The organism is Roseicyclus marinus, assembly GCF_036322625.1.
Lineage (GTDB): Bacteria > Pseudomonadota > Alphaproteobacteria > Rhodobacterales > Rhodobacteraceae > Roseicyclus > Roseicyclus marinus_A.
Genome location: NZ_AP027266.1, coordinates 2,037,941 through 2,094,074, shown reverse-complemented (window position 1 = coordinate 2,094,074; position 56,134 = coordinate 2,037,941). Strand labels below are relative to the sequence as shown.

Sequence of the window (56,134 nt, the reverse complement as noted above, 5' to 3'; positions counted from 1 at the left end):
AGACCTGGCAATAGGAGGCGGTGACGAGCCGCCATTCGGTGAAACGCCCCTCGGTCCGTTCCATTTCGGCAGAGGCCAGTTGCAACTGGTCCTGCATCAGGTGGCGGGCCGAGATCACGACGAAATCCTGCATGTCGGTGGACAGATCGGCGAATTCGGCAAAGGTGCGCGTGCCGGTCGTGCTGTCCTGGATGGTCAGCGGCCCGATCACCGAAACCCGGCCATCCACCCCCTGGTAGACCACGGAGGAGGCGGTCAGCCGCCGCCCGGCGTTGTAGATCTCGATATTGCCGCGCGCCTCCAGCGTTTCGGTCGCCGGGTCGTATTGCATTTCATCGGCAACCATGAAGCTGCCCTGAAAGTCGGTCGGGGTTTCGGCGATACCGGTCGAGCTGGCCACGGACAGGCCGAAAGCCGCCGCCCAGACGGTCGACTTGGCAAGGCTGGTATAAAGCCTGCGACGGCGGTCGCGCGCCTGTTTTGAAGACCGTCTGAAATCCAGCACTGGCAGCTCTTCTTCCGTCCGCATCCGCCTTCCCCAAGGTGGCTTGCGGGTAGCCTTGCGACCACGGGGGGAGCCTAGGGAAAAATCCGGGGCTTGGCCAGTGCGAACACTCCGCCATGGACGCGGTGTTGCAAGATGTTGTGGCAGATGGTGCGCGGCTTAACCGCCGGTCGCATCCTCACCCGGCAGGCGGGGAAGATCGTGGCCCGCCGCCTCGAGCGCGGGGCGGATCTGGGTGCGGATCGAGCGTTCGGTCACGGGACCGCGGAAATGCAGGACGACCGTGCCCGTGTCGTCGATGAAGAAGGTTTCGGGCATGGCCACCACGCCCCAATCAGCCCCGTTGCGGGCCTGTTCGTCGCGCCCGATGGCGTCATAGGGATTGCCCAGCTCGTCAAGGAACCCCAGCGCCTGATCGATCCGGTCGCGGTAATTCACGCCGTAAAGCGGCACACCCGCTTCGGCCAGCGCGGTCAGGACGGGATGTTCGGCGCGGCAGGGCGGGCACCAGGAGGCGAAGAAATTCACCATGACAAGGCCATTGCCCTGAAGTGCCTCGCGGGTGAGCAGCGGCGTCTGGCCCAAGGGTTGCAGGTCGAGGCCCGGGGCCGCGCGCCCCTGTTGGGCAGAGGGCAGGGCCTGTGTGTCGACGCCCTGTTGCAGGGCGTTCTGGTTGTTCATCAACTGATAGCCCGCGACACCGAAAAACCCCATGGTCAGCACCACGGGCAGCACCATCAGCCAGTTCATCTTCATGCGCTGCGGCCCCGGCGGTTCTCGACGCCTTCAAGCCGGGCGCGGACCCGGCGTGCTTTCCACACCGACGCGACGATGAGCGCGACAAGCAGTCCCAGCGACACGGCATAGGAGGACAGGACGGGAAGGGCGTAAGTGCCGAGATCGGGCATGATCAGGCCATCCTTTCCTGCGCGATCAGCGCCTTGAGGCGGCGGGCGCGGATTTCCGTCTGGGTGCGGTAGAGCACGAGCGCGATGAAGAGAAAGCCGAAACCCGCCAACGTGATCACGAGCGGATACCAGAAGACGTTGGAAATGTTCTGCTCACGGTCAAGCGACAGCGTCGCGCCCTGGTGCAGGCCCTGGTTCCAGAACAAAAGCGCATAGCGCGAGATGATCGCGAAAACCGACCCGACAAGGCACAGGACCGCCGTCAGATCGGCCGCGCTGTCGGGATTGTCGATCGCTTCCCACAAAGCCATGTAGCCGAGATAGAAGAGAAACAGGATCAGGAACGAGGTCAGGCGCGGATCCCATTCCCACCATGTCCCCCACATGGGCTGGCCCCAAAGCGCGCCGGTGGCCAGTGCGATCAGGGTGAAGACCATGCCCACGGGCGCTGCGGCCTTGGCCGCGAGCGCGCTCACATGGTGGCGGCGGATGACCCAGATCAGCGAGGCCACCAGCATCATCAGCCAGGCGTTGATCGCCATGATGGCCGAGGGCACGTGGACATAGATGATCTTGACCGTCGATCCCTGCCGGAAATCGTCGGGCGTGAAGAAAAAGCCCCAGACAAGGCCCGTGACAAGGCAAAGCGCCGCGATCCCCGCCGTCCAGGGCAGGAGAAAGGCGGAGGTCGCCATGAATTTGCGCGGGTTCGCGTATTCCCAGATCGAAGCCATGGCGCGGAACTTAGACAGGGCTGATTGCGCTCACAATGGGGCAACACGGCGCGGGGCTAGCGCAGATTGACGCGGAGGGCGGCAGCGGCGGCAAAGGGCAGGATCGCAAGGCTGCCCAGCGTGATGCCGCCCATGAGAATCAGGGGGGTCATGGCGTCGAGCCCATCGGCCCCGCGCGTCACGCAGAGCGCCCCGAAAATGAGCGTCGGCATGTAGAGCGGCAGGACCAGGAGCGACAACAGGAGCCCGCCACGCTTGATCCCCACGGTCAGCGCCGCGCCGAAGGTGCCGATGGCCGACAGCGCGGGCGTGCCGAGAGCCAGCGCCGCGACCAGCCAGGGATAGGCGGGGCCGGGCAGGTTCAGCAACAGGCCGAGCACGGGGGCGGCTGCGACCAGCGGCAGGCCCGTGGTGATCCAATGCGCCAGCGCTTTCATCGCGGCGAGCCCTTCGAGGGGGACGGGCGAGGTGGCGATCAGGTCGAGCGTGCCGTCCTCCCAATCAAGCTGGAAGATCCGGTCGAGCGACAGGAGACAGGCCAGAAGCGCGCCAAGCCACAAGATACCCGGCGCGATATCGGCAAGGATTTGCGTTTCGGGGCCGACGCCGAAGGGGACAAGTGTCGTGAATATCAGGAAAAATGCCAGGGACAGGCCAAAGCCGCCACCGGCGCGGATGGCAAGGGTCAGGTCGCGTTTCAACAGGCCGATCATGCCAGACGCTCCGCAAACGGATCGTCGGTGCGGATGCGTTTGGCGACGAAGGGCGTGATGTCGAGCGTTTCGGCCTGCGGCAGGCCGAGGTCGATATGGGTGGCGATGACCGCGCTGCCGCCCTGTTCCAGATGGGCGGTGACGGCGGCAGCAAAGCGGGCGACGTTTTCGGCATCGAGCGAGACGGTCGGCTCGTCCAGGCACCAGATCGGGCGGCCCGTCACCAGAAGGCGGGCCAGCGACAGGCGGCGTTTCTGGCCCGCCGACATTTCGCCCGCGCGGCGGTCGAGCAGGGGTTCGAGGTGAAAGGCCGCGATGGCGGGCGCGGGATCGCGGGTGCCGAAGACGGAGGCCCAGAATTGCAGGTTCTCGAGGACGCTCATCTGCGCCTTGAGCCCATCGGCGTGGGAGGCATAGGCGATGGCGTCGGGATCGGCGTCGATCCGGCCGGCCAAGGGCGGGGTGAGGCCCGCAAGTGTGCGCAATAGCGTGGTTTTTCCGGCGCCATTCGGGCCGCGCAGGATCAGCGCCTGACCTGCAGCCACCGCGAAGGTGACGCCCGACAGGATCTGGGCGGGGCCACGGGCGCAGGCAAGATCGGTGACGCGCAAGGTAATCATGGCCAGCAGCGGTAAAGGATTGATCGCGCTAGGGGAAGCGGTGTCGGGAGTGATGCGGCGGCAGGAACGCGCAAGGCGGGGCATTGCCCATGGCGCGCGCGATGGAGTAAGGAGCGCCCGATCAGGATCACACAGCATCTAGAGGACGCCATGGCAGGCCATTCCAAATGGGCGAATATCCAGCACCGCAAGGGCAAGCAGGACAAGATCCGCGCCAAGGTTTTCTCCAAATTGTCCAAGGAAATCACGGTCGCGGCCAAGATGGGCGACCCCGATCCCGACAAGAACCCGCGCCTGCGTCTGGCCGTGAAGGAAGCGAAATCGAACTCGGTTCCCAAGGACGTGATCGAGCGCGCGATCAAGAAGGCGGTCGGCGGGGACGCTGAAAACTATGAAGAAATCCGCTACGAGGGCTATGGCCCGAACGGCGTGGCGGTGATTGTCGAGGCGATGACCGACAACCGCAACCGCACCGCATCGAGCGTGCGCTCGCTCTTTGCCAAGCATGGTGGGAACCTGGGCGAGACGGGCTCGGTCGCGTTCATGTTCGAGCGCAAGGGGCAGGTGAGCTATCCCTTGTCGGCCGGGGATGCCGATACGGTGATGATGGCCGCGATCGAAGCGGGCGCCGAGGATGTCGAGACAAATCAAGGGGATGGCGACGAAGATCCCGGTTCCCACATCATCTGGTGCGCGGATACGGATCTGAGCGAAGTGTCCAACGCGCTGGAAGAGGCGCTGGGCGAGAGCCTTTCGGCCAAGTTCGTCTGGCGGCCCAGCACCACGACCGAGCTGGGTCTGGAGGATGCGCAGAAGCTGATGAAGCTGATCGAGGCGCTGGAAGACGACGATGACGTGCAGAACGTCACGGCGAATTTCGAGATATCGGACGAGGTGATGGCGCAGTTGTGAGGGGGTGGCTGGTGCGCCGTCACGGGCGCATCCGATAGGGGGCCGGAGGGTGCGGGATGGTGCGCCTGAAGGCGCACCCTACGCAGGGTCGGTGCGTTAAGGTGTGTTGACGAAAACTTTCCGGAACGGGGGTCTTTGTTGACGGAAGGTTAAGGGCGCGGGAAAACTCCGAACGAAGTGTTGACGTCATGGCGCCCGGTTAACGCCCTGTTTGCATCCCGAGCGCGGCTTGGGTCAGGAGGGGGCATCGGGGGGGCACTTGAGGTCAAACGTCACTGGCTTGGTCCGGCACCTCCGCCCCCTCACAGGTCGAGCTGGCCCTGCGCCTTACCATCCTTTTCGCGGGCGGCGCGTTTGAAGGTGTCGTCGCGCCGGGCGGGGAGGCGGACGGCGCGGTCGCGGAGCTGCAACGCCTCTTCGATGGTGACGATCTGGAGACGGGGGACGGGGGCGAACCCGTCTTCCTCGTATTGGCCTGCTGCCGCCGCCTCGGCCACCATGGGTTTGGTGGGGGGCGTGAGGGTGAGGAAGACGCCGATTTCGGCCTTCTCGCGTTGGATCGTGCCGACGAGATCGCGGATCATGGACACGCCCACGTTGTCGCCCGCCTTGACCGAGACGATGGCGCGGCTGGTCTTGCCGAAATAGATGTTGCCGTCGATGCCGCGATCCGCGCCGCGTTTGCCGAGGTTGCCGGGTTGGGCGTTGATGAGCGAGAGCGCCCATTTCTCGAATTCGAAATAGTATTTCTTGTCGGTCCGGCCCCGGTTGGCGAGGTCGCGCGCGCCCGCGATGTCCTGCGGGACGCCGTGGATGGTGAAGGCGACATCCGGAAAGGCATCGCGCAGGCGTTTTTCGATGAGGCCGATGGCAAGGTGGGTGACGTCGATGCCGATCCAGTTGCGCCCGAGTTTCTGGGCGGCATGGACAGTGGTGCCACAGCCGCAGAAGGGATCGAGGACGATATCGCCGGGATTGGAGGAGGCGGAGAGGATGCGTTCGAGGAGGGCGACGGGTTTCTGGGTGGGGTAGTCGAGTTTCTCAGCATGAGCCGCATGGAGTGGAAGAATATCTGTCCAGTCGTTTTGAATCGCGACGCCCTTCATTTCGTCCAAATATCTTTTGTATTGCGGGACCCTGCCTGGAGCAGTCTGAATTATGCGGCCTTCTACAAATAATTCTTTCATGCGCTCCTCGGAATATCTCCAATAGCGCTTTACGCCCAAAAATTCATAAAAAGGGTTACGCTTCTTGGGGTCTGCTCCTCCCGGAGCAGTTATATCACCGAGGCGATATCTGCGACCTGTCCCGGCTTCAATATGCCGATAATGCTTTTCAACGTACGACTCATCATAGTCTGTATACTGCCAGTTCCATGTCCAATCATTTGATTTTGAATAAAAAAAGATGATGTCTCTTACATTCCCAGGCTGCTTCCTTCCTTGTGCAGCGTCGTTGTGTGCGCTTTGCCTTCGCCAACTGATCTCGGTCCGAAAACTCTTGGGCCCAAACACCGCATCCAGCAGGATCTTCAGGTAATGGCTCGCCGTCGGATCGCAGTGCAGGTAGAGCGACCCGGTGGGCTTCAAGACCCGGTGCAATTCCAGAAGCCGCACCGCCATCATGGCCAGATAGGCCATCATGTCGTTTTCGCCCAGAAAGGAGCGCATCGCGCGCAGCATCTCCGCCGCCGCGCCATTGCCCGAGCGCAGCACGTCGCCAAAGGCTTCCTCGGCGGCGTCGGTCCAATGCCATGTGTCGTCGAAGGCCTCGATCTGGGCGGTGCTTTCGCTGCCTGATGGCCCTTTGAACAGGACATTGTAGGAGGCGTTCGAGTTGAAGGGCGGATCGAGATAGACGAGATCGACCGAGGCATCTGCAATCGCGTTGCGCAGGACCGCGAGATTGTCGCCATAATGCAGGTGGTTCATGCGCGCCCCCGTCCGGTTCGGCCTGTCGCGCCTGTCCTAGCGGTCGGAGGGTTAACGAAGTCTTTACAGCGGGGGCTTGGGGTAAGTGCGGCGAAACGCGCCATCAATCGTGATCCTGCGTGGTGAACTGCCTCGGGTCGCCCGGTTCGCCGGGTCTGGTTCTTGATCGAAGCACGCGATTGCGGCATTTCCGGGGCAGGGCGATCCGCCCCCGAAAACCCCCATCTGACCCCTTGCGGTATGCAATCGCATACAATAATGTCGCAGCAACGTGCTTTGCCCTTGATCGACAGGCGATCCGGTGGCATCGCCACGCCAGACAGACGACCCCCACATGTCCGGATGAAGGGAGGCTTTCATGCCCATTACCGTCGGCCACGATACCGCCAAGACGCGCCGCACGCTCAAGGCTGGCTCCAAGAGCTATGCCTATTACTCGATTTCCGCAGCCTCCGAGGCCGGTTTGGGCGATTTCTCGCGCCTGCCTGCCGCGCTCAAGGTCGTGCTGGAGAACATGCTGCGCTACGAGGATGGCAAGACGGTCAGCGTCGATGACATCAAGGCCTTTGCCGAATGGGCGGAGAAGGGCGGGCAGAACCCGCGCGAGATCGCCTATCGGCCCGCGCGCGTCTTGATGCAGGATTTCACCGGGGTTCCGGCGGTCGTGGACCTTGCCGCGATGCGCGACGGGATCAAGGCGCTGGGTGGCGATCCGCAGCGGATCAACCCGCTCGCGCCCGTCGATCTGGTGATCGACCATTCGGTGATGATCGACGAATTCGGCAACCCGCGGGCGTTCCAGGCCAACGTCGACCGGGAATACGAGCGCAACATGGAGCGCTACACCTTCCTGAAATGGGGCCAGTCGGCCTTCGACAATTTCCGCGTCGTGCCGCCGGGCACCGGCATCTGTCACCAGGTGAACCTCGAATACCTGTCCAAGACCGTCTGGTCGGACAAGGACCAGTCGGGCGAGATGGTGGCATACCCCGACACGCTGGTGGGCACCGACAGCCACACCACCATGGTCAATGGCGCGGCCGTTCTGGGCTGGGGCGTGGGCGGGATCGAGGCCGAGGCCGCGATGCTGGGTCAGCCGATTTCCATGCTGATCCCCGAGGTCATCGGCTTTGAGCTGACCGGCCAGATGGTCGAGGGCACGACGGGCACGGACCTGGTGCTGAAGGTCGTGGAGATGCTGCGCCAGAAGGGCGTGGTCAACAAGTTCGTGGAATTCTACGGCGAGGGTCTGGACCGTCTGCCGCTGGCCGACCGCGCGACGATCGCCAACATGGCGCCCGAATACGGCGCGACCTGCGGCTTCTTCCCGATCGACAACGAGACGCTGCGCTACCTGCGCAACACGGGCCGTGACGAGGATACGCTGGCGCTGGTCGAAGCCTATGCCAAGGAAAACGGCTTCTGGCGGGGTGCGGATTACGCGCCGGTCTATACCGACACGCTGCACCTGGACATGACGAGCATCGTGCCCGCGATCTCGGGCCCCAAGCGCCCGCAGGATTACGTGCCGCTGTCCAATGCCAAGACGGCCTTTGCCAAGGAAATGGCCGAGACTTTCAAGCGCCCGATGAACAAGGAAGTTCCGGTCGAGGGCGAAGATTACACGATGGAATCGGGCAAGGTGGTGATCGCGGCGATCACGTCCTGCACCAATACCTCGAACCCTTACGTGATGATCGGTGCGGGTCTGGTCGCGCAAAAGGCCCATGCGCTGGGTCTGACGCGCAAGCCTTGGGTCAAGACATCGCTCGCGCCGGGGTCTCAGGTCGTGTCCGCCTACCTGGAGGCTGCGGGGCTTCAGGATGATCTGGATGCGCTGGGCTTCAATCTTGTGGGCTATGGCTGCACCACCTGCATCGGCAATTCGGGCCCGCTTCAGCCCGAGATTTCCAAGGCGATCACCGAGGGCGATCTGGTCGCGACCGCCGTCCTGTCGGGCAACCGCAATTTCGAGGGCCGGATCAGCCCCGATGTGCGCGCCAACTACCTCGCCAGCCCGCCCTTGGTCGTGGCCTATGCGATCGCCGGCACGATGGACATCGACATCGTCAATGATCCCATCGCGCAGACCGCCGATGGCCGCGATGTCTATCTCAAGGACATCTGGCCCACCACGGCGGAAGTGGCCGAGACCGTCGAGCGCACCGTGACGCGCGAGGCGTTCCAGACCAAATATGCCGATGTGTTCAAGGGCGACGAGAAGTGGCAGGGCGTGAGTGTCCCCCAGCAGGAGGTCTATGACTGGCCCGCCACCTCGACCTATATCCAGAACCCGCCCTATTTCCAGGGGATGGGGGCGCAGCCTGGCACTATCTCGAACATCGAGGGGGCCAAGGTGCTGGCGATCCTTGGCGACATGATCACCACCGACCACATCAGCCCGGCGGGATCGTTCAAGGAAACCACGCCTGCGGGCCGTTACCTGACCGAGCGGCAGGTGTCGCCGCGCGAGTTCAACAGCTACGGCGCGCGGCGCGGCAATCACGAGGTGATGATGCGCGGCACGTTTGCCAATATCCGCATCAAGAACGAGATGCTGGACGGGGTCGAAGGGGGCTATACCCTTGGGCCGGACGGGCAGCAGACCTCGATCTTTGACGCGGCGATGGCGTGGCAGGATCAGAATGTGCCGCTGGTGATCTTTGGCGGTGAGCAATATGGCGCGGGCTCGAGCCGCGACTGGGCGGCCAAGGGCACGGCGCTGTTGGGGGTCAAGGCGGTGATCGCCGAGAGCTTCGAGCGTATCCACCGGTCGAACCTGGTCGGCATGGGGGTCATTCCCTTTGAATTCACCGGGGGCGATACGCGCAAGTCGCTGGGCCTGAAGGGGGACGAGACGGTCGATATCCACGGGCTGGATGCCGTCACGCCGCTGATGGAGACGACGGCCACGATCACCTATGGCGATGGCACGAAGAAAGAGATCACGCTGAAGTGCCGGATCGATACGGCCATCGAGATCGAATACATCGAGCATGGTGGCGTGCTGCACTACGTGCTGCGCGATCTGGCGAAGGCTCCTGTCGCGGCGGAGTGATCGGGCCTGCGAGGCGGTTTGGAAAGGGCGCCTTCGGGCGCCCTTTGTCCTGCGCGGGGGGCGGGTCTGCCGTCGTCGGTCGGCGGCCCGGAGGTGCCTGTGCCCGAGCGCCAAGATTTTTCTTGATTTGTCTTTTGGCTGGCCCCTAGCTGACCCTCGGGGGGCCATGTGTGGGCCGACCTGCCGCGCCGCAGGGGCACGGCGATGTGTAGCTCGTAACGACATGGATCCGGACTTGCATGCCGAACCTTTATCCCGTTGATGCCTTCCTTTTTTTCAGTGGAACCGTCAGCGGCGGAGAGCTGAGGTGGAGTTCGTTCAATGTCGAGGTCAGAGACTTCGATGTCGTGGATGCGAACGAGGACGGGAATTGGGACGTCGCCACGGATTATTTCGCCTTTACCCTGAATCCGTTCACGGGGTTCCTGTGGGAAGCACCTGACGGCACGAGATATCCGATCTTCAGAAACGACTTCAACGGCAACTACTTCATTCCCTACGATACCGTGGTGGCGGATCTGGCGACGGTGTTTCCGAACAACGGAGCAACCACGATCTACGAGGATAACGCGGTTGCCTTTCCACTGTGCTTCGCCCCCGGCACGCTGATCGCGACGGATGCGGGCGAGGCGGCGGTCGAGGCGCTGGCCATCGGCGACCTCGTGCTGACGGCGGACGGCCGCGCGGTGCCTGTCAAATGGCTGGGCCGCCAGACGCTTGCGCCGATGTTCCAGCGCGTCCGGCTGGTCCGCGTCACGGCAGGGGCCTTGGGCGCTGGCCTGCCCCTGCGCGACCTGACCGTGACGGCGGATCATGCGCTGGTGATCGACGGGCTGCTGGTCAACGCGGGCGCGCTGGTGAACGGCACCACCATCAGCGAAGTCCGCGGTCTGCCCGAGCGTGTCACCGTCTACCACGTCGAGACCGAAGCCCATGACATCATCCTTGCCGAAGGCACGCCTGCCGAGACCTATATCGACTATGCCGGGCGGCGGGTGTTCGACAATTACGCGGAATATGTCGCGCTGTATGGGGAGGAGCGGGGGATCGTCGAAAACCCCGCGCCGCGTGTGACCTGTGCGCGGATGTTGCCTGCAAGTCTGCGGGCGCGGTTGGGGATTTCGCGGGCGGCATAACGGGCCGGGGAGTGACCGCTACGGGGCGCCTTTGGGCGCCCTTTTCGTTTGGGGGGCTTGGTCCGGGGTGGTCGCGTCGAGGCCTTTGCTGTGGCATCGGCCAAGCCCGAGAGGATCGGGGTTTGCAGCTGTGCGGGGCCTTGGTTAAGAAATTCCTCGTTTGATAACGAGTGACGAGTCATCATGCCCACGACCTTTGTTTTCACCACTCAGATCGCTGTTTCTGGTGCGAACTGGGCCGGAAGAACCCGTGACGCGACCATCGTGGCCACCGTGGATGACGGCACGATTTCGCCGGGTGATCAGGTGACCATATACGGGTTGGACACGAGCATTTCTCTCTTCTCCGGCATCCGCGACGGGAGAACGGCCACCTTTGTCGGCGCGAACAATTTTGGAGGCGCGACCTGTTTCATCTTCACGGTGGACGGTCTTTTGACCAATCCCGACGCGATCCTTGCCTTGGCCAATGGCGTGACCGCTACGACGGACGACGAGTTGAGAGCCTTTGCCAATGACACCACGTCCCTGACGCTCTGGGACGCGCCGGTCTGCTTTCTGTCGGGGACAAGGATTGCCGTGCCCGGCGGGGCGCGGGCGGTCGAAAGCTTGCGTCCGGGCGATCCTGTCCTGACGGCGGATGGTCGTGTCGTCGCCGTCCGTTTCAATTTTCGCCAGATTGTATCCACACTATTCGGTCCGGCGGAACGTGTCTGCCCGGTCAGGGTGCGGGCGGGTGCGTTGGGCGGCGGTTTGCCCGCCCGCGATCTGGTCGTGACGGCGGATCATGCGCTGATGATCGAGGGCGTTTTGGTGAATGCCGGCGCGCTGGTGAACGGGACAGGGATCGACCGGGTGCCCGTGACCGAGCTGGGCGGAGCTTACGTCGTGCATCACATCGAGACCGAGGCCCATGACATCATCCTCGCCGAGGGCGTGCCGGCCGAGACCTATATCGAATATGCCGGGCGGCGGGTGTTCGACAATTACGCGGACTATGTCGCGCTGTATGGGGAGGAGCGGGGGATCGTCGAAAACCCGGCGCCGCGTGTGACCTGTGCGCGGATGTTGCCTGCAAGCCTGCGGGCGCGGTTGGGGATTTCGCGGGCGGCGTGATCTGTCACGGTTGCGGCGGGGTTTCCGCGAAGCTGACCTCGACGATGCGGGCCTGGCCCGTTGCCCATTGCCAGAGCTGGCGGGGAGCCTGGTTCACCTCGTTCAACCCGCGGCGCAATGTGCGGAGGCGTTTTTTCCAGCCCTTGGGGCGGATCGCCTTGCCCAGGGGGGCGATGTCGCTCTCGTAGGCATAGGCGCGTTGGGTGGCCATGGCGGGCACGACGATGGCAGGCGCCAGCGCGCGGCGGATGGGGGAGACCGTGTCGTTGAAGAGGAAATGGTCGATCGGCACGCGGTAGCGGCCTCGGTGCGACAGGGCGAGCCGCGCGCCCTCGCGCGAGAGGATATAGGCGCCGCCGCCGACATGGCGCGAGCGCATCGGGTGGAGCGCGCGGCCTGTGGGCGTCTGGCCGATCTCGGGGGCGAGGAGGAGGCGCGAGGTGCCTGCGTTGAATTTCTCGAGCTTGACGGCGTGGCAGCTGGGCGGGATCCAAGCGTCCGAGGCGAGCGTTTGGGCGATATCCTGAGCGAGGTAGATGTCGTCTTCGAGAAACAGGGCGTGGCGGGCGTCCGTTTCGAGGAAGGCGCGCCACGCCAGCGTATGGCTGATCGTGCAGGCGCGGTCGCCAAGGCCCAGTTGGCCGAGCGGGCCATGGGCGTGGATGATCTTGGCGATCTCGGCCTCGGGGACGGAGGCGGCATCGCAGGCGGATTGGCGGATGAACGTGACGCCGCGATCCGCAAGATGGGCCGCGATCCGCGCCAGCCGGTCGGGGCGGCGGTCGAGGTTGATCACGTAAACGGGGATCTGTGCGGTCATGCGCGGGTCAGCCATCGCCAAGGTGCCGGGTCCGGGATACTTGTCACGAAAGCTTGCAGCGCCACAAGCCACGAGGTAGCCGGACAGGGAAGCAAGGGAGCGGGCGAATTGGCGGACTGGCCTGTCTACGTGATCAACATGGAGGCCAACCAGACAAGGTTGGCGCGCGTGGCCGAGGAATTGGGGCGCGCGGGCGTCGCGTGGGAAAGGTTGCCGGCGGTCAATGGCCGGGCTCTGAGTGCCGAGGAAACCGCGAGGGTTTACGACGCGAAGGCCAATGCCAGACGCGCGCGGCATGACCTGGTCGCGCCCGAGATCGGCTGTTACCTGAGCCATGTGCGGGCGGCGGAATGGTTGCGCGATGGCGGGGCCGAGGCGGCGGTGATCCTCGAGGATGACATGCGGGTCACGGGGGATCTGGCGGGCGTGATCGCGGGATTGCAGGCCGATCTGGCGGCGCGGCCGGGGGAATGGGACCTTGTGAAGCTGTTCTCCTTCAAGCCGGTGGCGTTGAGCGGGGTGCGCCAGGTGGGGCCGGGTGTGTCGGTGGGCCGGCCCGACCGTGTGCCCTCGACCACGCTGGGCTATGTGCTGACGCGGGCGGGGGCGGAGAAGATTTTGGCGTGCGTGCCGCCGATCTTTCGCCCCGTGGACGAGGATCACAAGCATTTCTGGGAATTCGGTCTGAAGGTTGCGATGATCGACCCCCAGCCCATCGCCATCGGGGAACAGGAGACGCCCGAGGGCACGGTGGGCGAGAGCCGGAGGCGCATGGGCAAGCGCGACGGGGCGCTGAGGCGGGTCTGGCGGACGATCCGCTACCAGGCGAATTACCGGCTGCGGCTGGCGCTGTCGCGGGGGCGGTGAGCAGGGATGGTGAGCCGCATCTTTCACGTCATGATGGGCCGCGATGGCGGCACGGAGCGGTTTTTCCTGCGGCTCACGCAAGGGTTCCACGAGGCGGGCATTACGCAGGAATTCGCGGTGAGGCCCGGGCAGGTCTGGTTGCCGGAGCTGGAGGGGCGGGGCAGGGTGCATCAGGGCACCTATCTGCGGCGCGATCCCGTGTCCTTGATCCGGCTCTGGGCGTTGCGGCGGCGGATGGCGGGGTTCGATCCCGATGTGATCATGGGTTGGCGTGGACCGACCGCGCGGCTCATCCCCGCATGGGGGCGGGTCAAGCTGGTGCGGCTTGGGGATTTTCCCTTTCACGTCCGGCATTTCGGGCATCTGGATACGGTGGTGGCCAATACGCCTGACATCGTGGACCATATCAGGGGCCAGGGCTGGACGGGCCGGGCGGAGGTGATCTCGAATTTCCCGCCGCCGCCCAAGACCGGCGGGCAAGCCCCGGCCGCGATCCGCGACAGGCCTAGGCCCAAGGGGGGGCGCGTTGCCGCCGTGGGGCGGTTTGTCTGGATCAAGGGCTTCGACACGCTGATCCGCGCCTTGGTCGATGCACCGGAGGCCGAGTTGTGGCTCATCGGGGATGGGCCGAAAGAGGCGGAGTTGCGCCAGTTGGCGACCGATCTGGGCGTGGCCGAGCGGGTCGTCTTTGCCGGGTGGCAGACCGATATCATTCCCGTCCTGCAGGCTTGTGACATGCTGGCGATGCCGAGCCGGGACGAGGCGCTGGGCAATGTCATCCTGGAGGCCTGGGCGGCGGGGTTGCCGGTTGTGGCCACGCGGAGCCAGGGGCCGATGTGGTATGGCGTCGACGGGGGCAACATGATGCTTGTCGATCTCGAGGATGCGCCCGCCATGGGGGCGGCCATCGCGCGGCTGGGGGCGGACAGGGGCCTGCGCGCGCGGCTGGCCGAGGCTGGAGCGCGGACGCTGGCGGAGCGGTTTTCAAAAGAGGCGGTGGTGGCGCGCTACCTGAGCCTGTTCGACGAGATCGCCAAGGACAAGAACGGGGGCAGGGGATGAGCGCGAAACGCATCTTGCACATGCATTTCGGCAAGGATGGCGGGGCGGAGCGGTTTTTCGTGAACCTTGTCCAGGCCTTTGGCGAGGCGGGGATGGAGCAGCGCTTCGTCACGCGGCCGGGGCGGATGTGGCATGCCGAGATCGCGGAGCTGGGCCCGATCCTTGAGAGCAATTACCGGCGCATTTCGCCCATGAGCCTGCTTTTGACATGGCGGGTGCGGCGGATGGTGCGCGACTGGAAACCCGATGTGATCATGGCGTGGATGTCGCGGTCGTCGCGTCTTGTGCCGGATGCGCCGGGGGCGGTGAAGCTGACGCGACTGGGGGATTATCCCCGCCATCTGAAGAATTTCCGCAACAACGACCTGATCGTGGCCAATACGCCGGGCATCGCGCAGGCTTGCCGTGATCTGGGCTGGCAAAAGCCCGTGCCGGTCGTGTCGAATTTCGCGCGCCAGGTTGAGATCAAGCCCGTGCGCCGCGCCGATCACGGCACGCCCGAGGATGCCTTTGTCATCGCGGGGTCGGGGCGGTTCGTGGGGCGCAAGGGGTTTGACACGCTGATCCGGGCCGCGGCCCTGGTGCCCGGTGCCTGGCTCTGGCTGGCGGGCGCGGGCGAGCGGGAGGCGGAATTGCGCGCCTTGGCCCAGGAATTGGGGATTGCCGAGCGGACGAAGTTTTTCGGCTGGGTAGAGGAGCCGATGCATATCGTGGCCTCGGCCGATGTCTACGTGATGCCGTCGCGCCATGAGCCTTTGGGCAATGTCATCCTCGAGGCGTGGCACGCGAAGGTGCCGGTGGTCTCGACCCGGTCGGAGGGGCCAAGCTGGTTCGCGACCGAAGGAAAGGATGCGCTTTTGGTCGAGATCGACGATGCGGCGGGCATGGCCGCGGCGATCACGCGGCTGCGCGAGGAGGCGGGATTGGCGGCGCGGCTGGTTGCGGGCGGGGCCGAGACGCTGGAGGCGAAATTCACCAAGCCGCAGGTGATCGCGCAATACATGCGGATTTTCGATGGCGAATTCTGAGGGCGGCATGCGGGCGCTGATCATCAACATGGCTTCTGCGACCGAGCGGATGGGGTTCATGGAGGCGCAGATGGCGGCGCTGGGCCTGCCATGGGAACGGATCGAGGCGGTGACGCCCGAGACGCTGGTGCCGCCCGAGCAAGATCCGGTCTGGCACCGCTGGCAGCGGCCGATGCGGGTGACGGAAATGGCGCTTTGTGCCTCGCATAGGGTGGCATGGGAGCGGGTCGTGGCCTTGGGCGCGCCCTGTCTGGTGCTGGAGGATGATGCGGTTCTGGCGGCAAGTTTGCCCGGTTTTCTGGAGGCTGTCGTAGGTCTGGCGGGGGTGGAGCATATCAGCCTAGAGGCGCGGGGGCGCAAGAAGCTGATGGGACGGCGGCTGCATGATCGGGCACCGATCCGAAGGCTTTATCAGGATCGGACGGGATCGGCGGCCTATGTGGTCTGGCCCGCGGGGGCGGCGAAGCTTTTGGCCCATGCGCGCCGTGCGGGGGCGCCGTCGGATGCGCTGATCTCCTCCACCTACGGGATGGCGAGCTGGCAGGCCGATCCGGCACTGTCGGTGCAGCTGGATCATTGCGAGGTCTACGGCGTGCCGCAGGCGATCCCGACGACATCGTTGATCGACGTGGTGAAAAAGCCGCCCCTTGCGGCGCGATCGGCCGGCGAGCGGTTCGGCTACCGGGCGCGGCGGGTCATGGCGCAGCTGCGCATGGGCTGGCGGCAGATCCGGTTCGCGCGCGTGGCGGAGCGGCGGGCGGTGCGCGTGGCCGAGGTTTGGGTCGAGGTGCGCGGGGTTGAAGGTGCCCCGCGCGGATAGTAGCTACGAGCCTTAGCTTTGGGTGAGACGCGCATTCATGGGATATCTGGCGCAGCGAAAGGCGGGATTGGGCGATTTGACCGAGACGCGGACCAGCGAGGCGGAATGGTATCTTGTTCAGCTCAAGCCGAATGGTTTGAACCGGGCGGTGACCAATCTGGAGCGGCAGGGTTTCGTGCCCTTTGTCCCCCGCGAGCGGCGCTCGGTCCGGCGGGCGGGCAAGTTCGTGAGCGTCGATGCGCCGGTTTTCCCGGGATATGTCTTTGTCGAACTTAACCCCGAAGATCGCGGCTGGCGGGTGATCAATTCGACCTATGGCGTGGCAAGGATCGTCAGTTTCGGCGGCCGTCCCGCGCCCCTGCCCAAGGGGTTGGTCGAGGAAATGGCCAAGCGCTACGCCCTGACGGGCGAGGCCCCGCCGCCCTTTGACGTGGGCGAAGAGGTGATCTTGCGCGAGGGGCCTTTCGTCGATTTCCTGGCCAGGGTGGAGGCGGTCGATCCGCAGCACCGGGTGCATCTGTTGATCGATTTCATGGGCCGCCAGTCGCGCATCGTGGTGAGCGCGGAAAAGCTCGCCAAGGGTTGAGGGCGGCCTTCAGCGGATCGCGTAATAGGCGCGGCCGATCATCTCGCGGGTGAAGAGGGAGATCTGGTTCAGGGCACCCGCGCTCGGGATGATATCCGTGATCGAGACGGCATCGAAATTCTGGCGGTAATCTACGGCGATTGGACGGGGATCGAGGCCCTGCTCTCGGAAGACCGTGAGCGCGCGGGGCATGTGGAAGGCCGAAGTCACAAGGCCGATCCGCGCGCCGGGGGGTAGCATGGCGGCGATGGCCCGCGCCTCCTCTGCCGTGTTTTGGGCCGGGGTGGTGAGGAGGATATCTTCGGGCGCAATGCCACGGGCAAGGGCGATGTCGCGCAGCACCTCCCCCTCGGGGCGGCCGGTGGACCAGGGAAGCTGGCCCCGGGTGAGGATGAGGGTGTCGGCCTGGTCTGTGGACAGGAGGGTTAGCCCCGCCTCGAACCGGTCCACGGCGTCGCCGAATTCGTAGATCAGGGTGCCGTCCTCGGTCACGATTGCGCGGATCATCCCGCTGAGGACGACCACATGATCGAGCGGTTCGATTGTGGCGAGCGGTTCCGGCGGAAAATCGCGTTCGAGATAGGCGATCGCCCGGTTGGCGAGGATGGGGTTCGTCGTCAGGAGGAAGAGGAGGAGGGTGACGAGCTTGATGGCGCGGGATCGGGTGAGGAGGGAGAGGAGCGTGAGCAGAAAGAGCGCCATGATCGGGCTGGCAAGCGCGGGCAGGAGTTTGTGGAGGTAGATCATGGGCGGGGGTCCGGGGGGGGCTTGCGTCGACAGCGAGATCCGTGGCTGCTGTCACCTTGAATCTCGCGGTTCAAGCGGGTTTAAACAAGGCTATAACGGTCGACCTCGACCTTTGCCATCCTGCAAGATGTTGCGATCTTCATGCGTGAACGAATGCAGTGTGTTGTTGTCCCGAGCCCGACCGGCCATCCGGTCCAAGAGGAGCGCCGCCCGTGACCCTATCCGACTATAGCACGGCCCCCATTGCCATCATCGGGCTTGGCTATGTCGGACTGCCCCTTGCGGTCGAATTCGGCAAGATCCGCGAGGTCATCGGCTTTGACGTGAATGGCGGCAGGATCGACGCCCTGCGCCGGGGGGTCGACGCGACGCTTGAGGTTGAGAGCGACGAATTGGCCACGGCGCGGCATCTGAGGTTTTCGTACGATCCCGGGGATCTAAGCGCGGCGCGAATATTCATCGTCACCGTCCCCACGCCCATCGACAGTTCGAAGCGGCCCGACCTGTCGGCGCTTGTTCAGGCCTCGACCATGATCGGAAAGGTGCTGAAACACGGCGATATCGTGGTCTACGAGTCGACTGTCTACCCGGGTGCGACCGAGGAGGATTGCGTGCCCGTGCTCGAGCATGTGTCCGGACTACGTTACAACATTGACTTTTATTGCGGTTATTCGCCGGAGCGCATCAACCCCGGAGACAAGGCGCATAGGCTGCCGACGATCAAGAAGGTCACATCGGGCTCGACGCCCGAAATCGCCGATCTGGTCGACCGGCTTTACGGCTCCATCGTCACGGCCGGTACCCACAAGGCACCGTCGATCCGTGTGGCGGAGGCGGCGAAAGTCATCGAAAACACCCAGCGCGATCTGAACATCGCGTTGGTCAACGAACTGTCGATCATCTTTCGCAAGATGGGGATCGATACCGACGCTGTTCTGAAGGCGGCCGAGACCAAGTGGAATTTCCTGCCCTTCCGGCCCGGGCTGGTCGGCGGGCACTGCATCGGTGTTGACCCCTATTACCTGACCCACAAGGCCGAAGCGTTGGGCTATCACCCGCAGGTCATTCTGGCGGGGCGCAGGATCAATGACGGGATGGGCGCCTATGTCGCTGGGCAGATGGTGAAGACCATGCTCAAGCACCGCATTCAGGTGGACGGGGCGCGGGTTCTCGTTCTGGGGCTGACGTTCAAGGAGAACTGCCCAGATCTGCGCAACACCCGCGTGGTCGATGTGGTGCACGAGTTGCAGGATTATGGCGTGAACGTCGATGTGCATGACCCATGGGTCGATGCCGAGGACGTGGCGCGGGAATACGGCCTGGCGCTGGTCGCCGAGCCGCAGGCCGGGGCGTACGACGGCGTGATCCTTGCCGTAGCGCATGACGTGTTTCGGCAGGAGGGTGTCGCGCCACTGAGGGCCTTTGGGCGCGAAGGCCATGTCTTTGGGGATCTCAAGAGCGTCTTTGCTGCGGGCGAGAGCGATCTGCGACTGTAGGGTGTGTGGTCGAACGCCGTCAGGCCGCTGGTGCAGTCTGCAAATTGTCGTTGCTTTCAGTTTTGATTTTCGAGTCGACCCTTCAGGCGTGGTGGATAGCTGGTGCTTCTGTACATTTGGCTGGGAAGTGCCGCCGTTTCGATAAAATAATGGTTGTCTGTCGAAAGCGGCCCGGCTTTTTCAGTAAGTTACTGCGAATTGCTGGACGCGGCACTGGGTTGGATCAACGAAGAGTGCCGCCAAAATAAGTCAGTAAAAATGACCTATTTTTGAGTGGTGAACGCCCTTCGCTCGGGTGCCGACGGTGCAGGGAGCTGCGGGGGTTGACCGGGCGTTATTCGCACTTAGAGGATGGCCGTCCGATGCGTATGCCCGGCCGGTCATCTGGTGTTCCTAAGAACTCGATGCCGGCTGCTTCGAGTGTGCTCTTGACCAAGGTTAAGGTCTTGACGGTTGTCGACTGGATCATCCGTTCGCTTTCGAGGCGGCGGATGGTCTTTTCCGAAAGGCCGCAGGCATCAGCGAGGTCCTTCAGCGACCAATCCAAAGCAGATCTAGCCATCTTGATTTGAATGCCGCTCAACATTGACGCACCTGTAAATGTCCACTATTTGGACAATTATGACCTTGAGAGCCAAAAGCCCCGGACCGCGATGGGAAGAGCAGTTGCTCCGGCTTGAAGGTGCGTACGCCCCATCCACCATCCGCGCATACTACGATGATGTGAGAAGCTTTGTCGACTGGTGTGCCCGGTATGGCCGTGTGCCCTTTCCAGCAGAAATCAGCACTATCTGCGGCTTTGTGGATGAGCAGGGTGGGCGGTTGGTGCCGACAACCGTCCGCCGACGTCTCGTGGCTATCGGAAAGCTGCACCGCATGATGGGAATGTTAGATCCGACGCGAGATGAAGATGTCCGTCTTGCCCTGCGGAGAGCAATCAGGTCGCGGACAAAGCCACCGCAGCAGGCGAGGGGTATGTCGCGGACACAACTCCGCGACGTCCTAGCCGTGCAGCCTGATACGCCTTGGGGCATCCGCGACAGCGCCATCCTCGCGCTCGGCTTCGAGATGTTGGCGCGGAGGTCGGAGTTGGTCGCCTTGCGTGACGACGACTTGGACTGGCGGTCGGATGGTACGCTGCGCGTAACGATCCGTCGCAGCAAGACGGATCAGGCCGGTCTGGGGCGCTACGTCTTCACATCAAGGGAAACGGCGCGTGTTGTTCGTTCTTGGATTGATTGGAGGGGGGCGGACTTCGAGTTTCTCTTCTGTCCAATTTATCAGGGACAGGCGGTGCGTCGCGACCTGAATTCAGTCACTGTTCGCCGAGCCATCCAAAAAGGGGCTGCGAGGGCAGGCTTGCAGTTTAGTGGTGAGTTCAGAGGGCACTCGCTTCGGGTAGGCGCGGCGCAGGAACTTCTTTGTGCGGGCCATGACACAGTCGCTATCATGCGTGCTGGAGGTTGGAAGTCAGTGGCAACCTTGGCCAGGTACTTGGAGTGCGCAGAACATAATGTGTGGGAGGTGACCGGTCGATCGATGGGGCTCAGATGATGTTACTGCCCCCTGACAGCACCGAGTTCACCGCGAACGCGATGCTGACCTGGAGCAAGGAGACGGACGTGGCCTGGCACTTCGTCACCCCGGGCAAGCCGATGCAGAACGGCATCTGCGAGGCGTTCAATTCGAAGATTCGGGACAAGCTTCTGAACAAGGTTCTGTTCTTCGGTCTCGATCATGCCCGAGAGGTCGTCGGACGCTGGGTCGCCGACTACAATGCGGCCCCGTCACATTCGACCATCGGCTAACGACCCCCGCGGTTTGCGCCGCCAAACTCACCGCAATGGGCGGTCGGCTCCACGAAACGGACGCGTTCTACCGATCGCCCATTGCTCCCTCCGCGCAAGCGGGCAACTGTCGCCCGCCGGCTCTGGTTTTAGATGGATGAGTGTCGGGGGCAGAGCACTTTGCTCTTCATGCGGTAATCCTCCCCGTTTTAATGGGGCGCGACCGTAGAACTCACGCAGCCATTTTCAGCTTCATGGCAGGCGTGACGCCTGCGATGCCCATGTTGGGGCGTTCGTTGTTATAGGTCCATAGGCATTCAATTGCGATCTGCTGCACCTCCTCGATGGTTTCAAAGATGTGGATGTCCAGCCATGCGTGGCGGACCGTCCGGTTGTAACGCTCGACCAAAGACCGCGCCGATTTGCAGGCGCTCTATGATTTTCCAGTCGAGCACTGGAAGCACATCAGAACGACGAACCCGATCGAAAGAACCTTCGCGACCGTCCGGCACCGAACAACCAAGACTAAGGGCTGCCTGAGCCGCCAGACGGCACTGGCGATGACGCACCAGTTGATGCTGTCAGCCAAGAAGAAGGGGCGCAAGTGCGATGGTCAAAATCGCCTGCCTGAAATCATCGAAGGGATTGAGTTCCGCGACGGGATCAAGCACAAAAGCAAAGCCGCCTGATCAAAACGTCACCAACTTTCGATCATAGCTCCACACTCCAGTCCTTGCCCCGCGGCCGAGCAAGGCCCTTTGGAAGCGCGGTCGAAGTCGGATAATCGATGCACCCGGCCGGAAGAACGATCATTGTGCGCCGAGACTTCGCAAGATAACGCTGAAGGCACGCGCTGCGACCTTTAGCCAATCAATGATGCCGATGAACGCAGCCCATCGTGACTTGAAAACCAGGCACTTAATGTGAAGTTTCTTTCCCTTGAAATCGCCACTTGAGGACTTGCCGCAATGACGAAAATTCTGGTCTTGGGGGGAACGCGATATGTGGGTTCCAGCTTGTGCACGTTGTTGCGGCAAGAGGATCCGCAGCGTGACGTGCGAACGCTGAGCAGGAATGAAACCCCAGACTACCACCATTCACATTTCGTCTGCGACCGAAAGGACCAATCGAGGCTCTATGAGGTCTTTGAGACTTTCCGCCCCGAAATCGTCATTGATATGGTGAATTTTGCGAAAGACGATAGCGAAGGGCTTGTTCTGGCCCATCAGTATGGCCTGCTGTCGCAGACATATCACTACATCACAGTATCGAGCTTTTTCGTATACAACTATTTTGAACATGCCGAGTTTAAGGAGCGCTGGATTGATCTGCCGCTCCCCTCGGTTGAAATGGACGGCTACACGCGGCGAAAAATCGAAATGGAGCACGTTCTGAGCAATTCACCGCTCAGGGATATTTCCACGGTGTTCCGTTTCCCGTTCATTTTCTCTTCGGACGATTACTCGGGCCGTTTCCAGAAGCTGTGCCAACTTGCGATCAGTTCCAAGAACCCCGATACCTTCCCCGCGCATCGATTTTCCATGGTGAGCCGCAGCGCTGCTGCAATGGCACTGAGCGAGGCTGCAGCAAGAGAGCCGCTTGGCATCGTCGACTTTGCAGACAGGGGATGCGCATCGATCCCCGAATTGTGCGATGCGATTGCCCGGATTGAAAAACCGGGTGAAAGCAGCGATGATATATCCGTTCCATATGCTGTAGAGCATGACATATGCATCACTACAGAAAAAATGGAAACCGCCGAAAATCTCGCAGTGGCAATCGAACGAGAGGCGCGGGATTATTTTTCCTCGGTCTGAGGGCCCACCACATTCATCGTAAGACTCGGACAACCGTCCTCTTTTGTCCCCATCGCTCGCTCAAGACAGTCGCTCGAAGTCCAAGTGGATCACATGACACCGTTCATCAGGACCCCTGACACCATCGATTTGTCGCTTATTCTGCGGGGTTTCTTCGCCTCAAGCGTTGTGTTCTGGCACGTCCTGGGTTGACGACTGGAAGGCGGGTTTCTGCAGGCGCTGAATTTTCCGGGGCGGGCGTCAGTCTGGATGTTCTTTGGCTTGTCTGGTTATGTAATCGGTTTTGGATTTTTCTCGAACCGGTATGCTTTCACGCTTTCCGGAGTCATGCATTTCTATCGCTGCAGGGCGATGCGGATCATGCCGCTGTTTTGGCTGGTGTCGCTGCTTGCTGTTTTCGCTTGCCTTGCAGGTGTGATACCCTGGGAACTAAACTGGGGGGATCTTCTTTCTGCATTTTTTTCCATTCAGTACAACCACCTGAACTACCCGGTCGGAATATTCTGGACGCTGGGCATCGAAATACAGTTCTATGTCCTTGCTCCGTTGATCTGCTGGCTACTTGTCGTTTCGTCGCGACGCTGGCTGGTCCTCGGACTTGGATCACTTGTAGCGCTTTTGTTTGTTTTCGGATCTACAATTGATCTCAGGACCTTGCCATCAGTCATGATGTTCTTCCTGACCGGTATTCTGGCGGCGCGCCAGAACACGGAGAGCCCGCCCAAAGCCCATTTTGCCCGCCTGGTGCCCTTGGTGGCTCTGGCCATCGTCTGCCTGATGATATGTTCGTTGACCTACCCAGCGAGATTTTGGTGGTATTTCGGCCCCATTTCCACGATTGTGGCGCTGGTGGCACTCTTGCGCGCACATGCAATCCTTGAACGCATCTCCGTACCCGCCGGTCCTGTCATGAAGGCGTTGATGGTGATCGGGTGCCTTGCCTATGGACTATACGCTTGGCACGGGCTCCTTCTGAACTTGTGGGCGCCACTGCAAGATTCATTGCTTGCAACGTTTTCGATTTCGTTATTCCTCGCATGGCTGTCGTTCATACTGATGGAGCGGCCGCTGGTGAACATCTATCGGGCCGAGGGCCATGCCCATTGACAGGATTGTGGGCTGGCGGCCGATCGGGCTCAAACGCCCGAGATCTTATCTTTGTGTCCACGAAACCGGCAGCTGGCTGGTTTTTGTGACTAGCGCAGCGGCTTGGTCCAGATCTGGTTGCTTGTGAAGCTTTCCGCCGTGCTTTCCTGCAAGGTGAAGCCGCAGTCCTTGCAGACTTCGGTCACCTTGGAGGCCTGCTCATGGAAATTTTCGATCACTTCGACATAGACGCGACGGCAGTCAGGGTGGCTTAGGACCTCTCTCTTGACGAAAAGTTTGCTATTTTTGCTACTATATTGGTCTTGTCGAGATCGGTCTGGAGCCGGTAGTTATCGAGTTCTCTGGTATATCTCCAGAGATTACACATCCCGCTCCAATAACAGCATTGTCCCCAATATTGCAGGGCGCGGAAATGATGGCGCCTGAGGCAATCCAGACACTTTTCCCGATGATGATGTCATTGCCTGACGACGTCACATTCTTTTGGCGTTCGTCGTTTCTGCTGCGATAATCATGCTTACCTGTCAGCAGCATCACGCCATGCCCGAGAAAAGTATAGTCCCCAATCACCACCCTTCCAGAGCGAAGGTTAATGACAGCATCAACGAGGTGTACGTTCTTCCCAAGAACCAGCCGATCTCGGTCACCCCAAATAAGAGGTGACCTTGCAAGAAAAGGGCGAAGAAACTTCGCAAACCTGAATCCGATTGATTGGTATATCCGTTCAAACATGATTGGCGGCTCTATTTTTCCCGCTCCACCCAGAACGATGTCAGCCGGTGAGACGGCTCAAGGAACGGCAGGGTGGCTGCGAGCGCGTCGGGATGCTCCAGGTTGAACCAGCGGGCCGCCCAAACCACCCTGAATTCGGCGTTGAACATCAAGAATGCGTGGAGGAGGTAGCTTTCGTTCCAGAATTGCGTGCCGTTTGTCGTCCAGTCACGCCAATAGTTCGTCGGGATGACGATGTCGTGCCAGTGGATCAGGCTGCCGGGTTTCATCCGGGGAAGAATCTCAAACATCTCGTGATTGACATCGCTGCCGATCTTGCTGACGTGGCTGGAGTCGATGAACAGCATGTCAATATCGGCAAAGATCGAAAGGTCGGCGTCTTGTACCTTTTCAACCACGAGGCGGTAATCGGGCCATGTGGCGCGGGTCAGGAAATCGCGCGGATAAGGTTCGATGCAGGTGAAATGGCACGGGTGACCCTCGGCCCTGTTGCGTTCGATGGCGGCCATGGAGATGAAGGTGCTGTCGCCACCCCCGATCTCGACCATCCGGCTTGGTTTGCGATGGCGGATGAGCGCGTAGAGCACATAGGCATCCGCCAGCGACAAGCCGCCATTCTGCTTCGGTGTGAATTCCGAAAGATACAGAGGAAGCACATCGCGCAGGAATGCAGTCTGACCTGACAGGTTCATGTCCACGCCGCCCATGTCGAAGCGGCGATCATAAATGTCCGTTGGTAAATCCTTGACCGAAGGAATCGGCGAATAGTAGTCGTTCGGGGTGATGTGTAGGTTGAAGACCCGCTCGAAAAAGGGGAAGGTCAGCCGCGCGAAACGACGGGTCACTCGATTGAACAGATGATGTCCCATCACGATTGCCCCGCCTCAAGAGGCCGGCACGACCTGCGGCGGGATATAACGACGCTGCTCTTGGGTAAGGCGCGTATAGGTGCTGCGCGACATCCGATACAGGGCCGGGCGGCGGCGCAGCGCGATTGGTGGCAGGAAGGTCGCAAAGCCGAGGTCGCGATAACCTTCGTCCGGGATTCCCGCCTTGTGCAGGCCACGTGTGTCTTCGAGGATGATCGTCCCGGCAGGAACGACGCTGACAATGTCGCGGGCCGAGCCAGCCGGATAGAGCGCGCGGACCTCTTCTTCGCTGAAGTAGCTTCCTCCGTCGAGGCGTCGGTCCTTAATCGTGCCGGCGATGTAGTGATGCGGTCCGTTGCGCAAGGTGCAGTCGTTGAGGAAGAAGAAAGCTTTCAACAGGTGACGACTGTGGTTGGTATCACGATGCCATGCATGGTTCATCACCACGAAATCCGACGGATAGTTGCGGCGGATGAAGGCTTCTTCAAGAACCGGGACAAAGCCAAGATAACCTTCGATCACCGGAAGCATCTTGGGGTCTAGCCAGAGGCCGAACCATTCAGCGGTATCCGGCATCCGGGTTGTGAGGGTCGAAGGGCGAAACTCGCGCACCGCCTGTTCGTAGGATTGTATGTCGCTTTTGTCGAAGGTCAGCCCACGCGCGGCGAGTTGCGCAGGGGTTCCGAAGAAGTTCGACTTGATCAGGTCGGCGTCGCGGACCGGGTCAATCTTTGATTGCGCAAGGGTCGGGGTGTCGAAATCAAGCTGCCGTTCAAGGCGGTCCCTGTAGTCCGCCTGCATCTTTGCAAGGTGCTCGGTGCCCACGAGATGATCGAAGGCGACATATCCGTGTTCGCGCAGGTGATCCAGTTTTTCCCGAGTCTCATCGGCAGCAATGCGCCCGGCATCAGCCGCGCGACCGAGGCGGCCGAGGACTTCAAGTGCTTCGTTCAGCATTCCTGTTTCCCCTGTCTTGCGGTTTCAGTCTTGGTTGGAGGCGGTCATCAACGCCTCGACGAGTGGGTGAAGATGCAGCAGGCCGATCAGCCGCCCTGCGGGATCAACCACCGGGAGGTCCCAGATTTGCAGTCGCGCCATCACATCCAGCGCGGCGCGCAGGGAACTGTCTCCCGGCACCGTCGTCGGCTTGCGCTGGGCGTGATCAATGATATCGTCGGAAAAGAGGGCTGCAAAGGGGCGCTGGACAGTCAACAGATGGCGGCGGATGTCTCCGTCCGTGAAGATGCCCTCAAGCAGCCCGGCTTCATTCGTGATGCAAACGATGCCGAGGCGCTTCGCGGTCATCTGTTCCAGTGCGGTCTTCAACAGATCGTTCGGGCGCAGGACCGGAAAACGGTCCAGACCAAGGGCGACATCCGAAACGCGGCGCTGCTCACTGACCGGTGTGGACATTGTCTTCTCCGAATTCCTGCAAGAGGCTGAGCCGGGTTTCATGAACGCGCTTGGCCTGTGCGAGCACGAATTTCAGATGCTTGATGTCCAGCACCGTGTTCGGGTCGGACAATGCCTTTGCGGGATTGTCGTGGGTTTCCATGAAAAGCGCCTGAACGCCGCAAGCCACAGCTGCGCGAACGAGCGCGGGAATGAACTCACGTTGCCCGCCCGAGACATTGCCCATGGATGTCGGCATCTGGATCGAATGGGTTGCGTCAAAGCAGACAGGACAGCCCGTGCGGGCCATGATCGGGAAGCAGGTCATGTCGTTGACCAGCATGTTGTAGCCGAAAAAGGTGCCGCGATCCGCGAGGAGTGTTCCGACGCAGCCAAAAGCTTCAAGCTTGCGGACGGAATTCTTCATGTTCCAAGGGGACATGAACTGTCCCTTCTTGAGATGAACCGGACGGCCCGTCTTGGCGGCGGCGCGCAGGACCGAAGTCTGTCGGCAAAGATAGGCTGGCACCTGCACAAGGTCGCAAACTTCGCCCGTTGCAGGACCCCAAGCAGGATCGGAAAAGTCCGACACTACGGGGATACCAAAGGCATCGCGCACATCGGCAAGGATCCGGAGACCTTCCTCAAGGCCGACACCGTGGAAACTGTCCGCAGAGGAGCGGCAGTCTTTGTCGTAGCAAGCCTTAAATATCCATGGGATCTCTAATGTGCGACAAATTTCGCCTATGGCCTCGGCCATTCGAAACGTGTGGTCGCGGGATTCGATTGCACAAGGCCCGCCGATGTAGGCAAGCGGAAGCCCCTTGCCGATCCGAACGCGGGCGACATTGCCATAACCGACTTCTACGATTTTGTCCGTGGTCACCATTCCTCCGATCGGCACTTTAGGGCGATGCCCTCGGCTGGTGCATGCCCCTAACTTGACTGAATTTCAACCCCTGCCGATTGTTACGGGGATTAACGGCGCCATAGTTCCAGTTCCATGGTATGGATATCCGGGTTGTCGGGGATCAATGGGCTGATCTTCTTCACAAATCCACTTCGTTGATAGGCTTGTAGGGCAGCGAGGTTGTCGTTGGCCACACCAAGCCAGAGGTAACGCAAGCCCAGTCGGTCATGCAGCCAGTCTGCTGCAGCGCGAATGGTTTCCGTCGCTACACCTTTTCCTTGCCACGATTCATCACCCACGAAGATGCCCATGACTGCCCCCGCACGCTCATGGTCGATCGGTTCGAACTTGAGGTTTCCGATATGTAAACCGGTTTCTGCAAATCGAATTGCAAGGAAAAGGACATCCGGACGATTTCTGCGCTCGCGGACATAGACGCGAAGTGCATCCAAGGACCCGGGATGACGTGAGATTTGAGCAGCACCTCGACCTGAAAACCAGTCAAGATAGCGCTGCGTCACATCATCCTCACGGATCGGGCGCAAGTGGAATCGTGCGGATCGGATATCTACATCATCCCACATCGTCCCGGTCACCCGATCAGATCCCAAGCAAGGGGCGTGCCCTTGCGGGTGTCTCGCGTAATGCGCTTGCCGAGGATGTTGTCAATGAGTTTCGGCGGCAGGCCGAGGCCCGGTCGTACGATGCGCAGATTGCTGCGGTCGAATTTATCACCTGTCTTCATATCTTCTGCGACATACAGGGAGCGCCGAAAGACGAGAGATTTCTTCTCGGCTTCGGTCGGCCCATAGGTGACCTGCCCAAGGGACTGCCAGGCGCGTTCCGTTTCTGTTACCAGTGAAGCGAGTTCGGATGGTTCCAGCGAGAAGGCGCTATCGACACCTCCTTCGGCGCGTGACAGGGTGAAGTGCTTTTCAACCACCGTCGCGCCGAGGGCGACCGCCGCGACCGCGACCCCAACGCCCATCGTGTGATCCGAAAGACCGATCTGGCAGCTGAAGACATCCCGCATGTTTGGGATGGTGGCAATGTTGGTGTTGGTGGGTGTGGCGGGATAGGTTGAGGTGCATTTCAGCAAGATAAGGTCGCGACAGCCGGCGTCGCGCGCGGCTGTCACGGCCTCGTCCAGTTCAGCGAGGCTTGCCAAGCCCGTGGAAATGATGAGCGGCTTGCCGGTGGAGGCGGCCTTGCGGATCAGCGGAAGGTGGATGTTCTCGAAAGAGGCGATCTTGTAGGCCGGAACATCAAGGGTTTCGAGAAAGTCGATGGCCGTCTCGTCGAAGGGGGAACTGAAGCAGGCCATACCGTGACTCTTCGCCCGTTCCATGATCGCGGCGTGCCATTCCCATGGGGTCGAGGCTTCGCGATAGAGGTCGTGCAGGTTGCGCCCCTTCCAGAGGCTGGCTGCATCCTCGATGTCGAATTCTCCACCCCGCACGTCCAAGGTGATCGTGTCGGCAGTGTAAGTCTGCAGCTTCAACGCATGCGCTCCCGAGGCGGCGGCGGCATCCACGATGGCCAGTGCGCGTTCGAGGGACTGGTTATGGTTTCCCGACATCTCGGCAATGATGAAGGGGCGATGTCGGGGGCCGACGGAGTGGGGGCCAATGGTGATTGTCATGTCATGCTTTCAGAGGATTGCGGTTTGCAGGATCACAGCATCCTGTATTCGGGCGATCCTTTGGCCGGGTCTTGGGTGGCTTGTGGTGACCGGTGACCCTGACAAATCATCGAGTGCCCAGATCACATCCGAGAAGCCGAGGCGGTGGCGCATCAGCGCCGTGGATGAAAAGCGCGCGTTGATCTCGAAAACGCGGGGTCCATCAGCGGTCCGCCGCAATTGGACGTTGATCGCGCCACGCAAATCCAACGCCTCTGCGATCCGCAGACATTGTTCTGTGACCGACGGGTCGTCAATTACCTCGGCCCATGCTGTCGCACCGCTCACGAGGCGCCGCTGCAATTGCAGCATCGCGGTTGCGCCCAGCCTGTCCCGAAAGACCGCGACAGTCACCTCGGCATCGTCGGGGAGCAGCAGCTCTTGAAACATGGATCCGGGATGACGGGCTTGCAGAAAGCGCGCGTCTTCAGCGTCTGTACAGATGAAAACGGCCCGGGAGCCAGCCCCAGCCCGAGGCTTGCAGATGCAAGGAAATGCGTCTGGCGGCACATCCTCGGCTCGTTCGGCCACCCATGGTGCTGGTATGCCGAGGCTGGCAAGGAAGCGCGCCGTCTTGACCTTGTCGGCAGCGACCGAAACAGCCTTGCTTCCGGCGCTCACCATATGCGTCCCGACGCGCAGTGGAGAGGGCAGCGCGACGACCTTCTCGATCTCGGCCTCGTTGATCGGGATGCAATAGGTGACGCCCTCCCGCTCCAAATGTGCTCCGAGCCATTCGGAATAGCCAGGATCGTTTGCCGAAGGGGCGACAAGTAGACGATCGACAAAGTGACTGCCGCCATGGTGGTTCCCCATGTCGGCCCCAACGATCCGCCAGTCCGGGCGACATTCGCGGATGACGCGTGCAACGCCTTGCGCCACATCGCCTCCGATTGCTGTGATGAAGACTGTTGTCATCGACGTTCCAGGACCGTCCAAAGATAGGGCTGCGCGGGATCAAGGCGCCGAGCCGCGTCCGCGACTGGAACGCTATCATAGGCTTGCCGATACAAGTCAATCTCTCCACTTTCGGTATCGAGTAAGGCCCATGCTGCACCGGGGACGCGGTCTCGCGGTTGGCCGACGGAGCCGGGGTTCAGGATGCGCAGCGCAGAGCGATCCCAGAGTTTCTGGTAATGCGTATGGCCGAGGACCAGCAAGTCGACGCCCTGACCGCAGGCAGCTTCGACCTGTTCAAGCTTTTCCTCGGAGGCGTCTGGATAGAGATATTCATCCACATCCTTTGGCGTGCCGTGTGCAAGCAGGACTCTAAACCGACCTCGTTGGAACTGCGTGATGGCGGGGAGATCCAAAAGCCATTCGATTTGCGCTGGACGTAGCCATTCGATCGCCCGGGCAAGGCCACTTCCATAGCGCGCTGTGCAATCGGCAAGGAATGCAGGGTCCTTTATTGCGCGTTGTAACATGTTCTCATGGTTTCCACGAACGCAATCCATGGGCCATTCTGCCAACAGCGAAAGGACGCGCTCGGGTTGGTGGTAATAGCCTATCAGGTCGCCCGCGTTGATGATGTGCTCCGCACCTCGCGAGGCTGCCGCACGCAGCACGGCCTCAAGCGCGGTGGCATTCCCGTGAATGTCCGAAAGGACAAGGATTTTCATCGGTCCTCGGCGGGTCAGACAGGTTCAAGGAAGGCTGTCAGATCACGGCCCATCCCCATATCGGCAAGGCTTTCAAAAAAGTTCTGGATCCTGGGAGGATCTGCTTCGAGAATAAGGTTTTCCAGCGCGATCCTCGCATGATGCGCTGATTTTCCCTTGGTCGGGTCCGCCACATAATTCGACTGATCGTTGAACAAGAACCAATCAACCGGAAAATCGGCAAGGAGGTTGCGACAGCTCCAACCCGTCTTTTCCGAGACGCGCCGCAGGCTGTCGGCACTGAAATAGCTGAGATGGTCGGGCAGGGCGACCCAGAAATTGCGGTCGATGCGGCCGGTAGTCAGGGCGAGATGCTGGAGCCGCGAAAAGTCGTTCGGAACCGTGACAACCAGTCGCCCGCCAGGCATGGTGAGAGTCTTCAGTCGCTCAAGCAGACGCAACGGGTCAATCACATGCTCGAGAACGTTCTGCAGCCATACGACTTCATATCGTTCGCCACGTGCAATTTCATTCTCAAGATTAACGAACAGGTCGCCTGTGGTGAGGCGATCAAGCATTCGTGGATTTTGGCTTCGCAATCCGGCATCGCTGAAGTCCAGCCCTCGAACGTCCCACCCAGCCTCCGCTCCATGCGCGAGGACGAAGCCTTCGCCGCAGCCGACATCCAGAAGACGGCCGGGATCCTTTCTGCCATCGGTCACTATCGTCCAGCGCAAGGCGATTTTTCCCCGGATATGCCGGAGTTCCTCGGCGCTGTAGCTCTGTTCATAGCTGCCACGCGCCTCTTGGTAGTAGCGCTTTGCATAGTAGGCAGCCAGATCTTCCGGGGAGGGCGGGCTCTTTACTCGCCAATAACCATCTTCCGTCCGCTCGACGCCCTCTGGAGCGAGGCCTTCGAATTCCACATTGCTCCAGACCATGACGCGCGTCCCTCTGCGACGAGATCAATCTTTGCTACAGGTTAGACGCCCCGTGAATTGCCAACAAGCACATCCGTTAGCACCTGTACCCCGCGCCCGTCGCAGAGTGCAAGACTGCGCTGGGACATCAGGCTCAGGCAATCCGGTTGCGTAAGCTTTTGAAGCGCCAAAAGGTAATCTTGGTCTCGGACTTTCTCCAATGGGCCTATCAAAATGACAAGGCCGTCTTCGGCTAGGTTTGCTGCGATCCTTTCCTGATTTGCGGCAATGGTAACCGCGATCGTCGGCAGGCCAACGGTGCAACGCTCCCAGGTCGAGGTGCCTATCGGGCCCACTGCCAAGTCGGCTTTCTCCATGAAGGGAAGAAGCGTCGGTTGCGGGCCGTGAAGACTCACGCGCCCCGACAGGATGGCTGGATGTGCTGACACGCGGGGATCCGCCGCGACGGCGGACGCGCAGACAAGATCGGCAGTCAGGTCGGTTTCGCAAAGAGCATCGAGCACGGGGATGTGGAGGCCGGCAGGGGTAGTGCCGAGATAGACGAAGGCACGTCGCGCCGTGCTACGGACCTGCGCACGAAGATGGGCTCTTGCGAAAGCTAGGTCGAGGAGCGCCATGCGTGGTCCCGAAAGGTGCAGACAGCCTGCGGGAAGCTTGGTGGCGAAAGGGTTGTCTCCCCGAGGGCGGTAGTTCGGATCAAGCAGCGCATCGCAAGACAGCGGTCGATCGGCCAGATCGTCGATGACGAGGATGTTCCGTGCCCTCGCTCTGAGGGCGGTGTGCCAGCGGGCATCGATCGCATAGTGATCGACGATCAGCCAATCACATGTCTCCTTGAGTGCGGCGGCAGTATCCGTCGCATCGTCGCGCCATGTTGTCCCGAGCCAATCGGCATGGGGTGGTGCGAGTGGCCCGCTCTCAACCTCGATCGGGCGGGTGGGCAGCATTGCTAAATCATGCCCCGCGTCGCGTATCCGTTGGGCGAGGGTGTCCGTCAGATGGCGGCTCAGAAATCGGCATTTGGCCCCGTTTGCGCCAAGCGCATTGGCCAGCGCCAGGCAGCGCGTTATGTGCCCGCCGCCCATGTGGCTTGCGCCATCCGCGCGGAAGGCGACGCGCATCTTCGTCAGTTCAGACGGCGGAAGCCGCTATGGGCGACCGGGCCGTCCAACAAAGTTGCCGGGTCCGTTCCGTCCGACTCGCATTTTGCGACCTTGGCCCAGACCTCGGCCAGATCGGTGAAATAGCGGTTCACGGTCGTCTCGTCATGTGCGAGAGAGCAATAGATCGAATTGCCCGCAAGCCAGCCTTTCCCGAGCATTTCTTGCGTGATCAGCGTCTTGTAGGCTTGTGCATGGGGGCTGCGGATGGTGAAGCCGCACAAGGCAGGCAAGCCCCAGTGGTCAAGCGTGATCCCGACCTCGGCGGCGAGTTGGGTCCATCGGTCGCGAATGGCGTTGCCAGTGGCTGTTATGCGCTCCCACGATCTTTCCCGCTGCATCACATCGAGTGTGGCAAGCGCGGCGGCAGGGCCGATCCGTTCCGTCCAGAAAGTAGAGGAGATGAAGGTTGTCTGCGCTGCCTCCATGACGGCGCGGCGGCCAAGTATCGCGGTGATGGCGTAGCCATTTCCGATGGTCTTGCCGAACACCGCCATATCGGGTTCGACACCATACTTCAGGTAGAGCCCACCGAAAGTCTCGCGGAAGCCGCTGGTGCATTCGTCGAAGATAAGGACGATGCCCTTGCGGGTCGCCATGTCGCGGATATGTTCCAGATAGCCCGGGTTGGGGCCCGCATTGCGCGACACTTCCATGAAGATCACGCCCACCTCGGGGTCCGAAACGGCTTCGTCGAATGCCGCGATGTCATTGTAGGGGAATGGGCGGACAGACCCTGCCAACTCTTTTGGAACACCATTGGGCTCAAGGCCAGGCAGCAAGTGGCCCGCCAGCATCTCGCCTTGTGCAAGGTTCGCGGCAAGATACCAGTCATGCCAACCATGATATCCGCAAAATGCCACTTTGTCGCGTCCCGATGCTGCGCGGGCGATCCTAACGGCGACAGCATTCGCCTCGCCGCCGGTGCGGCAGAACCGGGCCATGTCCGCGAAGGGATGCATCGCGATCAGGCGTTCTGCAAGCCAGACTTCTTCAGGTGCGTTGAAGGTCGAAAGGTTGCCGTCCTGCACGACCTTCAGGACGGCGGCGTCGACTTCGCGGTGTGAGTAGCCCAAAGTGTTGGTTCCGACACCCATGAGGAACATGTCGGTGAACGGATTGCCGTCCATATCCCAGACCGTCGCGCCTGAGGTGCGGCTGAAATAGGCCGGCCAGTGTTCGGGCAACAGCATTTCTGCCCGTTTTGACAGCAGCATGTTGCCGCCAGGGATGATCTGCTTGGCGCGTCGCCAAAGTGCCTGACCGGTTCCGGCAGTTGCGGATGGGCGGTTGGAGGATGACGTCATTGCTGTTTTCCCCAGACATACATCGTCTTGTATCCGACCTCGGCGAAGGGAGCGGTCAAGGCGATGAGGGATGGATTCGCGTCAAGGAAACGAACAACGTGCCCTAACGGGATGCGCGGTGCCTGCTGTACAAAGGCCTGATAGACTGCACGTGCGACCACCAGATCCTCGGGATTGTCGACCGTCAATCGCAGATCCTTTCGATTGAGCTCTGGCGGGCCGCTGATCCGGAGTATCTGGAATCGTTTGTTGTTTTCCCGCATGTAGAGTGTACAAAGTTCCGATCTATGTCGCTCCTCTCCTTCACGATGCGATGTTTCCAATGCGGCAAGTGATATGATCTCGAAACCGCAGCCATCAACGATGTCGTCAAGGAACAGCGCGTCCACCCCCGAGTTGAGGTATGTCGTCCATGCGGCGGGCACAGCTTCGAAGAAGGGAAAAGGGCTTTCGCTGGTGACCCGGAAAATGTCGGTTGCCCCTGCGAGCCGTCCGCCAGCGACGAGGCGCCCCAGGACATCCACTTCATCCCCGATCACGAAACGCAGCCCGCGCTCTTCGGCGAAGCGCCTATAGACCGAGTTCTCGTCTCCCTCCGCGATGCCCAGCACGATCTCGTCGATCTGTGGCAAGCTTGAAAGGCAGTCGACAATATTGTCCAGTATGCGGACCCCTTTGCTCACGTCGAGATTTTGAACTGGTTTGCCGTAGAGGCGGCTGCCCTGACTGCGGCAGGCGATGACGGCGACGAGCCGGCGTGTCACGTTCATCACTCCATGTCGCTGCGGGTCAAGGCACTGTTGGCCTTGATCGAGGCAATCAATTTGCGACCGATGACTTCGAGCGGAGAAGTGATCGGATCTTCGATATCGGCACGTTTGAGTACGATTTCCTCTGGCGAAATGACTTCGCCGGCGGCGAGATCTCGGGCGGCAACCACGTGCCTGCGGATCATTTTGCGATAACCGAGTTCAGCATCAGACATGCCGTAGTCATCCGAAGCCGAGGTGGCGCCCATAGCCTGTGCCACGCCGCGCAAGGTGGCGACAAATTCCTGGAACTGATCCGGGTTCAGCGCCGATTCGAAGTCTTCGATCTCCATGTTCCTGCCAAGCGTCAGGTGCTTTTCGATCACCGTTGCCCCAGCCCCAACTGCTGCGCTTGCGAGCGCGAGTCGAAGCGGGCTCTCCGGATCGGCATGATCGGCAAAGCCGATGGACAGGCCCGAACGGCCTTTGAATTCATCCCCAAGGCTGCGGACTCTGTCGATCTGGTTTGTTTCGGTCGGTGTCGGATAGGCCTGAAAGCCAAGCAGCACCACCACCTGTTTGGCGGCGAGAATATCCAGGGCCGATGCAATCTCGTCTCGATGCGCACCGCCGGCACCGAGCAGTGCACGATTGATGCCGCTCGCTGCGACATCGCGAAGCAAGCCGGGATTACCAATGTCGGTGCCATGAAGCTTGACCGTGCGGATGCCGATCTTTTCGGCAAGAGCAAGACTGCGTCGACCAAAGATATCGACCTGTAGGTCGATCCCGTAAGCTCGCGCCTCGGAGACCAGACCAGCCCAAACCTCGTCGCTCATTTCAAGTGAACGAAACAGGTCGTAATATTTGTACCCGGGCGTCGCGAGTTCGTCTGCAAACACCATCTGCAACTTTGCAGCGTCTGCGCCGGACCGCGCCGCCGCCTTGATCAGGAGGGACGCCTGCATCGGCTTGCCCTCGAAACCCTGTGCCAGTTCGGCGATGATCTCAATCTTGCTGCCATCGGTTTGGGTCACGGTGCGGTCCATTTTCTGGGATCGAGGAGGTTGGAGTTCGTGCTTTGAAGATCGGCGGGCGGGATCACGAAATGCATCTGTGTTGCGTTGAGTATCTGCTCCAGTTGCTCAGAACTGTCCATGCCCAGGACGACGTATTCGGCATAGGAACGCGACAGGGCGAAGTGCAAGGCTGCCGTCACCGGATCGACCCGCTCCCTGGTCAGCCAATCGTGCCACCTTTGAAGGTCCGAAGTGCCATGCGACAGGCGGTGCGGCACTTGCGAGAGGGGCATCACCAGAAGGCCTTGCAGGAAGACAGAGCGAAGATGGATGCGCGTGCCAGATTGCACCAACCTCTCCGCCCAGCCCGATTGTTCCAGCCTGCGATCCAGCGGGCTTGCGGGTGACTGGACAAGGTCCAGTGGAATGGGGGCGCCGGCAGGCCCTCCGGGCAGCAAGGCGTCGAGGTCGTCAGGCCCATAGATGGAAAGCCCCGTCGCGTGGACGATCTCCTCGTTGCGCAGAGCGATCAGCGCGTTTGCCAGGGCCGGACCTTTCGGGCCCAGCAAGTCATCAGGGCGATGAAGCAGTAGACCGCAGAGATGATCGGTCCGCAAACGACCCAAAGAGGCGTTGATCGTCGCTCGACACCAGTTTTCGACCTCGCGAGGGTGCAGATCGGCAGGCAACGCCGGCAGTTTGCTGACGATCTGCCAGCCGTCCTGAGCCGCGTTGATTTCCCCGAGTACGGTCTCTGCATCGCCATAGGCGATCGCAGTGTCGAGGACCCGAGCTCCCGCCGCTTTTGCCCGCGCCAAGATTGATGCAGCAACGTCGCGCGGGGTCTTGCCGGCCCTGTTGGCAATGCCATAGGGCAGCCCGAACTGGGCGGTTCCGACGGCAATCTTCATCCCACAACGTCGCGAAGGGCAGCGATGACCTCTGCCTGCTGCTCATCGGTTAGATCGAAGAACAGCGGGATGGAAAGGGCCTGCTCGTAATAGCTCATCGCGGCAGGGCAATCGGACGCGACAAAGCCCATCTTGCGATAATGCGGCTGGATCGTGACGGGAATATAGTGCACCTGACTGCCCACGCCGCGCGCGCGCAGCTCGCGCATGACCTGCCCGCGCGACTTTCCGATTGCGGCGAAATCGATTCGCAACACATAGACGTGCAGGCCCGAACGATCCCGCCCGTCGGGTTGCCCCGGCCGAAGGTTCGAAAAACCCGCAAAGGCTGCATCATACACGCTGGCAAGGGTCCTTCTTCGAGCGATGAAGGCGTCCAGTTTCTTCATTTGCGAGAGCGCCAGAGCGCATTGAATGTCGGTTATTCTGTAATGGTAGCCGAGTTCCTGCATCTCGTAATACCAAGGATTGGGCTGGCCGTCCTCGGTGGCTGCTTCGGGCAGTTGGAACGGGTCGTCCAACTTGTTGATCCCGTGGCTGCGGATGCGCAGGAGCCGTCGATAAAGGGCAGGGTCGTTGGTCGTGATCATGCCGCCTTCGCCCGCAGCGATGGCCTTGACAGGATGAAAGGAAAAGCAGGTCATGTCCGAGTGGGTGCAACTTCCGACCTGTGCGCCGTCAGCGTGCCGCGCGCCCAAGGCGTGCGCTGCGTCCTCGATCACACGAGCGCCGCTCGTGCGGGCAAGGTCGCGGATCGACTCCATGTCGCAGGGCAATCCGCCAAAGTGGACCGGAACAATAGCGGATGTCTCCGGGTGACGCAGCAGGGTCGCCCCCAGCGCCTCTGGTGACATGTTAACGCTGCGCGGATCCACATCTGCAAAGGCCACGTGTCCGCCGCAATAGAGTGCTGCATTCGCACTTGCGACGAAGGTAATTGGCGACGTCACGAGACAGCGCCCGGGCCCAACGTCCGCTGCCATCGCTGCTAGGTGCAGCGCGGCGGTGCCACTGGACACCGCAACCGCATATCGGGCCCCGACGTAATCGGCAACAGCGGCCTCGAAGGCCTCGATCATCGGACCTTGGGTCAGCGGCTTGCCGGTCAGGATGTCCACGACCGCGGCAATATCGTCCGCATCTATGTGGTGGCGACCGTAGGGAATCATAGGTTGCGGATCTCCGTGATCGCTGGGGTGGTCTCCTGATGACGCAGGAGAGACAGTTGATTTGATAGGCTGCCCGGACTCTGCCCGAGCGCTTTGTGCAGGCGGCTGTTGGAAAGTGCCATCGACAGGGGGCGGCGGACAAGTTCAGTTTCGTCGGCGAGGCGGGCAGCTTCAATTCGATTGGTTGGCAGGCCGAATGCCTTGGCCAGATGCACGCCGAAAGCGTACTTGCTTAGAACGTCGTCGCCTACTGCATGGAAGATGCCCGACTGTCCCGTGGCCCAAAGTCGCATACCGATCTCGATCAGGGCCGAGATGTGAATCGGCGTGTATCGTATGTCCGTGAAGAGGCGCAGGGATCGGTCTTGCCTGAGAGCGTCAAGCACCCAGTCGCTGAAGGAGGGGCGATGACGTGGTCCCCACCCATAGAAATTCGTCCGTAACACGAGGGCCCGGGGATGTGCGCGAAGTACAGCCTCTTCCGCGCGTGCCTTCGTCGCCCCATAAACATTGATCGGCGAGACGGGGCTATCCTCGTCATAGGCCTCGGCTTTGCCGTCAAAAAGGTGATCGGTCGATATGTGGATCATCGCCGCCCCGGCGCGCTCCGCGGCGGCAGCGACGCAAGCTGCGATCTTGACGTTATGGTGTTCGGCTGCTCCCGGGTCTTGCTCACAGCGTTCGACGCTGGTGAGGCCTGCGGTATGAACAACGCATCCGACGCGCGCGGCGCCGAGGGCCCTGTCCAGGGCGTCAGGATCAGAGAGATCCAGCAAGACGGCAGATGTGCCATCGAGAGGGAGATTGCGTTGATGGAGTGTGCGCGTCACCGGGTGCCCTTCCCGGCATGCTGCAGCCCAGTGCAGGCCCAGAAGACCCGCTCCGCCGGTGACAAGAATTGGTAGGCCGTTCACCCGAATCCGTCCGTTTTCTGCACCTCGGGCTCGTCCGTGCAGGCAGGGGCAGGTTGACGCTTTTCATTCCGATTCATGTTGTTTGGATATGCTGAAAGTCGGAAGTGGCGCAAGGCGGCTGCTTCAGGCGAACCCTCTCAGGGCCTGCGGATGACTGCGACGAATTTGCGTGTCGTGGGATCGGCCGACCATGCCGGATTTCTTCTCTTGAGCAAGTACACCGGCGAAATGCCGGTTCGAAGCGCAACATAAGAAATCACTTTGTGGCTTTCGTCCGAGGCGTAGGCATCACGCCCGCGCGGGTCTGGGATGATGTCATCGCACATCAGTATTCCGTCGCTTCGGCACGCATGCCAAGCATTGCAGAAATCCCATGCCACCTCTGGATAGAGATGCCCTCCATCCATCCAGATCAGGTCGAATGGTCCAGGCGTCCGTCCGGGCAAAAAGAATGAATTCGCTTCGACGAATTCAATGCCTCCATGCTTTACGCGCGCGTCACGCGTCGCGCGATACTCTGCAAGTTGTTCGGGTGTGTCACGCCGATACGTCTGTTGCATGATCGGATCCGACGTCGGCAGATCGAGGGTTGTCACACGAGCATGGGGGAACAGGACCTTGAGCAGGGCGGCCGTTTTGCCGCGGAATGTGCCGATCTCAAGTATTCTGTTGATTGATGTTGCTTGCGGCGAAAGGCTGAGCGCCGCAAACACCAGCCAGTGAACCGAGTCGGTCCCTGTCAGATCATCGTAGGATTTGCTTCCCAAGCTTGCCAGTGCGGCGTCGAGATGCGGGCGCGCGGCATCGGGATCAAGGCCCAGGGTTTGAAACTTGATCCGCTCCTCGCGGTCTATGCTTGCCAAGTCATAGCTTCTTAGAGCGCGGGCTTGGCGCAATCTGCGCAGATACCGTTTCGGATCGAGATACTTTCCCAGCGTCATTCATTTTCTCCCGATGGAGCGGCCATCCCCGCCGATACGGTTCCTTGCAGCCAATGCCCGAGCGCATCGGTTCCCTGAATCAGATTAAGGCCATGAGCTTGGCGGGACGAAGCGATCAGCCGACCAGTTGGATCATAGAAGATTGCCGGCTTGCCTTCCCGCGCCGCGATCAGCGACGGGCTGGAAAAGGGCATGGACACGGTCGCAGCGCAGGCTGCGACCACGCGCGCGGCGCTGATCTGCGGGTCGACGATGATCGCATGAGGGGCGTTTTGCATCCTGCGCAAGGCGGCCTCGTAAAGGGGGGGGGCGCTGCTTTTGCGTTCTCGCTTCTGTTTGAGGACCAGCGTGATACCCGCGTGACGTGATTGCTCGCGGAGATCATCGAGGAAAGCTGCTGCAATGCTGTCGCGATAATATTCCGAAACCAGACCGATCGCGGCGAGTCCGGCGGGCCTCAAGGGCGCGACATCGAAGACAGCGACGCTGCGTTGCGGGATATGTGGAAGGTCGGCTGTGCTATCGGTAAGCGGAACCGGTCCGACAACACAGGCGCGCAACCTTTCGTGACCCCAGGCCGAGAGAAGATCGGCCTGGTGGTCGTCCCAGACCAGATAACGGTCCCAATCCATGCTCTGATATCCGGGAGTGAAACAGGGCATCCGATCCGACGGGGCAAGGCGAAGGCATTCGTCCGTATTGGTGGAGTAAAACGCCAGCACAGCCCGTGATCCAGCAGCGCCCGCCGCCCAGCGGGTAAACAGCGGACGTGAAAACCAACGCGAATTTTCGAAATAGTAGTTCCGGGCGAGGCGATCGACTCCAACCGCCCGGGCATGGGCGAGCATAACCGTCTCCGGCAGGATAATGGCGCCCTCTGGGCGCGCGAAGAGCAATCCGACCATTGCCCCAACTGTCAGGCGCAGCGCCGAGAAACCAAAGGCCGCGCGCGCGCTCAGGTCCGGAAAGTCGGGCAAGGGCGACTCAGCAATCTTGCGTCCTTTTTCAGGCACTCGTCTGTTGCTATGCAGCCACAGCCCGCCTTCTGGCGCTCTGCGTTGAAGCCAGTCGGAAAAGTTGTAGTCGGCATTGTGAACAGTGCCGCGCAGGAAGCTTGCGGGCAGCTCGACCGCCACATCGTAAGGGGCTCCCGGTGCCGCCCACAAGCGCCCCCGCGATGCCGAAATGAGGGTGCGCATGATCTGCCGCATCCCGCGCGCCAGTCCGGTCACCGCCATCCCGCCGCAGAGCCAGGCAGATCCTCGGGTCCGGAGCGGAAAGCCATGCGCCAGAAGGGGCGCATGCCAAGCGGCAGGTATCGGAAGCGCGACCGCCCGATCCGTTACGAGAAGGAGGAGGCCGGGGAGGAGGTGGGAATATAACTGCGTGAGGAAAGCCTGCCGTAAGGTAATCTCGACAGCGCCATCAAGTTCACGCGGCAGCCCCGAGAGCAGAAGCAGCCAGCGCGGGACCGGCACGCGATGAAGTGACAACTCTGACGCGACGCGCGAGGCGGCATCGGGATCAGGTCCATCGATCACCTCTTGCCAAGCACGGCGAAGCACAAGCAACCGGCGCAGGTGGCGTCGTCGCAACAGGGCCGAGATTGGGTTCAGAAGGCCGGGCTTCATGTCGCGCGGCTTCTTGCCTGTCCGCCATGAAATGTAAAGTGTGAAGCTAGGGTGGGCAGATCGTCGTTGCCAAGGCCATGACCTTGATGCAACGACGGGGCCACAATCATGACGGTGGACAAGCCTTGAAGAAACGCGTGTTGGTTCTGGGTGCGGACGGGATGCTGGGGCACCAGTTGTTTCTGGGTCTGCGCGGAAATTTCGACGTGGTCGGATCCGTCCGCTCCGAGAAACCGGAGGCTCTGGCGCAGCGGTTGTTCGAAGCGACAAATACGGTGTTCGGTCGCGACATGGCCTCCGAGGGCGTGTTGCTGCGCACTCTCGACGAGGTTGCACCGCAGATCGTTGTCAACGCCGTCGGCATTGTAAAGCAGCGTCCGATCTCGACGGATGTCCTCCAAAGTCTCGAGTTGAACGCGCTGTTGCCACATCGTCTTGCGCGGGCTTGTGGCGAGCGCGGGATTCGCCTTGTCCACATGAGTACCGATTGCGTCTTTGCGGGGACGCGGGGCGGCTATGCGGAAAATGACACGCCCGATGCGAATGATACCTATGGGCGAACGAAACTTCTGGGCGAGGTGACGGGAGAGGGGTGCCTTACACTGCGAACTTCGATCATCGGGCTGGAATTGGCCCGCTTCCGAAGTCTTATTGAATGGTTTCTGCGGCAGCGGGGCCGGGTTCCTGGCTATCGGCGTGCGATTTTTTCCGGTTTGACGACCGCGGAATTGACACGGGTGATCTCTGCCTTGCTGACCGATCACAGTCAGATGAGCGGTCTTTATCATGTGGCGTCTGCGCCCATCAGCAAGTTCGAGCTGTTGCAGAAGTTCGCCCGGATGGCGGCATTGCCCGTGGACCTTGTCCCTGACGATTCTGTTGTCGTTGATCGCAGTCTCGACGGATCGCGCTTTGCCCATGTGACGGGTTATGACGTGCCGTCCTGGGACGCCATGCTTTCAGAGTTGGCTGGGGATTTGCGCGCGCGGTGAGATTGCAGCACCCAGAACGCTGAAGTTAAGCCGAGTTTGCCAAGCGAGCGTGACGTAATCCATCCCAACACACCTGCGACTGTGAGCGCCATGAACACATGGCTGGCAACCGTCAACCAGTGGTCGATCCCGAAAAGTTGCAAGGGCCCGTTGAGCGAGCCAACGAAAAGCCATGTCGTCAAGACATAGGGCGCGACTGCGGAGGGGAGGATCTGCCCCATTAAACGATATCCGAACTGCGATACGGCCGCCAATGCAGCAAGAATAAAGAGCCCACCTATGGCCCCCCCCTTGATCCAAGCATACCCCCATGATGTCCATGGCTCTGAAAGGAACGCTTGTCTAATGTGGGACTCGGTCGCGCCACGATAGGCCATAGTGAAAACTCGTGAGGTCATTACGTCATTGTCGGGAAACAGTTCACCCGGCACCATGTTGTTGGCGTAGTTGCGTAGTGCGTATCCTAATGAGAGATACCGATCGATAACCTCTTGATCCGGCGGCCGATTAACTATTATCAGCGGATAGTCGATGACGCCTAACCGTGTTGTAATTGGAGTCACAAGACGCGCGCCGTGGATGATGGTTTGGTTGTTCCATAGAATGCGTTGCACCGGAGTGAATTGCACCGGATCGTAAGAAGGGGGATGCGGGTTTCGCTGCCAATCTGCGACCAGTTGTTCACCGGCGTTCTCAACCCCGCCAATCCCGTAGCGTATTGCCGAGGACAAAGGATAAACGAGCGCATTCGCCACAAAAGTCAAGGATACGATAAGGATAAGTCTTCTTAGCCCTACGCGTGGATCGCCGTGGAGGGCTATGCTTGCAAGTCCAAGAAGAAAAAGAATACGAAGCGGGCCACCACGTGAGCCGAGGTACATCGACACAAAAAGCCAAATGATCAGTAGCCCCGCAATTAGCCAGTAATTCGGCTTGCTCCGGGTTAGTTGAACTGCTGTCCAGACGAGTAAAAGCAGTAACGCAACATCAGTGTCAAAAATCCGCATGAGCCAGCCGCTGCGGCTTCCCCAGTTTTCCGGGGGGCCGAATATGCTTATCTCAAGCACGATTGAAATATAGTATGAAGCAGCCAGCGCTGCTATCCAATAAAGGAGTATTGGACCAAGTGGTAGAGATTTTAACCTACTGGGCTTTTCATTCAGCAGCGGTTTCTTGGAAAATGGAAGATTGCCGATCCAAAGGCCAAAAAGCAATGCCATGGTTCCTATTGTGACAAAGGCCATGCCCTTCGTCACTTGATCCGGCGTGAGGTGCTCGAGGCCTATTGCACCGAGTGTCTGGGGAGGGAACGTGGCAAAAGTGAACAGGCGTGGGAGAAAAAAAACAATTGCGAACCATGCAATAGCAAGAACATGCGGCTTAAGCTCAATGGGGGAATAACGAAGCGCAAGGGCCAGTAACGCGGTAAAGGCGCACACGAGAAGCGCGCCAGAGTGATCCATCAACGGAGTTTTTCCGATCACTAAAGTTGCAATAGCGAAGACTGCTGTCGCGATGAAAAGCAGTTTCGATGTTGAATATGAAAGGCTTTCCTTGACTTCGTTTACCATCGACCAGAACCGAAAAAAATTTTAATATTCTTTATTAAACACTACGGCAGCCCGCAGGGGAAGGCAATATCGCTTCGCGGTGGACATCCTTTCCAGGTGACAGCGGTTGCTGCAACCGATATGCCCACGCCATGTGGGGTGATCTTGGACGAACGATTGCGATTTTGGACGCGGATACGCGCCGCGCCCTTGTGCCATTGCTTGTCACCTTTGCTGTGATCGCAGCTCTCGATGCGCTGGGTATCGGTCTGGTCTTTCCCTTGATGCTTTCGCTCTTTTCCCCCGAACCGGTCGCCGATCCGACGGGCAGTGGCGGGATGATGTATCAGTTTGCGCGCTGGCTTCCGGTCGAAGGCATGGTTCTGGGTGTCTTGGTCATCGGCGTTTTTCTGGCAAAGAACGTCCTGTCGGCCTGGCTAGTGGGCTGGCAATATCACGTCTTGTCGCGCGCTGAGGCGCGGGTGGGCACGCGGCTTTTCGCGCGCTATCTTCGCGACCCATGGCAATACACAAGCCAGCGAAACTCTTCCGAAATGATGCGGAACGCGTCGGTTTCCGTCAGCAATCTGTTCCTGTCATATCTTATCCCGATGATGACGCTCGCCGTCGAGGCGCTTTTGGTGATTGCCGTTTTCGGTATGCTCTTGATCGTCGAGGCCAGGATTGCGGTGAGCGCTGCTTTGGTGCTGGCGACAGCAGGCGGGCTGTATTTTGCGATGGTTCGCGGCAGGTTGCGCAGTGTCGGGCAAGATTTTCAGAAGGCCAATCTAGATTTGTTGCTGCATCTGAAGCAGGGACTGGCTGCCGGGCGCGAAATCCGCGTTCTGGGGCGCGAGGCGGAGTTCATCGACCAGGTTTCTTCGGCACGTGGGCTTTATGCCCAGTCGCAGGCAAGACGGGCCTTCTATACGCAGTTGCCGCGCTATTATCTTGAGTCCGTTCTTGTTGTCACTGTCGCAGCAGCCGTTCTCGTGGCCTTGCCCGCAAGGGCACCGGGGGAACTCAGTGCTATCCTGGCGCTTTTCGCCGTGGCAGCCTTGCGCCTGATGACATCGGCCAATCGCATCCTTGGGGCGTTGCAACAAATGCGGATGGGCGTCGAGGCGGTGAGGATTGTCCATGCCGATCTGACGAGATCCGAGCCGGAGAAGCGAAATCAACTCCCCGGCAGGTTCGAGCCGCCCCTTGAACGCGGGTTGAGCCTGCGCGACGTCTCTTTCTCGTACCTTTCTGGCGGGCCCGCTGCGCTGCATGGCGTCACCTTCGACGTGCCAGATCGTGGTAGCCTTGGTATTGTTGGGCCTTCCGGCAGCGGCAAAAGCACTCTCGTCGATCTCCTGCTCGGTCTTCTGCCGCCCGATGCCGGTGCGGTGGTCCACGATGGCGTGAACATCCAGTCCGACCTGCACGGGTGGCGCCGACAAATCGGCTTTGTCCCACAATCCATATCTCTGACTGACGACAGCCTGCGTCGCAATGTGGCGTTCGGTCTGCCGGATCATGCGATCGACGACGAGGCCGTTTTATCCGCCTTGCGGATGGCTCAGCTCGACGCCTTGGTGGCGACCCTGCCGAATGGATTGGACACACCTCTGGGTGATCTGGGAGCACGCTTGTCGGGGGGGCAACGGCAACGTGTGGGGATCGCGCGGGCGCTCTATCATGACCCGCGCATACTTGTTCTCGATGAGGCAACTTCGGCGCTCGATGGTGAGACCGAGCAGGCCGTGGTTGCAGCGATTGAAGCGCTGGCAGACAGGAAGACCTGTATCGTCGTGGCACATCGCCTGAGCACCGTGCAGCGTTGTGATCGATTGCTTGTGCTGGAGGCTGGACGGGTTGTCGGTCTGGGCTTGACCGAAGTGATCATGCAAGAGCATCCCGTCTTGCGGCGCTTGCAAGGAGCCGCTGATACTTCGGCAGGAACAGGCGACTAGGCGTTGGTTTCACGCCAGACTGTGCGGCGGACATAGCCCATATAGCTGCGCACGATGCGAAGAACCTGCTGCGAAACCGGGTGCGGATCGATATCCGAGATGTAGTCTCGGATCATGGGTCTGTTGCGCTTGGCCCGGTCGTGCTGCGCACAGACGATCCGGATCGAGTCCAGCAGACTGGAACGGTCAAGGCCGCACATGATGAGAGTCCCCGCATCCATCCCTTCAGGCCGTTCATGCGTGTTGCGCAACGTAACTGCAGGGATATTCAGGAAGGCGGCCTCTTCCGTAATCGTCCCGCTGTCCGAGATCACGCAACGGGCCTCCAGTTGCAGTCGGATGTAGTCGAAAAAGCCGAATGGCTTCAAAAAGCGGATACGCGGATCAATGGAGGCACCGGTCAACGCGTCCAGCCGCTTGCGGGTGCGCGGATGTGTAGAGACGATCACCGGGAGGTCATAGGTCTGCGCCATGTCGTTGAGGCAGTCGAGCAGGGTCCGAAGAGTTTCCGGACTATCGACATTCTCTTCACGATGGATTGAAACGACGAAGAACGCATCATGGCCAATGCCCAGTTCTGTCAGAATCCGCGAGCCGGCGATGCCGTCTTTGTAATGATGGAGCACTTCGCCCATGTGGCTTCCGGTGCGGATGATGGTTTCTGGACGAATACCTTCGGCCACCAGATATCGCCGCGCATGTTCGGACAGGACAAGATTGATGTCCGACAGGTGATCCACAACCCGCCGATTCAGCTCCTCCGGAACTCGCTGGTCAAAGCAACGGTTTCCGGCCTCCATGTGAAAGACCGGAACCTTCCTGCGTTTTGCCGAAATCACGGACAAGCAGGAGTTCGTATCGCCATAGAGAAGGATGGCATCCGGCTGCTCGCGCGCGATAACCTTGTCGGCAGCAATAATGACCTGACCTATGGTTTCCGCGACAGTTTCACCCTGTGCTTCAAGAAAATGGTCCGGACGACGAATTCCAAGGTCATCGAAGAAAATCTGGTTCAGTTCGAAATCGTAGTTCTGTCCGGTGTGAACAAGGACGTGGTGCGTGTGCCTGTCAAATTCGGCGATCACACGACTCATCTTGATGAGTTCCGGCCGAGTGCCGACTATCGTCATGACCTTAAGCACGCAGTTCGTCCTTGATGAAGTCAAGCGAGAGGAGCAGGTCCTTTACTTCGCTTACGTTTAGTCGACGAGTATTGTGAGAAGTATAATCCTCCAATTCCGAAACCTCTGTCTGGCCTTCGCTGAAATATTTAGCATAGTTCAAGTCTCGAACGTCAGCTGGGACACGGTAATGATCTCCTGTGTCGTCAGCTTGCGCCATTTCTTCACGTGAAAGCAGGGACTCATAGAGCTTCTCACCATGACGTGTTCCGATGATCTGGATCGGGAGCGACGAGTTGAAAATCTGGCGCACGGCTTCAGCAAGATCTCCAACCGTCGATGCCGGAGCCTTTTGCACGAATATGTCGCCCCTTTGCCCATGAGCGAAGGCGTGCAGCACGAGATCGACCGAATCCTCAAGAGACATCAGAAAACGGGTCATGCTCGGATCTGTTACGGTCAGCGGTTTTCCTGCCTTGATCTGTGCTACGAAGAGCGGGATGACTGAGCCGCGCGAAGCCATCACATTGCCGTAGCGTGTTGCACAGAACACAGTGTCGCTCGGGCGGCTCAGGCGCGCTTTTGCAACTACGAGTTTTTCCATCATCGCCTTGGATATCCCCATGGCATTGACGGGATAGACAGCCTTGTCGGTGCTCAGGACAATAACGCGCTGAACGCCGGCTTGAATGGCTGCGTTCATGACGTTCTCGGTGCCAAGCACGTTCGTACGGACCGCTTCCATCGGGTAGAATTCACAAGACGGAACCTGTTTTAGTGCGGCCGCGTGGAAGATGAAATCCACACCATGCATGGCATTGCTAAGACTGCTTGGCTCGCGAACATCACCGATATAAAACTTTAGCTTAGGATTATTCAGCTCTATCCGCATGTCTTCTTGCTTCTTCTCGTCACGGCTGAAGATGCGGATTTCCCGCAAATCCGTATCGAGGAAGCGCTTGAGGACGGCATTCCCGAAGGAACCGGTTCCGCCCGTAATCATCAGGGTCTTGTCGGTAAACACATTAGTCTCCTTAGGGCCGCATCCCTCTTCGAGCGGCGGCTGTCAGGTTCTCGGACAGAAGCGCCGTGATGCGGTCAGGTGCAAAATGCCTATCGAAGTAGCGCTGACCAGAAAGGCCCATGGCGCTGCGTTCCATTGGCTGAAGGCTTGCCATGCAACGGATGGCGGAGGCAAGGGCAGACGGGTCGCCTGCAGGCGCTGCGAGACCCGCTCCGGCTTCGGATAGGATGCGCGCTCCTTCGCCATCAAGTGAAGCGATGATTGGCCTGCCGACAGACAGATAGGTTTGCATCTTGCTTGGGACGGTCAGGCTGAAGATCTCTTCCTTGCGCAGAGAGACGAGTAGGGCCGAAGCATTCAAAAGTATTTCGGGCATATCTGCGGGATCAAAACGCCCTGGTAGGTGAAGCATCGTCAGGTTTCTAAGGCTACGTTCCTGTTCCAGCCACACGTCGAGTGATCCACTACCTACAAGAAAGACCTGAACGTCTGGAAGGTCGCGCAGAAGTTCAAGCGATTCAAGTACCGTGTCTAGCCCTTGGGCACGGCCAAGATTTCCAGCGAAAACCACAGAAAAGCTTTGTCCGATCTGCTCGCCCAGCTTGCGAGCGGCATCTGAAGGTCGCGCATTCTTTTCGAAGGACTGCCCGGAATTCGGGACATATTCTATTTTTGCGTTTGGTGGAGACAGAGCTGCAACTGGAGGGCGGAAGGCATCCGACTGCACAAGGATGCCGGTGCAGTTGCGATAAATGAACCGAATGGTCAGGCGCACTATGCCAAGCAGCACGGGACTACGGACGAAGCCTGTTGCAGAAAGACTTTCTGGCCACAGGTCCTGAACCCATAGAACAAGCCCTGCTCGCTTTATCTTGGAGATCAGGATGGCAGGCAAAGCCTGGATGAGGGGAGACAGCCCAAATACAAAAACAACATCAAAGTGCCGGCCCCGCAAGATAAACGGTGCGATCAGGAGACCAGACACCATAAAGCTCAGATAGTTCAGGATCAAACGTAGACCTGAGCCATGACCTCGTGGGACAAGGGGAACGCGAATGACCTCGATCCCCTCGACGAGCTCTTGTCGAATACTGAAGGCGGAATAGCCCGCGAAGATCCGCCCTTCTGGATAATTGGGTTGTCCCGTCAGCACCGTTACCTCGAAGCCCTCGTGAGCCAAGCGGGCGACTTCTGACGTGATGGTGAAGGACTCTGGCCAATAGTATTGTGAAACGAGCAAGACGCGGGTCATTTATTTTGCCTCAGTTTGACAAGTAGGCCCTTGGCGTTCAAAATCTCGATACGATCCGTTGGTTGCCTGAGGTATCGACGAACGGCTCGAGCTATTGAATTCTCAGATGTGGGATCGAACGTCTCAACTGGATCCACCAAGTCTCGCACGTAATCGCGCTCAGCTGCAATAATCGGAAGTCCTGCCGCCTTCGCCTCGATCAGCGGAAGGCCGAAGGATTCAAATAGCGATGGGTAAATCGCTGCGCGAGCTGACGCATAGAGTTCGGGCATTTCTTCGGCGCTGCGCAGAGGCAGTAGTTCGATCATGGCACCTGCAGAGCGTGCGGATCTCAGAGGTGCTTCAAAACGCGCTGCATCACAAGCTGAAAGAGTAAGGCCCAAGGAAGGTTTTAGGCCGCTCATTGCAAGCCTCTCCCAAGCAGCCAAGAGCGTGATGTGGTTCTTGTGAGCTTCGCCAGAGGCGACATAAAGAAAGTCGAGAGACTTGCTACCGTATTCGGCTTTTGAGGCCGGAGAAAGTTGAGGCGTGAAGGGGTAGATATCCGGCTCTTGATTAAATGCTTTTATTACGGCGCTCGCCATTGTCTCACTTTGCACGATCAGCCGAGCAGCACCGCGACGCCTGGCCAGCCAGATGCGTTCAATCCAAAGCCGAACTGTTGTTTTCCAGGGAAGGCCTGCGAAAGACGATGGAGGTATCAGGTATCTGTTTTGAAGAAATATCGAAGTATTTGCTTCAGCTCGAGAAAGAAGGGGCGGCAGGTTTCCGAAACAAAGAATGTCATTTTGTGGCTGCGTCAGGCTACGCAAGGCGAGTTCGGCCCGCAAACGGCCAAGAAGGGTAGGTGAAAAACTTAGAACGGTGATTTTGGGATCTATTTTTGGTACGGGCGTTAGCCTGCTGTCCAGTAGCACGGTCGCTGGAGGTGTTAATGCTCGTAGCAAGGGTAGCAAAAGCGACCTTCCACCGCCGGAGTGAATGTTCGGTGCATGTAGGACAAAGTGCCTTTCGAGCCCGACTTCAGATGGCGCATCCCTCATTTCCAGATGCCTTCTGTCTGTCGTACGCCGTGACGAAAAAGATCTGCGTAGCCTTTTAGGTTACCTCGGAAGCGGATCCATCCTGCTCGATCGCGTGTTTGCAGCGGCTCGAAGAGGTTACGTATCGATTGTCCGAACATTGCCCAAACGAAGCCCGCGCAACTGAAATGATCAAATTTTCGTACAAAATATATTCGGTTCAGGATCTGTTGCCGACCTAACGCAAAGTTTTGTTCGATCTTCACCGGCTTTGGCCAATGCCAACACCGGGCCTCGGCCACCACATAGAGACTGTGTTGTTGTGCAACGCGATGACTATAGTCGAGATCTTCGAGGTAGCCGTGACCTATATACCATTCGTCGTACTGGTAGGCCTCTATTATCTCGCGCCGCCAGAGCGTTGCACCACCATAGAGCCAGTCAGTTCTTTCAGTAGTTTCTCGCGGTAAGATTGAAGTTGCAAAACCAGAGCAAAGGACACGGCCCTGCGCAGAGCTGTTCAGAAGAAAGAGACTAGAGATCAACGCACCAATCCGCCCGCGGCCTGGTTGGTTGACGATAGTGAAGGCTGCACCTCCGATATCATTTTGAGCCTTGTTCCAAAAGGTATTCATTCGCTCCGTTGCATCCGGCGCTAGTTCGAGATCGTCATCCAAATACCCTGCAACAGATATATCTGGATCCAGCGCAGCCATTCCCGCATTCCGTTGGCGTGCGAGTGATGGAGGATAAACGCGAACGTAAGTCAGCGGGAGAGTTGGATATTCCGTTAGAATTTTTTCTATCGGTGTATCGCTTCCGTCCACAATCACGATTTGGGATGCCTGTGATGTTTGCTGCTGAAGGCTGTCCAGTAGCTTGCGCAGGTCTGCAGGACGATCCTTGGTCGGTACAACATATGCGATTGAGACGGGCGACATGATCAATTCTAACGTTCGATAATGGAGGGAGAGGAATTATACTTTAAAGCGGCGTCATGTCGGGACTGCGGGAAGCTACGAGAGCGTCGCAGAGGTCGCGGACGGCTCCGTTACCGCCTGCACGATGCGTGACATATCGGCAGATCGCTTGAACCTCATCCACTGCGTTGGGCACGCAAACGGGAAGAGCGACCTTCTGCAACAGGCCAATATCATTGACATCATCGGCAATGTGGACAGTTTCAGACCAATCAATTCCCAGATCTTTTAAAAGGGCTGAAATAGCTGCAACCTTGTCACGTATGCCGGATAGGCAATAGTCTATCCGCAAATCCGCGGCACGGCGACGGATCTGGTCGGTGTCGGACATGGTAACGAAGCACGTCAAAATGCCAGCCGCTTGTACGCTCTTGAGCCCATGCCCGTCCAAAACTTGAAACCGAGTTATAATATTCCCATCCGCCCCATAGTACAGACTGCCGTCGGTGAGTACGCCGTCGACATCTGTGCAAAGAAGTCGGACGTGGGCGAAATCAGGATGGGACTTCGGCAGCGGAGATGGCATCTTCATGTGGCGTCCCCTATCATCGATGGGCAGATCACTGAGCCGAACGCATGACGCAGGATCACATTACTATCCATTTGAGTGTAGTAGCTCTGCGCATAATCCCAACCCTTCCGCAGCATACCTACGTCGATGGCTCGTGCGTCCAGTGAGGTCGCAAGCTTCGCGCTGTGGTTAATGACCTGAACAATTTCTTCGGCCCCTCGAAGAGGATTGATCTGCAGTTCGAGGGGTTCGTTGCCCAGATAGACTGGGATCGCCCCGCTGGTCATTGCAGACAAGACGGCTGAGGAACCCCGATATACAGCCCAGGTCGCAAGGTGGCCATCTTCATCCAATGTTCGGTTCGGAGGCGACCATTCGATGTTGCTGGGCGCTGTGCGGAAGCGTGGCTCCCTCGACGCGAGATCGTCTCGAGAGGTGAGGGGATGCAAACGGATCGTACAGGTTAGGTCAGGCCGTTGTGCCGCCAAATCATAGGCGGCATGCGCGAGAAAGATACTTTCGGAGACCATCCCTTCCGGCAGAAAAAGGCACTTCTTACCGTCCTTGGGCTGGTCAGGAACAGGCGTGGCTGAGCGGGCACGCGGGCTGCCGAGCAGATCGACCGGAATGCCCTTCAGGCCGGGCGCGTGGGAAAGCCATGCCAACGCAGCTCGTCCTGCGGCGAGGATCACGTCGGGGTCGAAGGTGCCGCCGTAGCTGGTGGTCATTGCATGCTGCATCGGAGCAAGGATGGCGTGATGAACAGCGATGCACCGAATATCCGGATCGATTTGTCTCGACAAGTGCATCGCGATACGCTCCCAAGCGTGCCCTTCGTAAGTGAAGACCAACGCCTTTGGCCTGTGCCTACCAACGAGCTGGGAAATGGTCGTGCCTATCCTTAAAGATTGCCGCGAGGCCCCCTGTTTCGCCTGACGGGCCGCCAAGCGGCGCAGATTGACCTCATCCGAGCCATCGCGCAGGCGTGCTGCGACGGCTGCGAGCTTACCTGCGATGACTGCCTCCTTTTTCCGTTCTAGGCGTCGAGGAATGAGGGTGCGCACAACAGTAGCAGGTGTTTGTGCCATGCCTTTTAGGTCTGAAAGGGATGTCGCCGTGTGGTCAATCAACGCGATGCGGATGCGATAGCCCTGCTCTTGCAACTGCCAAGGTAAGCTTCCGAAGTAGGGATCTGACGCGTCCTGCGTCCATTGATTAGCTGCCGTAAGATGCGAAATGAAGAGCAAGTCACAGCCGCTTTCGGTTTCACTATCAGGTAAACCCAATCTGCCTGCCCACCGATCATTGAACTGCGAAAAAAGGTCGCGAATACTGGGAGTGGGTGCGCAGTCTAGATCATAATAAACTTTTATCGCTTCAGGATGCGCGGAACGGAAATGCAGCGCTGGAATCGCAAAACGTTCGGGATCTGCCCCTGTTTCCCGAAGAAGCGCCTCGCAGCCTGCGCTGATGGATTGCAGTGCTTCGATGGACCAATTTCCCAGGGATCAACCCTCCAGCACGCGCCGCAGAAGGTCCTGCTGCTCGGCGTTGTGACGTATCGCGTCCTCTACGATCATCGCTTCATGCGGCTCATTTACAGACGGCAAAGCTACATCGACAGGTACAGAGACGAGTGTTCCGCCGCTCTCGATGATGCGCATTTGCTCAATGGATTCGTTGAACTCCACTACGGACGTCGGGGCTGCCGCTACACTCAGCAACGAGTTTCTTGTGAACGCAAAAAGCCCAAGAATTTTTCGGATATATGTGATCTGTTTTTCGTACGGAGCGGTGGATGGGCTGCGCCGGAAGCAATAAAGAATTCGATCATCCGTACCTACCGCGCATTTCACGAAGGAATGACGGTCAAGTTCCTCAGGAGCGTGGATGTCTCCCGTCGCGTTCCACGCCTGTGCGTTCGGGTGGCGCAGCATTGAGGCGGTTAACGCCTCGACATGGCGCGGTAAAAGGAGGGGTTCATCGCCTTGGAGCAGCACGACATGGCTGGCATCGACATTCTGAACGGCTTCCGCAATGCGAGAGGTGCCATTAAGGTGGTGGTTTCCCGTCCTGATGACAGTTCCGCCGCCTGCTGAAACGATTGACGCGACTTCATCGTCGCAGGTCGCCACATAAACATCCGCAAGGCTGGGGCACATTAATGCTCGGCGACGGACATGCTCAATCATTGCGAGCCCCGAAAATGGGTGCAGCACCTTTCGTGGAAAACGGATCGAAGCAAGATGCGCCGGAATGATGCCGACCACGCGATGCCCATTCCTTGAACTCATTGCGGCAGCACTCCGCAATCGACGTTGATACTTTGGCCTGAGATTGCGGATGCGGCGGGCGAGTCGAGATACAAGGCCATAGCAGCGACTTCGGCCCCTGTCGGCAGACGCCCAAGGGCACTTTGTGAGCTTGCAAAGGCCGCCAGAAAGCCCTCTGGATCACCCTTCGCCGGAGAGGTTGGATCGCTCAATGCCTCGATTAATCCGGGGGTCCGCACGAGGACCGGGCACAGAGCATTCACCCTGATACCTTTGGGACCGAGTTCCTTTGCCAGAGCCTGTGTAAGACCGGTCATCCCGAATTTGGCTGCGCAATAAGCTGAATTATTCGGTGTTCCCCGTTTTGCCGCGAGCGAGGAGATGTTGATGATGGTGCCCCCCTCGGACAAGGCTAGTGCAGCACGTTTGCTCCCCCAGAACGCAGATTTCAAGTTTGTGGAAAGCATGTCTTCGAGAAATTCTTCATCAATTTCGATCACTGGACGCCAAGCTGAGACGCCGGCATTGTTGATGTAGCAATCCAGCCTACCGGTCTCGGCAACGGCCGTTTCAACAAGGCCTGCGTGATCGTCGTCGCGTCGTGCGTCCATGCGGACGAAACGGATGCCGCGTGCAGCCGTTTCGACGCCACTTTCCGTCCGCGCGCCAGCAAAAACAGAATAGCCTGCATTCGCAAAGGCAATGGCAAGGTCTCGCCCTATTCCACGGCTGCCTCCGGTAATGCAAACGGTTCTGTTCATTCAATTTTCTCTGGTTTGATAGAGGGTATTTTCAGCTTTGTGTCAGGCTTCAGATCGTCATGGCAGAATAACCGCCGTCCACAGCGATTTCTGCACCAGTCACAAAACTTGACGCATCCGATGCCAGCCAGATCAGCGCGCCGACAAGTTCAGAAACCTCACCATACCTTTGCATGGCCGTGTGACCGAGGATCGCCGCCTCGCGCTCTCGTGTGATGAAGTTCTTTCGGTTCCAGTCCGTAGGGAAAAAACCAGGGCGAATGGCATTCACGCGGACGCCTTGCGTTCCCCATTCACGCCCAAGATTTTGCGTCAAGTTCATGATCCCCGCCTTTGCCACCGAGTAAGCAAAGGCCTTGGACAGGGGAGGGCCTGCTGAAGCGGACGAAATATTGATCATGGAGCCGCGGCCATGCTCAAGCATGTGAGCGCCGAAAACCTGACAACTAAGAAAGGTCGAGGTTATCTGACTGTCCATGACAGCCTGCCAGTCTTCAAGTTGGATGTCCAGAAATGGCGTTGGCGCGTTGATACCTGCTCCGTTCACGGCGATTGAAACCGAACCGTATTCTGCGACGGTTGTTGCTAGGCAGTGTTCGAGATCACTCTTTCGGGTTGCATCGCAAGCCAGCGCTAGCGCCGATCCACCGGCATCGCGAATTTGTTGCGCAACTGTTTCCGCCTTTTCTTCCCGAAGGTCCAAAACCGCTACGTTGCAGCCCGCCTTGCCCAGACCGCGCGACATTTCTCCGATCAGGTGACCGCCTGCGCCTGTCAAGATCGCCGTACGTCCGGAAATCGAGAAGAGTTCGTCAACGAAGCTCATCCGCGAACCTCTGCCATCACGGTGCGCATGTTCTCTGCCCACTTCCAAAGAATGAAAAGGTCCGAGCCTAGAATGACGAATGTGAACCCTTGGTCAAAAGCGTCCCTAACGCGTTCTACCGATACATCGGCGATCTGCGTGCAGCAACTCTTGCCAGCCCGCTGTGC

Annotated in this window: 58 protein-coding genes and 2 pseudogenes (2 of these 60 cut by a window edge); 17 read left to right on the top strand and 43 right to left on the bottom strand. The window is 59.8% G+C overall.

From position 1 onward, the window contains the following. From AABA51_RS09960 to ccmA, 6 genes are all read right to left on the bottom strand, one after another. Window positions 1–529 carry the beginning of an LPS-assembly protein LptD gene (locus AABA51_RS09960; RefSeq protein ID WP_338271628.1) on the bottom strand. Its footprint begins 1,892 nt before the window's first position, so the window shows 529 of its 2,421 coding nt (coding positions 1–529); its start codon is at window positions 527–529; its stop codon lies off the left edge, out of view. Between the two features lie 135 nt (window positions 530–664). After that, window positions 665–1,261, bottom strand: a complete 597-nt coding sequence (locus AABA51_RS09955) for a DsbE family thiol:disulfide interchange protein (RefSeq protein ID WP_338271626.1) — start codon at window positions 1,259–1,261, stop codon at window positions 665–667. Beyond that, on the bottom strand, window positions 1,258–1,413 hold the full coding sequence (gene ccmD, locus AABA51_RS09950) for a heme exporter protein CcmD (RefSeq protein WP_425328802.1): 156 nt from the start codon (window positions 1,411–1,413) through the stop codon (window positions 1,258–1,260). The genes AABA51_RS09955 and ccmD overlap by 4 nt, the downstream gene beginning before the upstream one ends. A 2-nt stretch (window positions 1,414–1,415) precedes the next feature. Beyond that, a complete protein-coding gene (locus AABA51_RS09945) occupies window positions 1,416–2,147 on the bottom strand; it encodes a heme ABC transporter permease (RefSeq protein WP_338271625.1) in 732 nt (243 codons plus the stop codon). A gap of 56 nt (window positions 2,148–2,203) precedes the next feature. Then, window positions 2,204–2,860, bottom strand: a complete 657-nt coding sequence (ccmB, locus tag AABA51_RS09940) for a heme exporter protein CcmB (RefSeq protein WP_338271623.1) — start codon at window positions 2,858–2,860, stop codon at window positions 2,204–2,206. Next, the gene (gene ccmA, locus AABA51_RS09935; RefSeq protein ID WP_338276517.1) at window positions 2,857–3,477 is read right to left on the bottom strand and encodes a heme ABC exporter ATP-binding protein CcmA; all 621 of its coding nucleotides are present in this window, start codon (window positions 3,475–3,477) and stop codon (window positions 2,857–2,859) included. The genes ccmB and ccmA overlap by 4 nt, the downstream gene beginning before the upstream one ends. Window positions 3,478–3,630: 153 nt before the next feature. On the opposite strand from ccmA, the gene AABA51_RS09930 reads away from it, so the two are divergent. Beyond that, complete coding sequence (locus AABA51_RS09930) at window positions 3,631–4,392, top strand: YebC/PmpR family DNA-binding transcriptional regulator (protein WP_338271621.1); 762 nt, start codon at window positions 3,631–3,633, stop codon at window positions 4,390–4,392. A 302-nt stretch (window positions 4,393–4,694) separates the two neighbouring features. Here AABA51_RS09930 and AABA51_RS09925 read toward each other — a convergent pair whose 3' ends face one another. After that, the gene (locus AABA51_RS09925) at window positions 4,695–6,323 is read right to left on the bottom strand and encodes a site-specific DNA-methyltransferase (RefSeq protein ID WP_338271619.1); all 1,629 of its coding nucleotides are present in this window, start codon (window positions 6,321–6,323) and stop codon (window positions 4,695–4,697) included. Window positions 6,324–6,681: 358 nt separating this feature from the next. Between AABA51_RS09925 and acnA the strand changes: the two genes are divergently transcribed. The 3 genes from acnA to AABA51_RS09910 all read left to right on the top strand — a co-directional run bounded on the left by acnA (window position 6,682) and on the right by AABA51_RS09910 (window position 11,633). Beyond that, window positions 6,682–9,381: an aconitate hydratase AcnA gene (gene acnA / locus AABA51_RS09920; protein WP_338271618.1), complete on the top strand. Its 2,700-nt coding sequence runs from the start codon at window positions 6,682–6,684 to the stop codon at window positions 9,379–9,381. A gap of 347 nt (window positions 9,382–9,728) precedes the next feature. Then, entirely contained in the window at window positions 9,729–10,517 is a 789-nt protein-coding gene (locus AABA51_RS09915; RefSeq protein ID WP_338271616.1) for a Hint domain-containing protein, read from the top strand. Between the two features lie 183 nt (window positions 10,518–10,700). Beyond that, window positions 10,701–11,633: a Hint domain-containing protein gene (locus AABA51_RS09910; protein WP_338271615.1), complete on the top strand. Its 933-nt coding sequence runs from the start codon at window positions 10,701–10,703 to the stop codon at window positions 11,631–11,633. Between the two features lie 4 nt (window positions 11,634–11,637). On the opposite strand, the gene AABA51_RS09905 is transcribed toward AABA51_RS09910, so the two are convergent. Next, window positions 11,638–12,468 carry a glycosyltransferase family 25 protein gene (locus AABA51_RS09905; RefSeq protein WP_338271613.1) on the bottom strand — a complete coding sequence of 277 codons (831 nt, stop codon included), beginning with the start codon at window positions 12,466–12,468 and terminating at the stop codon, window positions 11,638–11,640. A 93-nt stretch (window positions 12,469–12,561) separates the two neighbouring features. Here AABA51_RS09905 and AABA51_RS09900 point away from each other — a divergent pair, with 93 nt between their 5' ends. The 5 genes from AABA51_RS09900 to nusG are packed head-to-tail and all read left to right on the top strand — an operon-like array spanning window position 12,562 to window position 16,816. Next, window positions 12,562–13,320: a glycosyltransferase family 25 protein gene (locus AABA51_RS09900; RefSeq protein WP_338271611.1), complete on the top strand. Its 759-nt coding sequence runs from the start codon at window positions 12,562–12,564 to the stop codon at window positions 13,318–13,320. A gap of 6 nt (window positions 13,321–13,326) precedes the next feature. Next, window positions 13,327–14,382 carry a glycosyltransferase gene (locus tag AABA51_RS09895; RefSeq protein ID WP_338271610.1) on the top strand — a complete coding sequence of 352 codons (1,056 nt, stop codon included), beginning with the start codon at window positions 13,327–13,329 and terminating at the stop codon, window positions 14,380–14,382. Beyond that, entirely contained in the window at window positions 14,379–15,410 is a 1,032-nt protein-coding gene (locus AABA51_RS09890) for a glycosyltransferase (protein WP_338271609.1), read from the top strand. Before AABA51_RS09895 ends, AABA51_RS09890 begins: the two co-directional genes overlap by 4 nt. Next, the gene (locus AABA51_RS09885; RefSeq protein WP_338271607.1) at window positions 15,397–16,230 is read left to right on the top strand and encodes a glycosyltransferase family 25 protein; all 834 of its coding nucleotides are present in this window, start codon (window positions 15,397–15,399) and stop codon (window positions 16,228–16,230) included. The genes AABA51_RS09890 and AABA51_RS09885 overlap by 14 nt, the downstream gene beginning before the upstream one ends. Window positions 16,231–16,267: 37 nt before the next feature. Beyond that, window positions 16,268–16,816 (top strand): transcription termination/antitermination protein NusG, encoded by a 549-nt coding sequence (nusG, locus tag AABA51_RS09880; RefSeq protein WP_338271606.1) that lies wholly within the window; start codon window positions 16,268–16,270, stop codon window positions 16,814–16,816. A 9-nt stretch (window positions 16,817–16,825) separates the two neighbouring features. On the opposite strand, the gene AABA51_RS09875 is transcribed toward nusG, so the two are convergent. After that, window positions 16,826–17,563 (bottom strand): YdcF family protein, encoded by a 738-nt coding sequence (locus AABA51_RS09875; RefSeq protein WP_338271605.1) that lies wholly within the window; start codon window positions 17,561–17,563, stop codon window positions 16,826–16,828. 212 nt (window positions 17,564–17,775) lie between these two features. Between AABA51_RS09875 and tviB the strand changes: the two genes are divergently transcribed. Beyond that, window positions 17,776–19,059: a Vi polysaccharide biosynthesis UDP-N-acetylglucosamine C-6 dehydrogenase TviB gene (gene tviB, locus AABA51_RS09870; RefSeq protein WP_338271604.1), complete on the top strand. Its 1,284-nt coding sequence runs from the start codon at window positions 17,776–17,778 to the stop codon at window positions 19,057–19,059. 334 nt (window positions 19,060–19,393) lie between these two features. Here tviB and AABA51_RS09865 read toward each other — a convergent pair whose 3' ends face one another. After that, window positions 19,394–19,645: a helix-turn-helix domain-containing protein gene (locus AABA51_RS09865; RefSeq protein WP_338271603.1), complete on the bottom strand. Its 252-nt coding sequence runs from the start codon at window positions 19,643–19,645 to the stop codon at window positions 19,394–19,396. 14 nt (window positions 19,646–19,659) lie between these two features. On the opposite strand from AABA51_RS09865, the gene AABA51_RS17140 reads away from it, so the two are divergent. Further along, window positions 19,660–20,613, top strand: a complete 954-nt coding sequence (locus AABA51_RS17140) for a tyrosine-type recombinase/integrase (protein WP_425328801.1) — start codon at window positions 19,660–19,662, stop codon at window positions 20,611–20,613. Continuing rightward, on the top strand, window positions 20,610–20,867 hold the full coding sequence (locus AABA51_RS09860; RefSeq protein ID WP_338271602.1) for a transposase: 258 nt from the start codon (window positions 20,610–20,612) through the stop codon (window positions 20,865–20,867). Before AABA51_RS17140 ends, AABA51_RS09860 begins: the two co-directional genes overlap by 4 nt. A gap of 211 nt (window positions 20,868–21,078) precedes the next feature. Here AABA51_RS09860 and AABA51_RS09855 read toward each other — a convergent pair. After that, window positions 21,079–21,252: pseudogene (locus AABA51_RS09855) on the bottom strand (integrase core domain-containing protein); the annotation flags it as partial. Window position 21,253: 1 nt separating this feature from the next. Between AABA51_RS09855 and AABA51_RS09850 the strand changes: the two are divergent. The 3 genes and pseudogenes from AABA51_RS09850 to AABA51_RS09840 all read left to right on the top strand — a co-directional run. Further along, window positions 21,254–21,535: pseudogene (locus AABA51_RS09850) on the top strand (transposase); the annotation flags it as partial. A 279-nt stretch (window positions 21,536–21,814) separates the two neighbouring features. After that, window positions 21,815–22,663, top strand: a complete 849-nt coding sequence (locus AABA51_RS09845) for an NAD-dependent epimerase/dehydratase family protein (protein WP_338271601.1) — start codon at window positions 21,815–21,817, stop codon at window positions 22,661–22,663. 195 nt (window positions 22,664–22,858) lie between these two features. Beyond that, complete coding sequence (locus AABA51_RS09840; RefSeq protein ID WP_338276515.1) at window positions 22,859–23,770, top strand: acyltransferase; 912 nt, start codon at window positions 22,859–22,861, stop codon at window positions 23,768–23,770. Window positions 23,771–23,859: 89 nt separating this feature from the next. On the opposite strand, the gene AABA51_RS09835 is transcribed toward AABA51_RS09840, so the two are convergent. From AABA51_RS09835 to AABA51_RS09745, 20 genes are all read right to left on the bottom strand, one after another. Then, complete coding sequence (locus AABA51_RS09835) at window positions 23,860–23,988, bottom strand: hypothetical protein (RefSeq protein ID WP_338271600.1); 129 nt, start codon at window positions 23,986–23,988, stop codon at window positions 23,860–23,862. Between the two features lie 73 nt (window positions 23,989–24,061). Continuing rightward, window positions 24,062–24,304, bottom strand: coding sequence for a hypothetical protein (locus AABA51_RS17135; RefSeq protein WP_425328840.1), 243 nt, complete (start codon window positions 24,302–24,304; stop codon window positions 24,062–24,064). A gap of 209 nt (window positions 24,305–24,513) precedes the next feature. Next, the gene (locus AABA51_RS09830) at window positions 24,514–25,371 is read right to left on the bottom strand and encodes a class I SAM-dependent methyltransferase (protein ID WP_338271597.1); all 858 of its coding nucleotides are present in this window, start codon (window positions 25,369–25,371) and stop codon (window positions 24,514–24,516) included. Between the two features lie 15 nt (window positions 25,372–25,386). Next, window positions 25,387–26,328, bottom strand: coding sequence for a hypothetical protein (locus AABA51_RS09825; protein ID WP_338271596.1), 942 nt, complete (start codon window positions 26,326–26,328; stop codon window positions 25,387–25,389). 24 nt (window positions 26,329–26,352) lie between these two features. After that, complete coding sequence (locus AABA51_RS09820) at window positions 26,353–26,784, bottom strand: CBS domain-containing protein (protein WP_338271594.1); 432 nt, start codon at window positions 26,782–26,784, stop codon at window positions 26,353–26,355. Then, a complete protein-coding gene (gene kdsA / locus AABA51_RS09815) occupies window positions 26,765–27,652 on the bottom strand; it encodes a 3-deoxy-8-phosphooctulonate synthase (RefSeq protein ID WP_338271592.1) in 888 nt (295 codons plus the stop codon). The genes AABA51_RS09820 and kdsA overlap by 20 nt, the downstream gene beginning before the upstream one ends. Before the next feature lie 89 nt (window positions 27,653–27,741). Then, complete coding sequence (locus AABA51_RS09810) at window positions 27,742–28,269, bottom strand: GNAT family N-acetyltransferase (protein WP_338271590.1); 528 nt, start codon at window positions 28,267–28,269, stop codon at window positions 27,742–27,744. After that, window positions 28,266–29,315: a pseudaminic acid synthase gene (gene pseI / locus AABA51_RS09805; protein ID WP_338271589.1), complete on the bottom strand. Its 1,050-nt coding sequence runs from the start codon at window positions 29,313–29,315 to the stop codon at window positions 28,266–28,268. The genes AABA51_RS09810 and pseI overlap by 4 nt, the downstream gene beginning before the upstream one ends. Window positions 29,316–29,324: 9 nt before the next feature. Continuing rightward, window positions 29,325–30,272, bottom strand: coding sequence for an ATP-grasp domain-containing protein (locus AABA51_RS09800; protein WP_338271588.1), 948 nt, complete (start codon window positions 30,270–30,272; stop codon window positions 29,325–29,327). After that, entirely contained in the window at window positions 30,269–30,976 is a 708-nt protein-coding gene (locus AABA51_RS09795; protein ID WP_338271587.1) for a metallophosphoesterase family protein, read from the bottom strand. The genes AABA51_RS09800 and AABA51_RS09795 overlap by 4 nt, the downstream gene beginning before the upstream one ends. Before the next feature lie 14 nt (window positions 30,977–30,990). After that, a complete protein-coding gene (locus tag AABA51_RS09790; protein WP_338271585.1) occupies window positions 30,991–31,896 on the bottom strand; it encodes a class I SAM-dependent methyltransferase in 906 nt (301 codons plus the stop codon). Window positions 31,897–31,937: 41 nt separating this feature from the next. Further along, window positions 31,938–33,017 (bottom strand): UDP-2,4-diacetamido-2,4,6-trideoxy-beta-L-altropyranose hydrolase, encoded by a 1,080-nt coding sequence (gene pseG, locus AABA51_RS09785; RefSeq protein ID WP_338271583.1) that lies wholly within the window; start codon window positions 33,015–33,017, stop codon window positions 31,938–31,940. Window positions 33,018–33,022: 5 nt separating this feature from the next. After that, window positions 33,023–34,273, bottom strand: coding sequence for an aminotransferase class III-fold pyridoxal phosphate-dependent enzyme (locus tag AABA51_RS09780; protein ID WP_338271582.1), 1,251 nt, complete (start codon window positions 34,271–34,273; stop codon window positions 33,023–33,025). 86 nt (window positions 34,274–34,359) lie between these two features. Continuing rightward, window positions 34,360–35,133, bottom strand: coding sequence for a hypothetical protein (locus tag AABA51_RS09775; protein ID WP_338271581.1), 774 nt, complete (start codon window positions 35,131–35,133; stop codon window positions 34,360–34,362). Further along, the gene (locus AABA51_RS09770) at window positions 35,133–36,161 is read right to left on the bottom strand and encodes an N-acetylneuraminate synthase family protein (protein WP_338271579.1); all 1,029 of its coding nucleotides are present in this window, start codon (window positions 36,159–36,161) and stop codon (window positions 35,133–35,135) included. The genes AABA51_RS09775 and AABA51_RS09770 overlap by 1 nt, the downstream gene beginning before the upstream one ends. Then, window positions 36,146–37,042 (bottom strand): aldo/keto reductase, encoded by an 897-nt coding sequence (locus AABA51_RS09765; protein ID WP_338271578.1) that lies wholly within the window; start codon window positions 37,040–37,042, stop codon window positions 36,146–36,148. Before AABA51_RS09765 ends, AABA51_RS09770 begins: the two co-directional genes overlap by 16 nt. Then, window positions 37,039–38,211, bottom strand: a complete 1,173-nt coding sequence (pseC, locus tag AABA51_RS09760) for a UDP-4-amino-4,6-dideoxy-N-acetyl-beta-L-altrosamine transaminase (RefSeq protein ID WP_338271577.1) — start codon at window positions 38,209–38,211, stop codon at window positions 37,039–37,041. Before pseC ends, AABA51_RS09765 begins: the two co-directional genes overlap by 4 nt. After that, window positions 38,208–39,125 (bottom strand): SDR family oxidoreductase, encoded by a 918-nt coding sequence (locus tag AABA51_RS09755; RefSeq protein WP_338271575.1) that lies wholly within the window; start codon window positions 39,123–39,125, stop codon window positions 38,208–38,210. Before AABA51_RS09755 ends, pseC begins: the two co-directional genes overlap by 4 nt. Window positions 39,126–39,262: 137 nt before the next feature. After that, window positions 39,263–40,066 (bottom strand): class I SAM-dependent methyltransferase, encoded by an 804-nt coding sequence (locus AABA51_RS09750; protein WP_338271574.1) that lies wholly within the window; start codon window positions 40,064–40,066, stop codon window positions 39,263–39,265. Then, complete coding sequence (locus tag AABA51_RS09745; protein ID WP_338271573.1) at window positions 40,063–41,697, bottom strand: polysaccharide biosynthesis PFTS motif protein; 1,635 nt, start codon at window positions 41,695–41,697, stop codon at window positions 40,063–40,065. The genes AABA51_RS09750 and AABA51_RS09745 overlap by 4 nt, the downstream gene beginning before the upstream one ends. Window positions 41,698–41,822: 125 nt before the next feature. Here AABA51_RS09745 and AABA51_RS09740 point away from each other — a divergent pair, with 125 nt between their 5' ends. Further along, entirely contained in the window at window positions 41,823–42,689 is an 867-nt protein-coding gene (locus AABA51_RS09740) for a dTDP-4-dehydrorhamnose reductase family protein (protein WP_338271571.1), read from the top strand. Here the strand turns inward: AABA51_RS09740 and AABA51_RS09735 are convergent. Then, window positions 42,626–44,260: a hypothetical protein gene (locus AABA51_RS09735; RefSeq protein ID WP_338271570.1), complete on the bottom strand. Its 1,635-nt coding sequence runs from the start codon at window positions 44,258–44,260 to the stop codon at window positions 42,626–42,628. The genes AABA51_RS09740 and AABA51_RS09735 overlap by 64 nt on opposite strands. 131 nt (window positions 44,261–44,391) lie before the next feature. On the opposite strand from AABA51_RS09735, the gene AABA51_RS09730 reads away from it, so the two are divergent. Continuing rightward, entirely contained in the window at window positions 44,392–46,197 is a 1,806-nt protein-coding gene (locus AABA51_RS09730) for an ABC transporter ATP-binding protein (RefSeq protein WP_338271569.1), read from the top strand. Here AABA51_RS09730 and wecB read toward each other — a convergent pair. From wecB to AABA51_RS09675, 11 genes are all read right to left on the bottom strand, one after another. Next, window positions 46,194–47,327, bottom strand: a complete 1,134-nt coding sequence (gene wecB, locus AABA51_RS09725; protein ID WP_338271568.1) for a non-hydrolyzing UDP-N-acetylglucosamine 2-epimerase — start codon at window positions 47,325–47,327, stop codon at window positions 46,194–46,196. The two genes, AABA51_RS09730 and wecB, sit on opposite strands and share 4 nt — an antisense overlap. 4 nt (window positions 47,328–47,331) lie before the next feature. After that, window positions 47,332–48,342, bottom strand: coding sequence for a polysaccharide biosynthesis protein (locus AABA51_RS09720; protein ID WP_338271567.1), 1,011 nt, complete (start codon window positions 48,340–48,342; stop codon window positions 47,332–47,334). Window positions 48,343–48,352: 10 nt separating this feature from the next. Continuing rightward, window positions 48,353–49,594, bottom strand: coding sequence for a glycosyltransferase family 4 protein (locus tag AABA51_RS09715; protein WP_338271566.1), 1,242 nt, complete (start codon window positions 49,592–49,594; stop codon window positions 48,353–48,355). Next, on the bottom strand, window positions 49,591–50,511 hold the full coding sequence (locus AABA51_RS09710; RefSeq protein WP_338271565.1) for a glycosyltransferase: 921 nt from the start codon (window positions 50,509–50,511) through the stop codon (window positions 49,591–49,593). The genes AABA51_RS09715 and AABA51_RS09710 overlap by 4 nt, the downstream gene beginning before the upstream one ends. A 122-nt stretch (window positions 50,512–50,633) precedes the next feature. Continuing rightward, window positions 50,634–51,557: a glycosyltransferase family 2 protein gene (locus AABA51_RS09705; RefSeq protein WP_338276513.1), complete on the bottom strand. Its 924-nt coding sequence runs from the start codon at window positions 51,555–51,557 to the stop codon at window positions 50,634–50,636. 43 nt (window positions 51,558–51,600) lie between these two features. Next, entirely contained in the window at window positions 51,601–52,122 is a 522-nt protein-coding gene (locus AABA51_RS09700; protein ID WP_338276511.1) for a KdsC family phosphatase, read from the bottom strand. 2 nt (window positions 52,123–52,124) lie between these two features. Continuing rightward, complete coding sequence (locus AABA51_RS09695) at window positions 52,125–53,354, bottom strand: hypothetical protein (protein ID WP_338271564.1); 1,230 nt, start codon at window positions 53,352–53,354, stop codon at window positions 52,125–52,127. A gap of 261 nt (window positions 53,355–53,615) precedes the next feature. Next, complete coding sequence (locus tag AABA51_RS09690; RefSeq protein WP_338271563.1) at window positions 53,616–54,377, bottom strand: cytidylyltransferase domain-containing protein; 762 nt, start codon at window positions 54,375–54,377, stop codon at window positions 53,616–53,618. A 20-nt stretch (window positions 54,378–54,397) separates the two neighbouring features. Next, complete coding sequence (locus AABA51_RS09685) at window positions 54,398–55,141, bottom strand: SDR family NAD(P)-dependent oxidoreductase (protein WP_338271562.1); 744 nt, start codon at window positions 55,139–55,141, stop codon at window positions 54,398–54,400. A 49-nt stretch (window positions 55,142–55,190) separates the two neighbouring features. Further along, on the bottom strand, window positions 55,191–55,967 hold the full coding sequence (locus AABA51_RS09680) for an SDR family oxidoreductase (RefSeq protein WP_338271561.1): 777 nt from the start codon (window positions 55,965–55,967) through the stop codon (window positions 55,191–55,193). Further along, window positions 55,964–56,134, bottom strand: the 3' portion of a protein-coding gene (locus AABA51_RS09675; RefSeq protein ID WP_338271560.1) for an HpcH/HpaI aldolase family protein. Its footprint extends 630 nt past the window's final position; the window shows 171 of its 801 coding nt (coding positions 631–801); its start codon lies off the right edge, out of view; the stop codon is at window positions 55,964–55,966. Before AABA51_RS09675 ends, AABA51_RS09680 begins: the two co-directional genes overlap by 4 nt.

Excerpts from the sequence above, each read along its gene's own strand:
- AABA51_RS09770 (WP_338271579.1), bottom strand. The coding sequence starts at position 36,161 with ATGGACCGCACCGTGACCCAAACCGATGGCAGCAAGATTGAGATCATC.
- AABA51_RS09955 (WP_338271626.1), bottom strand. The coding sequence starts at position 1,261 with ATGAAGATGAACTGGCTGATGGTGCTGCCCGTGGTGCTGACCATGGGG.
- AABA51_RS09775 (WP_338271581.1), bottom strand. The coding sequence starts at position 35,133 with ATGAACGTGACACGCCGGCTCGTCGCCGTCATCGCCTGCCGCAGTCAG.
- AABA51_RS09885 (WP_338271607.1), top strand. The coding sequence starts at position 15,397 with ATGGCGAATTCTGAGGGCGGCATGCGGGCGCTGATCATCAACATGGCT.
- AABA51_RS09685 (WP_338271562.1), bottom strand. The coding sequence starts at position 55,141 with ATGAACAGAACCGTTTGCATTACCGGAGGCAGCCGTGGAATAGGGCGA.
- AABA51_RS09830 (WP_338271597.1), bottom strand. The coding sequence starts at position 25,371 with ATGGGACATCATCTGTTCAATCGAGTGACCCGTCGTTTCGCGCGGCTG.
- AABA51_RS17140 (WP_425328801.1), top strand. The coding sequence starts at position 19,660 with ATGTCCACTATTTGGACAATTATGACCTTGAGAGCCAAAAGCCCCGGA.
- AABA51_RS09765 (WP_338271578.1), bottom strand. The coding sequence starts at position 37,042 with ATGAAGATTGCCGTCGGAACCGCCCAGTTCGGGCTGCCCTATGGCATT.
- pseC (WP_338271577.1), bottom strand. The coding sequence starts at position 38,211 with ATGATTCCCTACGGTCGCCACCACATAGATGCGGACGATATTGCCGCG.
- AABA51_RS09910 (WP_338271615.1), top strand. The coding sequence starts at position 10,701 with ATGCCCACGACCTTTGTTTTCACCACTCAGATCGCTGTTTCTGGTGCG.
- AABA51_RS09700 (WP_338276511.1), bottom strand. The coding sequence starts at position 52,122 with ATGCCATCTCCGCTGCCGAAGTCCCATCCTGATTTCGCCCACGTCCGA.
- AABA51_RS09925 (WP_338271619.1), bottom strand. The coding sequence starts at position 6,323 with ATGAACCACCTGCATTATGGCGACAATCTCGCGGTCCTGCGCAACGCG.
- pseG (WP_338271583.1), bottom strand. The coding sequence starts at position 33,017 with ATGCGCGTCGCCTTCCGCGCGGATGGCGCAAGCCACATGGGCGGCGGG.
- AABA51_RS09905 (WP_338271613.1), bottom strand. The coding sequence starts at position 12,468 with ATGGCTGACCCGCGCATGACCGCACAGATCCCCGTTTACGTGATCAAC.
- AABA51_RS09945 (WP_338271625.1), bottom strand. The coding sequence starts at position 2,147 with ATGGCTTCGATCTGGGAATACGCGAACCCGCGCAAATTCATGGCGACC.
- AABA51_RS09825 (WP_338271596.1), bottom strand. The coding sequence starts at position 26,328 with ATGCTGAACGAAGCACTTGAAGTCCTCGGCCGCCTCGGTCGCGCGGCT.
- acnA (WP_338271618.1), top strand. The coding sequence starts at position 6,682 with ATGCCCATTACCGTCGGCCACGATACCGCCAAGACGCGCCGCACGCTC.
- AABA51_RS09750 (WP_338271574.1), bottom strand. The coding sequence starts at position 40,066 with ATGACGCTGGGAAAGTATCTCGATCCGAAACGGTATCTGCGCAGATTG.
- ccmD (WP_425328802.1), bottom strand. The coding sequence starts at position 1,413 with ATGCCCGATCTCGGCACTTACGCCCTTCCCGTCCTGTCCTCCTATGCC.
- AABA51_RS09715 (WP_338271566.1), bottom strand. The coding sequence starts at position 49,594 with ATGACCCGCGTCTTGCTCGTTTCACAATACTATTGGCCAGAGTCCTTC.
- ccmB (WP_338271623.1), bottom strand. The coding sequence starts at position 2,860 with ATGATCGGCCTGTTGAAACGCGACCTGACCCTTGCCATCCGCGCCGGT.
- AABA51_RS09930 (WP_338271621.1), top strand. The coding sequence starts at position 3,631 with ATGGCAGGCCATTCCAAATGGGCGAATATCCAGCACCGCAAGGGCAAG.
- AABA51_RS09730 (WP_338271569.1), top strand. The coding sequence starts at position 44,392 with ATGTGGGGTGATCTTGGACGAACGATTGCGATTTTGGACGCGGATACG.
- AABA51_RS09820 (WP_338271594.1), bottom strand. The coding sequence starts at position 26,784 with ATGTCCACACCGGTCAGTGAGCAGCGCCGCGTTTCGGATGTCGCCCTT.
- AABA51_RS09790 (WP_338271585.1), bottom strand. The coding sequence starts at position 31,896 with ATGGTCTGGAGCAATGTGGAATTCGAAGGCCTCGCTCCAGAGGGCGTC.
- AABA51_RS09780 (WP_338271582.1), bottom strand. The coding sequence starts at position 34,273 with ATGCTGCTGTCAAAACGGGCAGAAATGCTGTTGCCCGAACACTGGCCG.
- kdsA (WP_338271592.1), bottom strand. The coding sequence starts at position 27,652 with ATGGTGACCACGGACAAAATCGTAGAAGTCGGTTATGGCAATGTCGCC.
- AABA51_RS09735 (WP_338271570.1), bottom strand. The coding sequence starts at position 44,260 with ATGGTAAACGAAGTCAAGGAAAGCCTTTCATATTCAACATCGAAACTG.
- AABA51_RS09800 (WP_338271588.1), bottom strand. The coding sequence starts at position 30,272 with ATGACAACAGTCTTCATCACAGCAATCGGAGGCGATGTGGCGCAAGGC.
- AABA51_RS09875 (WP_338271605.1), bottom strand. The coding sequence starts at position 17,563 with ATGATCTACCTCCACAAACTCCTGCCCGCGCTTGCCAGCCCGATCATG.
- AABA51_RS09865 (WP_338271603.1), bottom strand. The coding sequence starts at position 19,645 with ATGTTGAGCGGCATTCAAATCAAGATGGCTAGATCTGCTTTGGATTGG.
- AABA51_RS09745 (WP_338271573.1), bottom strand. The coding sequence starts at position 41,697 with ATGAAGCCCGGCCTTCTGAACCCAATCTCGGCCCTGTTGCGACGACGC.
- AABA51_RS09795 (WP_338271587.1), bottom strand. The coding sequence starts at position 30,976 with ATGAAAATCCTTGTCCTTTCGGACATTCACGGGAATGCCACCGCGCTT.
- AABA51_RS09680 (WP_338271561.1), bottom strand. The coding sequence starts at position 55,967 with ATGAGCTTCGTTGACGAACTCTTCTCGATTTCCGGACGTACGGCGATC.
- AABA51_RS09890 (WP_338271609.1), top strand. The coding sequence starts at position 14,379 with ATGAGCGCGAAACGCATCTTGCACATGCATTTCGGCAAGGATGGCGGG.
- nusG (WP_338271606.1), top strand. The coding sequence starts at position 16,268 with ATGGGATATCTGGCGCAGCGAAAGGCGGGATTGGGCGATTTGACCGAG.
- AABA51_RS17135 (WP_425328840.1), bottom strand. The coding sequence starts at position 24,304 with ATGCTGCTGACAGGTAAGCATGATTATCGCAGCAGAAACGACGAACGC.
- wecB (WP_338271568.1), bottom strand. The coding sequence starts at position 47,327 with ATGACGATAGTCGGCACTCGGCCGGAACTCATCAAGATGAGTCGTGTG.
- pseI (WP_338271589.1), bottom strand. The coding sequence starts at position 29,315 with ATGACAATCACCATTGGCCCCCACTCCGTCGGCCCCCGACATCGCCCC.
- AABA51_RS09845 (WP_338271601.1), top strand. The coding sequence starts at position 21,815 with ATGACGAAAATTCTGGTCTTGGGGGGAACGCGATATGTGGGTTCCAGC.
- AABA51_RS09895 (WP_338271610.1), top strand. The coding sequence starts at position 13,327 with ATGGTGAGCCGCATCTTTCACGTCATGATGGGCCGCGATGGCGGCACG.
- AABA51_RS09705 (WP_338276513.1), bottom strand. The coding sequence starts at position 51,557 with ATGTCGCCCGTCTCAATCGCATATGTTGTACCGACCAAGGATCGTCCT.
- AABA51_RS09860 (WP_338271602.1), top strand. The coding sequence starts at position 20,610 with ATGATGTTACTGCCCCCTGACAGCACCGAGTTCACCGCGAACGCGATG.